The 57,671-nt window shown below is 60.8% G+C and carries 50 protein-coding genes and 1 pseudogene (2 of these 51 only partly in view); 23 read left to right on the top strand and 28 right to left on the bottom strand.

Features of this window, described 5'->3' with window-relative positions; all coding sequences use genetic code 11:
• The 4 genes from BSF40_RS26965 to BSF40_RS26950 all read left to right on the top strand — a co-directional run.
• Positions 1-60, top strand: the final stretch of a protein-coding gene (locus BSF40_RS26965) for a GntR family transcriptional regulator (protein ID WP_095967580.1). 873 nt of this gene lie to the left of the window's left edge; the window shows 60 of its 933 coding nt (coding positions 874-933); the start codon falls outside the window, past its left edge; it ends in the stop codon at positions 58-60.
• A 99-nt stretch (positions 61-159) separates the two neighbouring features.
• Entirely contained in the window at positions 160-1,434 is a 1,275-nt protein-coding gene (locus tag BSF40_RS26960; protein ID WP_095967579.1) for a glycosyltransferase, read from the top strand.
• A gap of 70 nt (positions 1,435-1,504) precedes the next feature.
• The gene (locus BSF40_RS26955) at positions 1,505-2,902 is read left to right on the top strand and encodes an FAD-binding oxidoreductase (protein ID WP_095967578.1); all 1,398 of its coding nucleotides are present in this window, start codon (positions 1,505-1,507) and stop codon (positions 2,900-2,902) included.
• A 13-nt stretch (positions 2,903-2,915) separates the two neighbouring features.
• On the top strand, positions 2,916-3,275 hold the full coding sequence (locus tag BSF40_RS26950; RefSeq protein ID WP_095967577.1) for a cupin domain-containing protein: 360 nt from the start codon (positions 2,916-2,918) through the stop codon (positions 3,273-3,275).
• 182 nt (positions 3,276-3,457) lie between these two features.
• Here BSF40_RS26950 and BSF40_RS26945 read toward each other — a convergent pair whose 3' ends face one another.
• The 7 genes from BSF40_RS26945 to BSF40_RS26915 form a co-directional block, all read right to left on the bottom strand.
• A complete protein-coding gene (locus tag BSF40_RS26945) occupies positions 3,458-4,498 on the bottom strand; it encodes a GGDEF domain-containing protein (protein WP_256589607.1) in 1,041 nt (346 codons plus the stop codon).
• Positions 4,499-4,621: 123 nt separating this feature from the next.
• Positions 4,622-6,037: a cytosine permease gene (locus BSF40_RS26940; RefSeq protein WP_007976098.1), complete on the bottom strand. Its 1,416-nt coding sequence runs from the start codon at positions 6,035-6,037 to the stop codon at positions 4,622-4,624.
• 816 nt (positions 6,038-6,853) lie between these two features.
• A complete protein-coding gene (locus BSF40_RS26935) occupies positions 6,854-7,894 on the bottom strand; it encodes an ABC transporter substrate-binding protein (protein WP_095967575.1) in 1,041 nt (346 codons plus the stop codon).
• Between the two features lie 35 nt (positions 7,895-7,929).
• Positions 7,930-9,099: an acetylornithine deacetylase gene (gene argE / locus BSF40_RS26930; RefSeq protein ID WP_095967574.1), complete on the bottom strand. Its 1,170-nt coding sequence runs from the start codon at positions 9,097-9,099 to the stop codon at positions 7,930-7,932.
• Entirely contained in the window at positions 9,092-9,766 is a 675-nt protein-coding gene (locus tag BSF40_RS26925; protein WP_007976091.1) for a DUF1028 domain-containing protein, read from the bottom strand. The genes argE and BSF40_RS26925 overlap by 8 nt, the downstream gene beginning before the upstream one ends.
• A 10-nt stretch (positions 9,767-9,776) precedes the next feature.
• Positions 9,777-10,187 (bottom strand): RidA family protein, encoded by a 411-nt coding sequence (locus tag BSF40_RS26920; RefSeq protein WP_003201555.1) that lies wholly within the window; start codon positions 10,185-10,187, stop codon positions 9,777-9,779.
• Positions 10,187-11,548 carry an NAD(P)/FAD-dependent oxidoreductase gene (locus BSF40_RS26915; protein WP_172435758.1) on the bottom strand — a complete coding sequence of 454 codons (1,362 nt, stop codon included), beginning with the start codon at positions 11,546-11,548 and terminating at the stop codon, positions 10,187-10,189. The genes BSF40_RS26920 and BSF40_RS26915 overlap by 1 nt, the downstream gene beginning before the upstream one ends.
• A gap of 274 nt (positions 11,549-11,822) precedes the next feature.
• Between BSF40_RS26915 and BSF40_RS26910 the strand changes: the two genes are divergently transcribed.
• The 10 genes from BSF40_RS26910 (at position 11,823) to BSF40_RS32365 (ending at position 21,591) form a co-directional block, all read left to right on the top strand.
• On the top strand, positions 11,823-13,199 hold the full coding sequence (locus BSF40_RS26910; RefSeq protein ID WP_095967573.1) for a pyridoxal-phosphate dependent enzyme: 1,377 nt from the start codon (positions 11,823-11,825) through the stop codon (positions 13,197-13,199).
• Complete coding sequence (locus BSF40_RS26905) at positions 13,196-14,374, top strand: PLP-dependent aspartate aminotransferase family protein (protein WP_095967572.1); 1,179 nt, start codon at positions 13,196-13,198, stop codon at positions 14,372-14,374. Before BSF40_RS26910 ends, BSF40_RS26905 begins: the two co-directional genes overlap by 4 nt.
• A gap of 237 nt (positions 14,375-14,611) precedes the next feature.
• Positions 14,612-15,463 carry a putative selenate ABC transporter substrate-binding protein gene (locus BSF40_RS26900; protein WP_095967571.1) on the top strand — a complete coding sequence of 284 codons (852 nt, stop codon included), beginning with the start codon at positions 14,612-14,614 and terminating at the stop codon, positions 15,461-15,463.
• Positions 15,460-16,257: a phosphonate ABC transporter ATP-binding protein gene (locus BSF40_RS26895; protein ID WP_095967570.1), complete on the top strand. Its 798-nt coding sequence runs from the start codon at positions 15,460-15,462 to the stop codon at positions 16,255-16,257. Before BSF40_RS26900 ends, BSF40_RS26895 begins: the two co-directional genes overlap by 4 nt.
• Positions 16,251-17,078, top strand: coding sequence for an ABC transporter permease (locus BSF40_RS26890; RefSeq protein ID WP_095967569.1), 828 nt, complete (start codon positions 16,251-16,253; stop codon positions 17,076-17,078). Before BSF40_RS26895 ends, BSF40_RS26890 begins: the two co-directional genes overlap by 7 nt.
• Complete coding sequence (gene phnE / locus BSF40_RS26885; protein ID WP_095967568.1) at positions 17,075-17,842, top strand: phosphonate ABC transporter, permease protein PhnE; 768 nt, start codon at positions 17,075-17,077, stop codon at positions 17,840-17,842. Before BSF40_RS26890 ends, phnE begins: the two co-directional genes overlap by 4 nt.
• 138 nt (positions 17,843-17,980) lie before the next feature.
• Entirely contained in the window at positions 17,981-18,673 is a 693-nt protein-coding gene (locus BSF40_RS26880) for an HNH endonuclease (protein ID WP_095967567.1), read from the top strand.
• A complete protein-coding gene (locus BSF40_RS32810) occupies positions 18,670-19,311 on the top strand; it encodes a hypothetical protein (protein ID WP_172435757.1) in 642 nt (213 codons plus the stop codon). Before BSF40_RS26880 ends, BSF40_RS32810 begins: the two co-directional genes overlap by 4 nt.
• Positions 19,260-19,598, top strand: coding sequence for a nucleotidyltransferase domain-containing protein (locus BSF40_RS26870; RefSeq protein WP_256589606.1), 339 nt, complete (start codon positions 19,260-19,262; stop codon positions 19,596-19,598). The genes BSF40_RS32810 and BSF40_RS26870 overlap by 52 nt, the downstream gene beginning before the upstream one ends.
• 556 nt (positions 19,599-20,154) lie before the next feature.
• A complete protein-coding gene (locus BSF40_RS32365; RefSeq protein ID WP_141249809.1) occupies positions 20,155-21,591 on the top strand; it encodes a hypothetical protein in 1,437 nt (478 codons plus the stop codon).
• A gap of 577 nt (positions 21,592-22,168) precedes the next feature.
• Here the strand turns inward: BSF40_RS32365 and BSF40_RS26860 are convergent.
• Complete coding sequence (locus tag BSF40_RS26860) at positions 22,169-22,630, bottom strand: hypothetical protein (protein WP_015095640.1); 462 nt, start codon at positions 22,628-22,630, stop codon at positions 22,169-22,171.
• 619 nt (positions 22,631-23,249) lie between these two features.
• On the opposite strand from BSF40_RS26860, the gene BSF40_RS26855 reads away from it, so the two are divergent.
• A complete protein-coding gene (locus BSF40_RS26855; protein WP_015095641.1) occupies positions 23,250-23,603 on the top strand; it encodes a DUF6124 family protein in 354 nt (117 codons plus the stop codon).
• A gap of 402 nt (positions 23,604-24,005) precedes the next feature.
• Here BSF40_RS26855 and BSF40_RS26845 read toward each other — a convergent pair whose 3' ends face one another.
• Positions 24,006-25,022, bottom strand: coding sequence for a succinylglutamate desuccinylase/aspartoacylase family protein (locus BSF40_RS26845; RefSeq protein WP_095967564.1), 1,017 nt, complete (start codon positions 25,020-25,022; stop codon positions 24,006-24,008).
• Positions 25,023-25,193: 171 nt separating this feature from the next.
• Between BSF40_RS26845 and BSF40_RS33225 the strand changes: the two are divergent.
• Positions 25,194-25,679, top strand: a pseudogene (locus BSF40_RS33225) (TetR family transcriptional regulator C-terminal domain-containing protein); the annotation flags it as partial.
• Here the strand turns inward: BSF40_RS33225 and BSF40_RS26835 are convergent.
• The 6 genes from BSF40_RS26835 to BSF40_RS26805 form a co-directional block, all read right to left on the bottom strand.
• On the bottom strand, positions 25,635-26,639 hold the full coding sequence (locus BSF40_RS26835) for a DMT family transporter (protein WP_095967562.1): 1,005 nt from the start codon (positions 26,637-26,639) through the stop codon (positions 25,635-25,637). The pseudogene BSF40_RS33225 and the gene BSF40_RS26835 sit on opposite strands and share 45 nt — an antisense overlap.
• The gene (locus BSF40_RS26830; RefSeq protein WP_015095644.1) at positions 26,639-27,337 is read right to left on the bottom strand and encodes an ABC transporter permease subunit; all 699 of its coding nucleotides are present in this window, start codon (positions 27,335-27,337) and stop codon (positions 26,639-26,641) included. The genes BSF40_RS26835 and BSF40_RS26830 overlap by 1 nt, the downstream gene beginning before the upstream one ends.
• Before the next feature lie 18 nt (positions 27,338-27,355).
• Positions 27,356-28,069: an ABC transporter permease gene (locus BSF40_RS26825; protein WP_007977785.1), complete on the bottom strand. Its 714-nt coding sequence runs from the start codon at positions 28,067-28,069 to the stop codon at positions 27,356-27,358.
• Between the two features lie 164 nt (positions 28,070-28,233).
• Positions 28,234-29,016 (bottom strand): transporter substrate-binding domain-containing protein, encoded by a 783-nt coding sequence (locus tag BSF40_RS26815; protein ID WP_015095645.1) that lies wholly within the window; start codon positions 29,014-29,016, stop codon positions 28,234-28,236.
• A 27-nt stretch (positions 29,017-29,043) separates the two neighbouring features.
• Positions 29,044-31,047: an aminotransferase class I/II-fold pyridoxal phosphate-dependent enzyme gene (locus tag BSF40_RS33395; RefSeq protein WP_095967561.1), complete on the bottom strand. Its 2,004-nt coding sequence runs from the start codon at positions 31,045-31,047 to the stop codon at positions 29,044-29,046.
• Between the two features lie 157 nt (positions 31,048-31,204).
• Positions 31,205-32,605 carry an MFS transporter gene (locus tag BSF40_RS26805; RefSeq protein ID WP_095967560.1) on the bottom strand — a complete coding sequence of 467 codons (1,401 nt, stop codon included), beginning with the start codon at positions 32,603-32,605 and terminating at the stop codon, positions 31,205-31,207.
• Positions 32,606-32,821: 216 nt separating this feature from the next.
• Between BSF40_RS26805 and BSF40_RS26800 the strand changes: the two genes are divergently transcribed.
• Entirely contained in the window at positions 32,822-33,706 is an 885-nt protein-coding gene (locus BSF40_RS26800) for a LysR family transcriptional regulator (RefSeq protein ID WP_095967559.1), read from the top strand.
• A 186-nt stretch (positions 33,707-33,892) separates the two neighbouring features.
• Positions 33,893-34,312, top strand: a complete 420-nt coding sequence (locus BSF40_RS26795; protein ID WP_007977775.1) for an organic hydroperoxide resistance protein — start codon at positions 33,893-33,895, stop codon at positions 34,310-34,312.
• Positions 34,313-34,452: 140 nt separating this feature from the next.
• On the opposite strand, the gene BSF40_RS26790 is transcribed toward BSF40_RS26795, so the two are convergent.
• Complete coding sequence (locus tag BSF40_RS26790) at positions 34,453-34,896, bottom strand: cupin domain-containing protein (RefSeq protein WP_095967558.1); 444 nt, start codon at positions 34,894-34,896, stop codon at positions 34,453-34,455.
• Positions 34,897-35,059: 163 nt separating this feature from the next.
• On the bottom strand, positions 35,060-35,554 hold the full coding sequence (locus BSF40_RS26785) for a helix-turn-helix domain-containing protein (protein WP_095967557.1): 495 nt from the start codon (positions 35,552-35,554) through the stop codon (positions 35,060-35,062).
• 99 nt (positions 35,555-35,653) lie between these two features.
• On the opposite strand from BSF40_RS26785, the gene BSF40_RS26780 reads away from it, so the two are divergent.
• Positions 35,654-36,286 (top strand): isochorismatase family cysteine hydrolase, encoded by a 633-nt coding sequence (locus BSF40_RS26780; protein ID WP_007977770.1) that lies wholly within the window; start codon positions 35,654-35,656, stop codon positions 36,284-36,286.
• Complete coding sequence (locus tag BSF40_RS26775) at positions 36,286-37,851, top strand: aldehyde dehydrogenase (NADP(+)) (protein ID WP_095967556.1); 1,566 nt, start codon at positions 36,286-36,288, stop codon at positions 37,849-37,851. Before BSF40_RS26780 ends, BSF40_RS26775 begins: the two co-directional genes overlap by 1 nt.
• 613 nt (positions 37,852-38,464) lie before the next feature.
• Here BSF40_RS26775 and BSF40_RS26770 read toward each other — a convergent pair.
• From BSF40_RS26770 to BSF40_RS26750, 4 genes are all read right to left on the bottom strand, one after another.
• On the bottom strand, positions 38,465-39,883 hold the full coding sequence (locus BSF40_RS26770; protein WP_095967555.1) for an efflux transporter outer membrane subunit: 1,419 nt from the start codon (positions 39,881-39,883) through the stop codon (positions 38,465-38,467).
• Positions 39,883-43,074 carry an efflux RND transporter permease subunit gene (locus BSF40_RS26765; RefSeq protein WP_095967554.1) on the bottom strand — a complete coding sequence of 1,064 codons (3,192 nt, stop codon included), beginning with the start codon at positions 43,072-43,074 and terminating at the stop codon, positions 39,883-39,885. The genes BSF40_RS26770 and BSF40_RS26765 overlap by 1 nt, the downstream gene beginning before the upstream one ends.
• Before the next feature lie 12 nt (positions 43,075-43,086).
• The gene (mexE, locus tag BSF40_RS26760) at positions 43,087-44,328 is read right to left on the bottom strand and encodes a multidrug efflux RND transporter periplasmic adaptor subunit MexE (protein WP_095967553.1); all 1,242 of its coding nucleotides are present in this window, start codon (positions 44,326-44,328) and stop codon (positions 43,087-43,089) included.
• 424 nt (positions 44,329-44,752) lie between these two features.
• Complete coding sequence (locus BSF40_RS26750; RefSeq protein WP_095967552.1) at positions 44,753-45,046, bottom strand: LysR family transcriptional regulator; 294 nt, start codon at positions 45,044-45,046, stop codon at positions 44,753-44,755.
• Positions 45,047-45,173: 127 nt separating this feature from the next.
• Here BSF40_RS26750 and BSF40_RS26745 point away from each other — a divergent pair, with 127 nt between their 5' ends.
• The 3 genes from BSF40_RS26745 to BSF40_RS26735 all read left to right on the top strand — a co-directional run bounded on the left by BSF40_RS26745 (position 45,174) and on the right by BSF40_RS26735 (position 47,270).
• A complete protein-coding gene (locus BSF40_RS26745; protein WP_095967551.1) occupies positions 45,174-45,740 on the top strand; it encodes a TetR/AcrR family transcriptional regulator in 567 nt (188 codons plus the stop codon).
• Between the two features lie 282 nt (positions 45,741-46,022).
• Entirely contained in the window at positions 46,023-46,232 is a 210-nt protein-coding gene (locus BSF40_RS26740) for a hypothetical protein (protein ID WP_095967550.1), read from the top strand.
• Between the two features lie 228 nt (positions 46,233-46,460).
• Complete coding sequence (locus tag BSF40_RS26735) at positions 46,461-47,270, top strand: hypothetical protein (protein WP_141249808.1); 810 nt, start codon at positions 46,461-46,463, stop codon at positions 47,268-47,270.
• Positions 47,271-47,479: 209 nt separating this feature from the next.
• Here the strand turns inward: BSF40_RS26735 and BSF40_RS26730 are convergent, their stop codons facing one another.
• The 7 genes from BSF40_RS26730 to BSF40_RS26695 form a co-directional block, all read right to left on the bottom strand.
• Entirely contained in the window at positions 47,480-47,905 is a 426-nt protein-coding gene (locus BSF40_RS26730) for a cell wall hydrolase (RefSeq protein WP_095967548.1), read from the bottom strand.
• 341 nt (positions 47,906-48,246) lie between these two features.
• Positions 48,247-50,229 (bottom strand): hypothetical protein, encoded by a 1,983-nt coding sequence (locus BSF40_RS26720; protein ID WP_095967546.1) that lies wholly within the window; start codon positions 50,227-50,229, stop codon positions 48,247-48,249.
• Positions 50,230-50,322: 93 nt separating this feature from the next.
• Positions 50,323-50,784 carry a hypothetical protein gene (locus BSF40_RS26715; protein WP_095967545.1) on the bottom strand — a complete coding sequence of 154 codons (462 nt, stop codon included), beginning with the start codon at positions 50,782-50,784 and terminating at the stop codon, positions 50,323-50,325.
• 9 nt (positions 50,785-50,793) lie between these two features.
• Positions 50,794-53,859, bottom strand: a complete 3,066-nt coding sequence (locus tag BSF40_RS26710) for a host specificity factor TipJ family phage tail protein (RefSeq protein WP_095967544.1) — start codon at positions 53,857-53,859, stop codon at positions 50,794-50,796.
• Positions 53,856-54,239 carry a hypothetical protein gene (locus tag BSF40_RS26705; protein ID WP_095967543.1) on the bottom strand — a complete coding sequence of 128 codons (384 nt, stop codon included), beginning with the start codon at positions 54,237-54,239 and terminating at the stop codon, positions 53,856-53,858. The genes BSF40_RS26710 and BSF40_RS26705 overlap by 4 nt, the downstream gene beginning before the upstream one ends.
• Positions 54,236-54,721, bottom strand: coding sequence for a DUF1833 family protein (locus tag BSF40_RS26700; RefSeq protein WP_095967542.1), 486 nt, complete (start codon positions 54,719-54,721; stop codon positions 54,236-54,238). Before BSF40_RS26700 ends, BSF40_RS26705 begins: the two co-directional genes overlap by 4 nt.
• Positions 54,722-54,765: 44 nt before the next feature.
• Positions 54,766-57,671, bottom strand: the 3' portion of a protein-coding gene (locus BSF40_RS26695) for a phage tail tape measure protein (RefSeq protein WP_095967541.1). It continues 148 nt past the right edge of the window; only the last 2,906 of its 3,054 coding nucleotides appear in the window; its start codon lies beyond the right edge, outside the window; it ends in the stop codon at positions 54,766-54,768.

Here is a 57,671-nt window from a genome sequence, read left to right as displayed (position 1 = left end):
CAACGCCCGCAAACCGCCAACCGGGGCATTCCGCAAAGCCATCTGTTCGGGCGTCGTTAAGCGTCACGCAAAAACATGATGATTTTTTTTTGAAAATAAGACAGCATCAAAAACACCTTCAGGAGCGGCGGGTCTGACCCGCCATGGACAGTCCTCGCCATGCAAAAACAAAAACTGATCGCCCTGTTTCCGGAAGCCAGTTTCGGCGCGGCCTTGAACTGCATTGGTATCGCTCAGTCGTTGCGCGAGCTGGGCGCCAGACCGGTGTTCATCTGCCACGAGCATTTCCAGGGGCTGTTCGCCGAGTACGGCTTCGACGAATACCCGATTCCGCAAGTGAGCCCCTTGTCGGCGGCGGAACACCAGCACTATTGGGAACGCTTCATCGAGCGCAGCATTCCCTACTTCGACCAGACCCCGCTGGCGCAGATCGACAGCTACGTGGCGCCCGCCTGGGAAGCCATCATCGACACCGCCATCGAAGCGGAAAAACCCTTGCAGCAGCTGCTCGGCCGCCTCAAGCCCGACGTGATCGTGCTCGACAACGTGGTGATGTTTCCGGCCATCGCCAACGCCGGCTGCCCGTGGGTGCGGGTGGTGTCCTGCGCCGAGACCGAACTGCCGGATGCTGCCGTTCCACCGTACCTCTCCGGCTGCCTGGCCAATGACACCGAGGCTTGCGAGCGTTACTCCGGGCAGTACCTGAAAGCTGTCGCACCGGCCCATGAACGCTTTTCGCAGTTTCTCCTGGGCAACCATACGGCGCCCTGTCCGGCGGGGCAGTTCCTCACCGATTCACCCTGGCTCAACCTGCTGCTGTCGCCGACGCCGGTGCGCTATGAACGCCGGCAGCCGCTCGATCCGCAGCGCTACGTCTACCTCGACGGCTGCGTACGCCGCGAAGCGCCGTACATCGTCCCCGACTTTCCCCGGCACAACGACGCACCGCTGATCTACCTCAGCTTCGGCAGCCTCGGCGCTGCCGACACCGGGATGATGAAGCGCCTGATCAGCACGATCGAAACCTTGCCCTATCGCTTCCTGGTCAACGTCGGCGCCTACCGCGACATGTACACCACCGTGCCGGACAACGTGTACCTCGACAGCTGGTTCGCCCAGCCTGCCGTGCTCAAGGAATGCGATGTGTTCATCCATCACGGCGGCAACAACAGCTTCTGCGAGGCGCTGTACTTCGGTTTGCCGTCGCTGATCATTCCGTATTGCTGGGACGGTCACGACAACGCCGCCCGCGCCGAGGAAGTCGGCGTCGGCCGCTACCTGCCGCGATTTGCCGATCCCCTGGCCGCCCTGCCCGGCGCCCTCGAACAACTGCTGGCCGACCAAGCGATGAAGCAACGCCTCGCATCGTTCAGCGAGCGCATGCAAGCGACCCGCGGCACCGACATTGCCGCGCGCGCGATTCTTGACCTCTAGCCAAAACAACAAAAACCGTCGGGCAACCGAACGCAATCGTCGCTGCCCGACACACCGCCGGAGTTTCAGCATGAATGCCCCACCGCGTCTCGATGCGCTCGACCACGTCCTGCCCCATCCCTTTTGGCAGGACACCGTCACCCCACCGCCCGCCGCACCTTCCGTCAGCGCAACCGTGCAATGCGACCTGGCCGTGGTCGGTGGCGGATTCACCGGATTGTGGACGGCGCTACTGGCACGCCAGCGCAACCCCAAGCTGAGCATCGTGATCATCGAGGCGCGTCGTTGTGGCGGTGAGGCCAGCGGGCGCAACGGCGGTTTCTGTGCACCGAGCATTTCCCATGGCGTGTCCAACGCCCTCAAGCGTTGGCCGGATGAAGCACAGCAACTGATCCGCCTGGGCCGGCAGAACCTCGATGAGCTGGCTGCCGATGTGGATCGCTTCGGCCTGCAGGTCGAGTTCGAACGCCAGGGCAAACTCAACGTCGCCAGCCAACCCTGGCAGGTCGACGGACTGCGCGCCATGCAACGCAACTACGCGCGGTTCGGCATTGACTGCCAGTGGCTGGAAGGCCCTCAACTGGCACAAAAACTCGACTCCCCGGCCTACGTGGCAGGTCTGTTCGAACCCAACTACGCCCTGCTCAATCCAGCGAAAATGGCTGCCGAATTGCGCCGCGTATGCCTTGAGCAAGGCATTCAACTGTTCGAAAACAGCCCGGTGCTGCAACTGAGCGCGGACAAAGACAACGTGCGCCTGCGTACAGAAGGCGGCGAAGTGACCGCTGGAAAAGTCGCCCTCGCCACCAACATCGCCCCGCCGCTGCTCGGCCATCTGGCGTCGAGCGTGATCCCGGTCTACGACTACTCGCTGGTCACGGAGCCACTGCGCGATGAACAACTGGCCGCCATCGGCTGGACCGGCCGTTACGGCATCGCCGATTCCGGCAATCAGTTCCACTACCTGCGCAAGACCGCCGACAACCGCATTCTCTGGGCCGGCTTTGATGCCATCTACCATTTCGGCGGGCGCCGCGACGAAGCCCTGACCCAGCGCCCGCAAAGCTTCCAGCGCCTGGCCGAACAGTTTCACCAGACCTTCCCGGCCCTGGGCGATGTGCGCTTCAGCCATGCCTGGGGCGGCATCATCGACACCTCGGCACGCACCACGATGTTCGCCGGTTGCGAACATCAGGGCCGCGTTGCCTATGCCCTGGGCTTCACCGGGCAAGGGGTATCGGCCAGCCGTTTTGCCGCGCTGAACATGCTCGACCTGCTGGCCGGTGAGCGCACCGAACGCACCGAGCTGCTGATGACCTCCAAGGCGCCGTTCCGCTTTCCGCCCGAGCCCTTGCGTTATGTCGGCGTGAAACTGGCCCAGCGCTCTCTGGCGCGGGAGGACCGCGACGGTCACCGCGACCTGCTGCTCAAGACCTTCGATGCCTTTGGCATCGGTTTCGATTCCTGATCCGGAGACCACCATGTCCACAGCCCTGCCCCGGCACGTCATCGACTTCGCCAGCGACCTTGCCCCCCGTGAAACCGAAATCAACGACCCGGCCGTGGTCGACGCGCCTTATCGCAGCAAGAGTTGGCGGCACTTTGTGGCGCCCGGGAAAAACGCCGTGGCCGGCATCTGGGAGGCGGGACCGCACCGGGAGCGTTGCCAGTGCGATTACGATGAGCTGTGCCACATTCTCGAGGGCACGGTGCGCCTGACCGATGCCGAAGGCGTCGCGCGCACGTTCGGCCCCGGCGATTCCTTCGTGGTCGCCAGCGGATTCCAGGGCACCTGGGAAAACCTCACCCCGGTGCGCAAGGTCTACTTTATCCTCGGCTAACCGCCCGATGGAACGAGCAACAAACAACCTGTGGCGAGGGAGCTTGCTCCCGCTGGGCCGCGCAGCGGCCCCAAAACCTGATCACTCAGGTATCACCGAGCAAACAGGGATTGCGACTGCTGCGCAGTCGAACGGGAGCAAGCTCCCTCGCCACAGGTGCCGGTGGTTCGTCCTTCAAGGGGTTACTGTCGTACGAGGTTGCGCCCGTTGCGCTTGGCCTGGTACAGCGCGTCGTCGGCGCGGGTCAGCAGGCTTTCCGGCGTGTCGCCGGGTTGTGCATGGGCCACGCCGAACGACGCGGTGATGGTGTCCAGCACGGTATCGGTGCCCCGGGCCTTGACCCGCAGCGACTGGATTTTCAGGCGCAGGCGCTCGGCAAACGCCCCCGCCGCCGCCAGATCCGGGCAGTCCTTGAGCACCACGCAGAACTCCTCACCGCCGTAACGCGCCGCGAACGCTTCGCCCGACAGCAAGTCACGCAACACCCGGGCAACATGCTGGAGAACACGGTCCCCCAATGGATGGCCGTACTGATCGTTGAATTGCTTGAAGTGGTCGATATCCAGCATCACCAGCGCCACGCCGGTCGCCGAGTCATTCATCGCCTGTTCAAGCTTGCGGTTGAAGGTGGTGCGGTTGAGCAATTCGGTCAGGCCATCGAGGGTCGCGGCCAGTTGGGCGCGCTCCAGCTTGTCGCGCAGGCTTTTGATCTCGTGTTGCGCCGACTGCAACTGGGCGAGGAAGTGTTCCTGCTGCCCCTGCATCAGCCGGGTGCTCTGTTGCAGCTGGATCAGGATGCTCGGCAAGCGCTCGCTGGCTGGCTCTTCGAGCATTTGCAGGTACTGGCCAAGGCTGGCCTGGAAGTTCTGGTTACCCTTCACGCTGCGCGAGACATCGCGCTCCATGTCGTCGACCAGGTTGATCGCTTCCTGCTGCCCGGAACGGGCGTCCGCCAGTTCGTCGCGGATGATGTACTCGCGAAACAGCCTGGCGGCCGACTCCGGCGGGAAAGAGTCGAAATCGTTGACCACCCGGTCCAGGTGCCGGTTGAGTTCCGGCTCCTGGCCCTTGCTGTAGGTGTACCAGAGCGCGTAGTGCACCGGGTTGGGCGGAATGTTGTGACGAACCATCAGCGGCACTGCCTGCTTGAGCAACGCCGCTGCCTCACGGGAATCTTCTGGATACAGCGCTAGAACAGTCGCACGCGTGTCGGATTGGCTCATGGCTTCACTGTGGTTGTTTATCATTGACGATCGGCAGGCTCGCTGAGCATAACCATACGCCCGACAAACGGCTATCCCGAATTACAGCCTCATTTCAACCCGGTACGCCTGTTCCAGCGTCCTTTATATGTTGCCCGACATCAGACTCGCCACGTTCTGCCGGCGACGATAAGCCGTGTCGCGGTTCGCCAGCCAGTAGTACAGCGGCGTCGTGACGATCAAGCCCACCAGCCACGACAGATCCGCGCCATCGATATGCACCGCCACGGGGCCGGTGTAGATCGGCGTGTTCATGAACGGAATCTGCACCACGATGCCGATGGCGTAGGCCAGCAGCGCCTGCGGGTTGAAACGCCCATAGATACCGCCGTCGACGCGGAAGATCGAGGCGATGTCGTAGTCACCCTTGTGGATGGCGTAGAAGTCGATGAGGTTGATCGCGGTCCACGGCACCAGCACCACCAGCAACGCCAGCACCAGGTCGACGAAATGCCCGATGAAATCCGCCGAGGCGCCGATGGCCGCCACGCAGCAACCGGCGAGGATGATCAGCGACAGCACCGCCCGGCTCTGCGCGGTCGGAATCCAGCGGTGGGCGAAGGTTTGCAGCAAGGTGATCACCGAGAGCACCGCGCCGTACAGGTTCAGGGCGTTATGGCTGATCACGCTGAGCAGGAACAGCACCAGCATCAACGGGCCGATGGCACCGGTGGCGAGTTTCACCGCGTCCATGGTGTCCATGCCCACGGGCGTGGCCAGCACGGCGACGGCGCCGAACACGAAGGACAGGATCGAGCCCAGCGACGAACCCAGGTAGGTCGCCCAGAAGGTCGAGCTGACCTTGACGTCCTTCGGCAGGTAGCGCGAGTAATCGGACACGTACGGCGCGAACGCGATCTGCCACAGCGCCGCCAGCGACACCGTGGCCAGCCAGCCGGAGATGTTGAAACTGCCGCGGGTCAGGAAGTCGTCGGTCTGCACGTGGGTCAGGATGTAGCCGAAGCCCAGCACGATGCCCAGGCCCAGCACCCAGGTGCCGATGCGATTGAGCACGTGGATGAAGCGGTAGCCAATGATGCCGATGATCCCCGAACCGAGGCCGCCGAGGACGATGCCCACCGACACCGGCACACTCTCGACCACGCCATGCAACGACTTGCCGGCCAGGACGATGTTGGAGGCGAAGAAGCCGATGTACATCACGCCGGCAATCACCACCACCAGCAACGCGCCCAGGGAACCGAACTGCGCGCGACTCTGGATCATCTGCGGAATGCCCATCTGCGGGCCTTGCGCCGAGTGCAGCGCCATCAGCACCCCACCGACCAGGTGGCCGACGATGATCGCGACAATGCCCCAGACCAGGTTCAGGTGGAACAACTGCACGCCGAGCGCGCCGGTGACGATGGGCAACGGCGCGATATTGCCGCCGAACCACAGGGTGAACAGATCTTTGACCTTTCCGTGGCGATCCTCAGGAGGGACATACCCGATCGTGTGTTTCTCGATGAGCGGGGCGGATGAAGCGGTGGTGGACATGACGAACTCCAAGGCAAGGATGAGTACGTGTTCGTACTTCGGTGTGCGCAGACGGAACGGCGCATTTCTTGTTGGAGACGATCATGGACAAAGAGCGCAGGGAGGAAAATTAGTTAATTTGTGCCTTTAAACCTTAAAAAAGATTGCGCAGTAATGGCCATCTATCAGCAGGAAAAACCAATAAAATTCCGAACGGCGGAATCCCTGTGGGAGCGGGCTTGCTCGCGAAGAGGCCGGCACAAGCAACATTAATGTTGACTGGCCCACCGCCTTCGCGGGCAAGCCCGCTCCCACAGGGGCCTGCGTTTTAGCCGACTACCATCACCACGGCGCGAAGGCGGCAAAGCTTGAACCCGAGGTATCGCACTGCTTTTTTGTGGGAGCGGGCTTGCCCGCGAAGGCGGTGGCACATCCAGCATCGATGTGACTGACAAACCGCTTTCGCGGGCAAGCCCGCTCCCACAGGGGCCTGCGTTTTAGCCGACTACCATCACCACGGCGCGAAGGCGGCAAAGCTTGAACCCGAGGTGTTGCACCAGGCTTATTGTGGGAGCGAGCCTGCTCGCAAAAGCGGTGGCACATCCAGCATCTATGTGGCTGACATACCGCTTTCGCGAGCAGGCTCGCTCCCACAGGAGGGCTGTGCTTTACCTGATTACCATCACCACTGCGCGAACCCGAGGTATTGCACTGTTTTTTGTGGGAGCGGGCTTGCCCGCGATGGCGGTGGATCAGGCAACACTGATGTCGCATGTGCCGGCCTCATCGCGGGCAAGCCCGCTCCCACAGGGTTTTGTGTCGCTACACGATTGTGTATCAGCGTGCAGCCCAGGCGTTGAAGCGCTGTTCAAGCTCTTCGCCATGGTCGACCCAGAACTCTGCGTCCACCGCCCGTGCGCCGGCCAGGTTGGCTTCGGCGGTTGGCAGTTGTTCCTGTACGTCCTTGGGCAGCAATGGCAGGGTCTGGCGATGCACCGGCCCGTAGGGGATGTTTTCCGAGAAGACTTTTTGCGTCTGCGGCTGGCTGGCGAACGCGATGAAGTTTTCCGCCAATGCCTTGTTCGGCGTGCCTTTGACCACTGCCCAGTATTCCGGGTCGTACAGGCTTTGCGGCCAGACGATGCTCAGCTTCATGCCTTCCTTTTGCGCCGAGGCGATTCGGCCGTTGTAGGCCGCGCTCATCACCACATCCCCGGCCACCAGCCATTGCGCCGGTTGCGCGCCCGCCTCCCACCACTGGATGTTCGGCTTGATCTGGTCGAGCTTGGCAAAGGCCCGCGTCACGCCTTGCGGGGTTTTCAAGACCTTGTAAATGTCATCCGCCTTGACGCCATCGGCCAGCAAGGCGATTTCCAGAGTGTACTTGGCGCTCTTGCGCAGGCCGCGCTTGCCCGGGAAGTCGGCGACGTTCCAGAAGTCCGCCCAGGATTGCGGCGCCTTGGCCTGTTTGCTCTGGTCATAGGCCATGACCATCGACCAGACGTAAGTGGCCACCCCGCATTCGGTCAGCGCACCGGGCACGAAGTTCGCCGAATCACCGAAGCGCCCCGCATCGAGCTTCTCGAACAGGCCCTCCTCGCAGCCGCGCAACAGCTCGGGGCTTTCGACTTCCACCACGTCCCAACTGGTGTGACCGGCCGAGACCATGGCCTTGATCTTCGACAGCTCGCCGTTGTACTCACCGGCGATGATGTTGCCCGCGCCGCTGGCGTTGAACGGCTGGAAATAGGCTTTCTCCTGAGCCTGTTTGGTAGCACCACCGAAGGAAATCACGGTGAGGTCCTGGGGGGCCGCCCACACACTGGCACTCAACAACGCCAGGGTAAACGGAACACTGCAACGCAAGGATCTGGACATGGATCGCTTCCTCGGGGCTGGTCGGCCCGCTGTTGTTATGGGTGTTCGGATTCACTCAAGTAAGCCGCCAGGCGATCCATCAGGCGGTCACAGGCCGCCATCTGGTCGACGCTGACAAATTCATCGGGCTTGTGCCCCTGGTCCATGCTGCCGGGACCGCAGACCACGGTCGCAATCCCGGCCTGATTGAACAGCCCGCCTTCGGTGCCAAAGGCCACGGTGCCGAAATCATCGCTGCCGCACAGCTCGGCAATCAGCCGGGCGGCGGCGCTGTCGGCGGGTGTCGCCAAGCCTGGATAGGCCGAGATTTTTTCAAAGCGGATCGCGGTATCGGTGTCCACGGCCTGCATGGCCGGCAGCAACGTCTGCTCGGCGTAATCCTGCAGCTCATCGACGACCACTTGCGGAGCGAAGTCCGGCAAGGCGCGGATCTCGAAATCGAAACGGCAGTCCGCTGGCACGATGTTCAGCGCCGTACCGCCCTGGATTACGCCGACCTGCACGGTCGAGAACGCCGGATCGAAGCGCTTGTCGTGCAATGACGGCCGGGCCAGGGTGGCGCCGATGTCGCCCAGCCGACCGATCAGGCGCGCGGCCTGCTCGATGGCATTGACCCCATAAGGCGCGTAGGCCGAATGACAGGCCGCACCGCGTACGTGACAACGCATCGCCAGCTTGCCCTTGTGGCCGAGCACCGGTTTGAGCTCGGTCGGCTCGCCAATCAAACACAACGCCGGGGCCGGGATGCGTTGGGGCAACACCTCCAGCAAACCGCGCACGCCAAGGCAGCCGACCTCTTCGTCATAGGAAAACGCCAAATGCACCGGGCGCTTCAAAGGGCTGGAGAGAAACACCGGCACGGCGGCCAGCACCGAGGCCAGATAGCCTTTCATGTCCGCGGTGCCGCGACCGTACAGCTTGCCGCCCGCCTCGCTCATATTGAACGGCTCGACCGTCCAGGCCTGGCCGTCCACCGGCACCACGTCGGTGTGACCGGACAGCACGATGCCGCCGGCCACGCTCGGGCCGACCGTGGCCAACAGATTGGCCTTGGTCCGCTCAGCGTTGTAGATCAGTTCGCACGCCACGCCCAGCTCGTGCAGGTAGTCACGCACGAACTCGATCAGCGCAAGGTTCGAATCGCGGCTGACCGTGGCGAACCCGATCAACTGCGCGAGCATGGCGCGGCTGCGCAACTCACTCATCGCCGGGCACTCCATACGCGGGGGCCAGGGTCGGATTGAGGGCGCGGGTCAGGTAGTCCTGCAATTGCGGCTCGTAGGCCGTCCACAGTTTGCCCAGCTCGCCAATCGGGTTTTCATCGGCCCAATCCACCCGCAAATCGACAATCGGCCAGGTCAGGTCACCGACCACCGACAACGCCGCCGAGTGCACCGCGCCCGCTTCGCCGCCAGCGTCCTGCCCGGCCTGCAAGGCGTTCATCAGGCGAGTGGCGAGGCAGCCTTCGCTGTTTTCGAAGGCCGCGACCATCGCCTCGATCACCCCACTGTTGGCCAGCAGATTGCCGGCCGCCACGCATTGGTCACCGGCCACCGCGTTGTTGATGCCCAGCGCATGGTTGCCGCTGAACACCGCGGTACGACCGTGGGCATCGACGACCGCCACCTGGCGGTACTGGCTATAGCCGTTGCGGGTCAACGAGTGGTCCAGCGCCTGGGGCGGCGCCGAGCCGTTGGCCAGTTCATCGAGGATCTGCGGGCCAAGGGCCGGCAGCGTGATGTTCTGGCTCGACACCGCGCCCACCCCGGCCCGCAGCCAGGGGCAGCGCGCGCCGACGGCGATGCTCGAAGAACTGATGGCAATGCCCAACTGGCCGGTCTCGGCGCAGCGACCCACGATGGAAAAAGTCATGGCGAAGTCCTTATTCAGGGATAACGGCAATCACGTCGATTTCCATCAGCCACTGCGGCTGGCCGAGGGCACTGACCACCAGGCCGGTGGAAATCGGGAACACACCCTTGAGCCACTTGCCGACTTCCTGGTACACCGGCTCGCGATAGCGCGGGTCGATCAGGTAGGTGGTGGTCTTGACGATGTGGCTCAGGTCGCTGCCCGCCTCTTCCAGCAATTGCTTGACGTTGCGCATGGCCTGTTCGGCCTGGGCGCGCGGATCACCGAGGCCCACCAGCTGGCCGTTGAAATCGGTGCCGACCTGGCCACGGACATACACGGTATTGCCGGCGCGCACGGCCTGGCACAAATCGTTGTCCAGCGTCTGGTTCGGGTAGGTGTCTTTGGTGTTGAACATGCGGATGCGGGTATGAGTAGGCATTAACGAACTCCCATGAGGCTGGCTTTCTGAACGGGTGCGCGGGCGGCGTCGGCTTGACGCTGGGTCGCATCCCGATAGTTGAAATAGGTGTGCTGTTTAACGATGTGATCGGCGATGTGCTTGGCGTCGTGCCAAACGCCCCAGATGAACGCGGAGCCACGACGGGACTGCCACGGCAACCCGACGAAATACACGCCGGGCTCGGCCGACACGCCGCGCTGGTGCTGCGGTTTGCCGTTTTCCTTGAAGGCATCGACCTTCAGCCAGCTGTAGTCGGTGGAGTAACCGGTGGCCCAGATGATCGTGGTCACGCCGGCCTTGAGCAGGTCCAGTTCCAGGATTGGGTTTGTCACGCAATCCGGATCGGCCAGCATGGCCCGGGCTTCGGGTTCCAGCGGCAGGTCCAGGCCGTTGCGCTCGATATAGGCGTCGGCCTTGTCGAGCAGCGCGAGGTAGTTTTCATCGCCACGGCGGATGTTGTCGGCGAGGTTGTCTTCAAAACTCACCACGGCGCCATTGAACGATTGAGTCAGGCCGACCAGGGTCATGCCCTGATGCGCCAGGCGACGGAAGTCGACGGTGTGGCCGCCACGGGCACCGCTCACGGCGATGGTCACGTGTTCCTTGCCCGGTTGCATGGCCTCGGCATCCCACTCGCCCAGCACCCCCAGCCACCAGCAGAAATCGCGGTTGCGATAGGCGCGCGGCGGACGGTCGTGGGCGCCGACCGAGAGGTAGACCTGTTTGCCGGAACGTTGCAGCTCATCGGCGATCTGCACGCCCGACGACCCGGCGCCCACCACCAGCACCGCGCCTTCGGCCAGTTGCTGCGGGTTGTAGTACTGGGCGGAGTGAATCTGGCTGATGCCGGCCATTGGCGGAGCAATCGGCGGAATGGCCGGACGCTGGAACGGGCCGGTGGCGACCACCACGTGGCGGGCCTCGATCACGCCGTCAGAGGTTTCAACGGTGAAACCCGGACGGTCGGCATTACGTTGTACGCTCTTGACTTCAACACCGGTGCGGATCGGCGCGTTGAACTTGCGGGCATAGGCTTCGAAGTACTCGGCCACCTGCTCTTTGCCGGCGAAGGCGTCCGGGTCCAGGCCGTCGAATTCCAGGCCCGGGAAGCGGTCGTGCCAGGCAGGACCGTTGGCCACCAGCGAATCCCAGCGGCCGGTGCGCCAGGCTTCGGCGATACGGTTGCGCTCCAGCACGAGGTGGGGCACACCGAGTTTGCTCAGGTGTTCACTCATGGCCACGCCGGCCTGGCCGGCGCCAACAACAAGCGTATCAATTGCGGTTTTATCAACTGTCATGGCTGTGCACTTCTGAAAGGTGGTTTGATTCAGGTCGGTCATGGCTGCCGCCTCGATGCTGATCACTGTTGTTCTTCTGCTGCGGCTATCGGTATCAGGGTGTTGGCCGCATTCTGTTCGGAGCCGGGAAATAGCGAAATTATGTTTTTTGTGGTTGCTGGCGAGGAAAAAGCGTCGAGGTGACCGGCTGGCCGTACGAGGTTGCGGACGACCCGATCCCGGCCTATGGTCCAAGCGATGCATTGCCCGCGACCGGCGCGAAGACCCGGCGCGGATTGCTGTCCATCCAGTGCGGATTCACGCAAGGAGTGATGACATGCCCGACTATTCCCGTCCTGCCGTACTCGAACTGATTGGCAATACCCCGCTGGTACGCGTCAGCCGGTTCGATACCGGTCCCTGCACGCTGTTTCTCAAACTCGAATCACAGAACCCCGGCGGTTCGATCAAGGACCGCATCGGTCTGGCCATGATCGACACCGCCGAACGCGACGGTCGCCTGCGCCCCGGCGGCACCATCGTCGAAGCCACCGCCGGCAACACTGGCCTGGGCCTGGCCCTGGTCGGCCGCGCCAAGGGCTATCGCGTCGTGCTGGTGGTGCCGGACAAGATGTCCACCGAGAAGGTCTTGCACCTCAAGGCCATGGGCGCCGAGGTGCACATCACCCGCTCCGATGTCGGCAAGGGCCATCCCGAGTACTACCAGGACGTCGCCGCACGGCTGGCGGCGGAAATTCCCGATGCGTTCTTCGCCGACCAGTTCAACAACCCGGCCAACCCGCTGGCCCACGAATGCAGCACCGCGCCGGAGATCTGGGCGCAAACCCAGCACGATCTGGACGCCATCGTCGTCGGCGTCGGATCGGCCGGTACCCTCACCGGCCTGACCCGTTTCTTCAAACGCGTGCAGCCGGACCTGGAAATGGTCCTGGCCGACCCGGTCGGTTCGGTGATGGCCGAATACAGCCGCGGTGGCACCCTCCCCACCCCCGGTTCCTGGGCGGTGGAAGGCATCGGCGAAGACTTCATCCCGTCGATTGCCGACCTCTCCAGCGTGCGCCACGCCTATTCGATCAGCGATGAAGAAAGCTTCGACCATGCCCGCCAGTTGCTGCGCGCCGAAGGCATACTCGGCGGCTCGTCGACCGGTACCTTGCTGGCGGCGGCGCTGCGTTACTGCCGCGAACAGACCCAGCCGAAACGGGTGGTGAGCTTCGTCTGCGACACCGGTACGCGTTACCTGTCGAAGGTCTACAACGACCAGTGGATGAACGATCAGGGCCTGCTGCAACGCAAGCACTACGGCGACCTGCGCGACCTGATCGCACGACGTTTCGAGGATGGCCGGGTGATCAGCGTCGGCCCCGACGACACCCTGCTCACCGCGTTCCAGCGCATGCGCCTGGCGGACGTGTCGCAATTGCCGGTGCTGGTGAAGGGTCAGCAACTGGTCGGCGTGATCGACGAGTCCGACATCCTGCTGGGGGTGCACGAGGACGTTGCGCACTTCCGTAAAACCGTGGCCAGCGCCATGACCGACAAACTGCAGACCCTGCCCCCCGCTGCCACCCTGGCGGAACTGGAGGCAGAGCTGGGCCGTGGGCTGGTGGCGATCATCCAGGATGCCTCGGGCTTCCACGGCCTGATTACCCGAACCGACATGCTCAACCATTTGCGGAGATCCCTGCCATGAGTCAACAGGACAAAAACGCCCCGCCTCAGGGCTTCGCCACCCGGGTGATCCATGCCGGGCAAACGCCGGACCCGTCGACCGGGGCCTTGATGCCACCGATCTACGCCAACTCCACCTACCTGCAGCAGAGCCCCGGGGTACACAAGGGCCTCGACTACGGGCGCTCGCACAACCCGACGCGCTGGGCGCTGGAGCGTTGCGTGGCCGACCTCGAAGGCGGCACCCGGGGCTTTGCTTTCGCCTCGGGCCTGGCGACCATTTCCACGGTGCTCGAACTGCTCGACGCCGGATCGCACGTCGTCTCCGGCAACGACCTGTACGGCGGCACCTTCCGCCTGTTCGACAAGGTGCGCCAGCGCAGCGCCGGGCACCGCTTCAGCTTCGTCGACCTGACCGACCTGGCGGCGTTCGAGGCGTCCCTGCAGGACGACACCCGCATGGTCATGGTCGAGACCCCGAGCAATCCGCTGCTGCGCCTCACCGACCTCGCCGCCATCGCCCGCACCTGCCGTGCGCGCGGCATCATCAGCGTGGCCGACAACACCTTCGCCAGCCCGTGGATCCAGCGCCCGCTGGAACTGGGTTTCGACATCGTGCTGCACTCGACCACCAAATACCTCAACGGCCACTCTGATGTGATTGGCGGCATCGCCGTGGTCGGGCAGAACGCCGAACTGGCCGAGCGCCTGGGCTTCCTGCAAAACGCCGTCGGCGCCATCGCCGGTCCGTTCGATGCCTTCCTCACCCTGCGCGGCGTGAAGACCCTGGCCCTGCGCATGGAGCGTCATTGCAGCAACGCACTGGACCTGGCGCAGTGGCTGGAGCGTCAGCCGCAAGTCTCCCGGGTCTACTACCCCGGCCTGCCCTCGCACCCGCAACACGAACTGGCCCAACGGCAAATGCGCGGATTCGGCGGGATGATCTCCCTCGACCTCAACAGCGACCTGGCCGGCGCCAAACGCTTCCTCGAAAACGTACAGATCTTCGCCCTGGCCGAGAGCCTGGGCGGCGTGGAAAGCCTGATCGAACACCCGGCGATCATGACCCACGCCACCATCCCGCCCGATACCCGCGCAGAGCTGGGGATTGGTGATGGGCTGGTGCGGTTGTCGGTGGGGGTTGAGGACGTCGAGGACTTGCGCGCGGACCTGGCGCAGGCGTTGGCGCGGATGTAAGTAATCCCTGTAGGAGCGAGCTCGCTCGCGATGGTCGTTAACGATGCCGCGTGTTTACTGACTAAACGCAGCGCTCTTGAGTCCATCGCGAGCAGGCTCGCTCCTACACAAGGCTGGTCAAGCACGCAGGACTCCCTATAATCGCGCCGTTTTCGTCTACCCTCACGAAGCGTCGTGCAGCAATCAGCTTGTGCGGGGCGCATCGACATTTTTCCGCTATTGAACCGGAGAACTTCCATGCTCAAACGTACCCTGGTTATGGCCGTCGGCCTGACCCTGTCCCTTTCCACCCTGCTGGCACAGGCGGCCGAGACCCTCAAGGTCAGCGCCATTCCCGACGAAGCCCCCACCGAATTGCTGCGCAAGTTCAAGCCACTGGGCGAATACCTGGAAAAGCAACTGGGCATGAAGGTCGAGTTCGTACCGGTGTCCGACTACCCGGCGGTGGTCGAGGCGCTGGCCACGGACCGCATCGACATGGCCTGGCTGGGCGGCTTCACCTTCGTGCAGGCGCGTTTGAAAACCGGCAATGCCATTCCACTGGTACAGCGTGAGCAGGATGCGCAGTTCACCAGCAAATTCATCACCGCCGATCCAGCGGTCAAATCCCTGGCCGACCTCAAGGGCAAATCCTTCGCCTTCGGCTCGGTCTCGTCGACGTCCGGCAGCCTGATGCCGCGTTATTTCATGCTGCAGGACGGCATCAAGCCGGAAACCTATTTCAGCCGCGTCGGTTACTCCGGCGCCCACGACGCCACGGTCGCCTGGGTTCAGGCCGGCAAAGTGGATGCCGGCGTGCTCAACGCCAGCGTCTGGGAAAAACTGGTCAAGGCCGGCAAGGTCGACACCGATAAGGTCAAGGTCTTCGCCACCACGCCGGCCTACTTCGACTACAACTGGACCGTGCGCGGCACCCTCGACCCCGCCCTGGCCGAGAAAATCAAGGGCGCCTTCCTCGCGCTCGACCCGGCCAACCCGGAGCAAAAGGCGATCCTGGACCTGCAGGCCGCCAGCCGCTTCATCGAGACCAAGCCTGAGAACTACAAGGGCATCGAGGAAGCCGCGCGCGCTGCCGACCTGCTGAAATGACCTTGCATCTGAACCGGGTCAGCCTCACCCACGACACGGGCGTGCGGGCGTTGCATGAGGTCGACCTGCACATCAGCGCCGGTGAGCAGGTGGCGATCATCGGCCCGTCCGGCGCCGGCAAGTCGAGCCTGCTGAACCTGCTGGCCACCGCCCTGCGCCCCGGCAGCGGCACGGTCGAAGTGCTCGGCGAGCAAGCCTGGCAGCTCGGCGCCCGACAGCGCCAACGCCTGCGCGCGCGCATCGGCCTGGTGCATCAGGCACCGCCACTGCCACCGCGCCAGCGCGTGGTCACGGCGGTGCTGGCCGGCAAACTGGGGCAATGGGGTTTTGCCAAAAGCCTGCTGAGCCTGTTGCATCCGGTGGATGTGCCCGGCGCACGCGCGGCCCTGGTTAAACTCGATCTGGGCGACAAGCTGTTCGCCCAGTGCCAGCAATTGTCCGGTGGCCAACTGCAACGCGTGGGCATTGCCCGCGTGCTGTACCAGGCCCCCGACGTGCTGCTGGCCGATGAGCCGGTGTCGGCGATGGACCCGGTGCTGGCCGGGCACACCCTGTCGATCCTCTGCCGCCACGCCCGGGAACACAAGGTGACCCTGGTCGCCAGCCTGCATGCGGTGGATCTGGCGCTGAGCAACTTCTCGCGCATCATCGGTTTGCGCGACGGCCAGATCCTCTTCGATCTTCCCTCTGCCGACATCGACCAAGATTTGCTCGACAAGCTCTACGCCAACGAGCAACTGCAATCCCCGCCCGCTCCGGTGGCGCCCTTGAGCCTGCAGATTCCCCGATGCTGACGCGCGATACACGAGACCCGGCCACCCTGCCCCGCCTGCTGCTCAGCCTGTTGGCGCTGGCCCTGCTGTGGCCCGGCATCCACTTCAGCGAACTGGACCTGGGCGTGCTGCTCAAGGCCGACAGCCAGAGTGAAATGGGCCGTTTCGTTTCGGCCTTCTGGCCACCGGCCCACGGCGAAGAGTTCCTCCAGTTGCTGTGGCAAGCCACCTTGCAGACCCTGGCCATCGCCACCGCCGGCATGGCCCTGGCCTTGCTGTTGGCCGTGCCCGCCAGCCTGCTCGCCAGCCGCGCCCTGTCGCTGTCAGCGGCCTCGCGCGGTGGCCGCCCGAGCGCCCTGGGCCGGTTGTTGCGCTGGCCGGTGCGCGGCTTGCTGATCTTCCTGCGCAGCGTGCCGGAAATCGTCTGGGCCCTGCTGTTCGTGCGCGCCGTCGGCCTTGGCCCGACGGCCGGGGTGCTGGCCATCGCCATCACCTACAGCGGCATGCTGGGCAAGGTCTACGCGGAAATCTTCGAGTCCGTCGACCAGCGCCCCGCCCACTCACTGCTGCAAGCCGGCAGTGGCCGGTTGGCGGCGTTCTGCTACGGCATCCTGCCCAATGTCGCGGCAGAGCTGCTGTCGTACACCGTGTACCGCTGGGAATGCGCGATCCGCGCGTCCGTGGTGATGGGCTTCGTCGGCGCCGGCGGACTGGGCCAGCAAATCGACCTGTCGCTGCGCATGTTCGCCGGCGGTGAAGTGGCGAGCATGCTGCTGACCTTCTTCGTCCTGGTGCTGTTCGCCGACCAGATCAGCCGCCTGCTGCGCTGGAGGTTCGCATGAATCGCCTGATCAACCTGCTGCTGATCCTGTGCATCGGCACCGCGGTCGTCGCCTCGTTCCGCTACCTGGGCATCGACCTCGGCGAACTGACGGGCAGCGGAAACCTGAAACAGATGGGCGCCTACGTACTGCGTTTTCTCAGCCCGGACTTGAGCCCCGGCCACCTGCAAGCCATCGGCCGTGGCGCCGTGGAAACCATGGCGATGTCCGCCCTCGGCACACTGCTCGCGGCAGTGTTTGGCCTGCTGCTGGCGCTGCCGGCGGCCGGACGCTTCGGCTGGCTGTTGCAGAGCGCGTCGCGACTTGTACTCAATGGCCTGCGCGCCATTCCCGAATTGGTGTGGGCCGCGCTGATGGTACTGGCCGCCGGCCTCGGCCCGAACGCCGGCACCCTGGCACTGGCCATGCACACCACCGGCGTACTCGGCCGCCTGTTCGCCGAAGCGCTGGAGAACACTCCGCCGCAACCTGCCGAAGCCATTCGATTGCAGGGTGGTAATGTGGTCTGGGCCTTCTGCTACGGCACCCTGCCCAACCTGTTTCCGCAGTTGCTGGCGTACATTTTGTACCGCTGGGAGAACAACATTCGGATGGCGAGCGTGCTGGGGTTTGTTGGGGCTGGGGGGTTGGGGCAGATGCTCTATGTGAGCCTTAGTCTGTTTCAGGAGGCTCAGGCGAGCACGGTGATTTTGGCGATGTTGGTGCTGGTGTTTGCGGTTGATGGGTTGAGTAGTTGGAGTCGGCAGCGGTGGGTTAAGGCGTGATGGGGGGGGGCTTAGACTGGCTCATTCGATTGAGTTCGAGATGAGCGGGCATTTGAAGCGGACATTCTGTATTCACCACTCAGGCAGGCTGTATAATTTGCTCCACTTCTAGTCTCGTTGGGCATCAGGCTTGTAACTATGGCAGATCGAAAACATATTCCTACAGAAACAAAACTGCGGTTGTTTTCGGAAGCGGCAGGTCATTGCCAGCATCCCGACTGCCTTCAACCTCTTTTTCCCGCTGAAATGGGTGGAGACAAGCATATAGCTGAGATGGCTCATGTGGTTCCGCACGGAGATAAGGGACCGCGTCATAAAGAGAGGCCAGCCGGAGAGTTTGCTACCGACTCTTTCGAAAACCTCATTCTGCTTTGCCCCACCTGTCATACGACCATCGACAAAAATTCCGACGCTTATACACGGAGTACGTTGTTAGGTTGGAAGAGTAACCATCTCGCTGCCTTGGCACACAAGCAAGGCATTCATTCATACGATGAGCGTGGCCAAGTCAGAGAGGCTGTGGCCGCCGCCATGGCCGAAAACAAGGCCATATGGAATGAATTGGCGTCAGATACCGGATCGAGCTTCGAGTACGATCCGGAATCTGAAATAGAAGGGACGTGGGCGCAGAGAATGCGAGGTGTCATCCTCCCGAACCATTTCCGCATCCAAGCTATCATCAAGGCGAACCTGCATCACGCGACAGAAAAAGAGCGCGAGACATTCGCTCGATACCAGGAACATGTTCGGGGTCTCTCCGAACGTCACGTTTGTGGTATCGCCGGCAGCGCTATTCGCTTTCCAGCTGAGATGGATGGTGTCTTCGCATGAACTGGCAGGTGAAATACGCACTGGCAAACATCCTGGAAACGCGCGGTGTAACGTCGGCGGAGCACGTTCGAGGTGACGCTATAAGGATCACAGTCCGAGATCAGCCAGATGTAGTGGCGGTAATCTCGGCCTCTTATATGATCAACGCCGGATCAGCGGCGCAGTACCACGAAGAGTTTCCCGACATGGATTTCCTGTGCGGATATCGAAAGGAATGTGTCTGGGAAGGCGGGGCGATCAGGTATATAGAAGAAAACAATATAGGCTGGGGAAGCGCTGGTACGCTTGGCTCTGCACTTGATAGTGGGAACGTAAACACTGCTACTCATAAGGATTTCTTCTTTTCGGACCGGCTCATCAGACAGGATCGATCCGTTACGACAGTCATTAGAGAATTTGACCGCATCTACTCTATTACTCTCGTCAATGGGCGCACACTCAGGGTGGGAATGATCAGGGAGTACGAGCCAATAGCCGACCACGTTCGCACCCTATGGGATAAGTTCGGCCCCATCGATATTGCTTGGAATATCAATCCTCACGGAAACCCCACTCGAAAGGCCGTCGAAGCAGGACAGGAACTTGGTTGCAAGGTGATGAAATGGGAAGAGTTGAAGGTGCTATTGAAGAAAGGTTGATGACGGCAGGAGAAGTAGCAAGCCACCTTCTTAACTCCTGCGAGTCGCTGCAGGAGTTCGAATCCTTCATGTTTGGCTCCGCACTCTTTGGTATTGGCAGTGATTACGATATCTTGATTGTTGGGCCGTCAGGTGAGCCTTTATCTCGATTGAAGGCAGAATTGAAACATGCAGGACAGGAGTTACCTCTCGACGTTTTGTATATGCTGCCAGCGGAGGCGGAAGAAACGAAATTTATCACAAGAGCAGGATGCATTACTCTTTGCCAGTTGGCCGACTCAACTTAGAATTAATTGCAATCCCGCTCCTCTTCATGCACGCAAGAACCCATACGTTTAACTTTTAAGTATTGCGAATACAGGTGTACGCTGCTTGGATCTAAAAAAAACCACACTTATGGTGCTGGGAAAATTTTCTGCAACTTAGAGCCGATTACTTATAGAGCTCCTTTTTGGCCGGGTTGAAAACAGACGAAGTCGGACGTCCACTATCAGCCGATTTTTTTTACCAACGCGACTGACCGAAACCTATCAGACTGCTTGAAGATGCATTCACTGCTTTAACTCTGTAGCGCTACATAAATCTGTCGATTGTTGGTTGACCAGCAATTCCAAAAACTTACGTGAGAACAAGATTTTTGCTTCGATTCTGACTGTCAAACTTGCTCTAAAACGGTTTTATACAACCTGAACCCATAGTGGACACCGGCTTGCATAGCTTCAGGGGAAGTGGATTTTTTCGCTTTTTTAATTAGCCGATCAGTGAGCTTTTGATATAGTCGGGAAGGCTCCTGCGCACAGGTTGCGTATTGCACAACTAGCGTACTTAAGGATTGACAGTAAGATGACGATTTATCACACACGTATTCAACATGGCGTTGGCCAGGGTTCCTTCCATTCTGCCTCCGTGCAATTTTCTAAGTCGACTAATAACCACCGTTTTGACTACATCTATGACTGCGGTGCTCTAGCAAATTGGCGACAAACTCCCGAGCTAACGCACAGCGTTAGGCGTCTTTGGTTGGAGCATCGGCCCGGGAGTGCTAAGCCTGTGGTCGATCTTTTGATCCTTTCCCACTTCGATTGGGACCACATGAACGGCGCCAGCGACCTTGTAGAGCGATACGAGGTTGACAGAATTGTTCTGCCATACCTTGGGCCAGTAGAGCTGGCGGTTATCTTGGCCAGCCAAGCAGCATCTTTAGACGAGCGCGCAGTCGCACAGCTACATAGCATTGCGGCAGGAGGGAGTACTCTATGGGGGCGTCCCATCACAATGGTGCAAAAAGGATCGCGCGAAGAGCGCCCCGATACTCCTGAAAACCCTGACTCTCCCTTCGGCGAACGTCCAGTCTCAGGAAGTGAACTTCCTGGACGCGTGGTTATTAGCGCTCATGGTGCTCATAGCATCGGGGGAGCTTTAGAGCGTATTATCGACGACGATCAAGATCTGTTGGTAAAAAAAACTTCAAGATCCATAAATTCCGAGTGGAAGATACGTTTTTGGAACAGAGGGTTAGACAACAGGTTAGGCGATCTAATCCAAGAAGAACTCAAAAGCATTGGGTTTCCAGTCGCCGCATTATCTAACAGGGAAAATGGTGCCAAGGATATCGTAGCTTGGCTTAATGTGAGGCGTCGAAAAAGCCGTCCCAAGACGGGACGCGGAAAGAAGAAAGCGGTCGCTCTAAGTTCCAACCGTGATTTAGCGGTTTCTGCGTACAGAAGCGCTATCGATAAATACATGCCAAGTTGGTTAAACGAAACCGAGGGCAAACGCCTCAGTAATTTTTTATCTCTAGGGATGTACTCGGGCCCGAGATTTCAATTTTACAAACAAACATATCAATATCTCCGACTTCACGATGACCACTCATATGAAACGTGGTCCTATATCAATAATACTTTGCCTGTAAAATACTTGCCTGGCTGGATCGGTACCGGTGATGCCCCGCTTGGGGAGCCAACCGTTTGGAATGATTTCCAACTTCACTACAAACATGAGCTATCACGCACCCAAACCATTCTAGTGCCGCACCATGGTGCAGCTCCACAGAGCGGACCTAGATTTTACAACTCAGATCTCCACCATAAGCCAAATTTGAACGCTGTCATTTCCTATGGGACACGAAATTCATATGGACATCCGCATCCATCGGTACTCTCTCAAATTGTGCGGGCCAATGGAAAACTAATCGTCGTAACTGAAAAAACGAGATTTGGATTTCAGGAAGAATATCGTTTCCGTAGACTGCATGCTGGCGACCGTACTTCCTTTTAGACCGCTAGAATGGAAAGGGTTGAAAGTCAGCCCTTACCGCTTTGATCTGATCGTAAATTTTTCTCTGAAGTTATGTGGAGCCCAGATACGATTACGCTCATCTTAAGCCTTTCCTGCTAAGCGGCACCGGTCTTTTTGCGATGCATCCAGCTACAGGGTGAACCGATATAGATAAGTGAACCTCAGACAGGCTGTGGCAACCGAAATCATAAGAAGCCGAACGTCCGCTGTTGGCCGATTCTGTTGAAAAAGTCGGCCATGGTTTCCACGACAGAAAAGTACGCGCTTGAGACTGAAATCTTTACTTTGAGCAGAGGATTCCGGGCTCGGATTTCACGTAGCTGCGCGCAAAAAAGGCGTTTTCAGCAAGCAGTACGCCGGCAGTCTGGAAGGACCGACTTTTTCAACACAATCGGCCGTTCTCTGCCGGTCATGGTTACAAAGCCTGCGGGTTAAATCCGAGGCAATCGGTGGTCAATAGCAGTGCAATTCCGCACCTGACAACCAAACCAGTACTACCCATACAAAAAACCCTTCCTGCGCATCAACGCAGGAAGGGTTTTTTGTTAGCGGCTGATCACTCTTTAGCCTGGCTCAACTTGGTAAACAACTCCGTCGGCACTTTCTTGCCGTTGGAGGTGTACTGGTTGGTGCGGAACTTGTACACCTCCCCCTCGGACAGGAAACCGTCGCCGTTGGCGTCCATCGCTTTGAATTCCTCTGTCCCCTTGGGCGCCACGGCCAGCAGTTCCTTGAGCGAGACGCGGCCGTCATCATCGGTGTCGGTGCGGGCGAAGGACGCATCGCCGCACTTGCCTTCACCGCACTTGCCTTCGGCCTGGGTCTTTTGGGCGCTGGCTTCGCTGGCACCGCACTTGCCTTCGCCACACTTGCCTTCGCTGGTCTTCTCGGCGGAGGCCAGTTGATAGCCCTGGGGCAAGGCTTCGGCGGAAAACGCCGAGGACGCGAAGTTGATACCGCCGACCAATGCAACAGCGATCAGGCCAATACGGGTTTTGTTCGACTGGATACGAGACATGTTGATACTCCGGATCAATGGCGTGGCGGGACCACTTTTGGTCATACCACAAGGGTTGATGAACCTGGTGGCGAGCGGCGTTGTGCTGCTCGCTTTGGCCGGTCTATTTGGCCCCAGTGGTGTATCCGGGCTGTATCCGTGATGAGTGGGTTTTGTAGGGTTGTAGTCGGATTTCGTGCGCTGATACACAGCGATACACGAAAGCCGGAATTCAGTTGGCCGGGGATGTTTTTTGCTTGCGTGGGGATCGCTCCACATTGCCCACGAGCGCTTGTTTAAAAAGGTTGTAGGTTGTTTCCGGCGGGCTACAAGACCTTGCGTCGTTGCCTACGGGTACGCCAGAATCCGCCGGCTTGTGCGCCCTAGGTCCGGGTTCTATCGTGTCCGCATCGCTGCCAATTCAGCGATCAGGCTTGGAACCCTGATGAGTAAACGGCGCATGACGCCCTTCATAACAATGCTGCATGCTTTTGAGCCTGTACTCCGTTATGGCGGCTGTGCGTGGGAGACCTTCGAGGTCTGCCGGGTTCCGTTTACCCCGGGTTCCAACCTGCGTACAGCTGCCACCCTTCGCTTGGAACCGAATGGTGCAGCTTTAACTCGTAGACGGAGAGTTGCCATGTTCAAGGTCACCCCCAACCCGCCGGACACCGATCCGACATCCCCCTGCGAATCCGATTCAAACAGGCTCAACGAGGCCGCCGAATCCGCCTTCCACGTCCCCTCCACCGCAGACATCAAAGCCACACCGCGCACACCTGGCACTCTGTTTACCGTCGACCCCGAGGCCGATACCGAAACGCTGATGGTGTATCTGGTCGAGACGCTGGCCTCGGTCGATGTGATGGTGCATCAGTTGGTGGATCATCTGGAGGGTGGGTCGCGCAATGCCCTGTTGGGGATTTCCAATAGTGTGATGCTGGCGGAGATTACGGCGAATCGGGTGTTGGATCAGATTGATCCGCGTGAATAGATACCGAACCTGTGACTAACTGCTTTTGTGGTGAGGGGGCTTGTCGGATCGCCGCACCGCCCCGCTCGGCGGCGAAGCCGTCGTAAAACCTGACTGCACCATCTGACTGGAGAAAAGCGGGGGGCCGCTTCGCAGCCCAACGGGGGCAAGCCCCCTCGCCACAAATGTCGGTAGGTTCAATTAGCGCAACAACACATACATCGCACGGGATCATTGGTGGACGCTAACTCTGGAGCTAATACCGTCCTTGTGGCGAGGGGGCTTGCCCCCGTTCGGCGGCGAAGCCGTCGCAAAACCTGACTGCACCATCTGACTGGAGAAAAGCGGGGGCCGCTTCGCAGCCCAACGGGGGCAAGCCCCCTCGCCACAAATGTCATGACTCTGCTACTTCGAGGGTGAGGCTTAGTTCGGGTCGAGCAACCCGCCGCTCCAGTGACGCGACACCCGGCTGCCGGTGAATTTTGCTACGCCCATGCCCTGGGCGATCAGTCGGTCGCGATAGCGCGTGACCAGGCGTCCTGCTTGTTCGGCATGCAGGACCACTTCGGAAGTCGGGTCGCCCGGGGTTCTGAGGATCCGGGCAAAGCGCTGCCCTTCTTCGACAAAATCCCCCAGCTCTTTTTCGAAGATCAGCACGCCGGGTTGCGGGGCGATGAGGGTTTCCATGTGGCCCATTTCCACGGCTTCGACGGGCCAGTCTGCAGGCGCCACGGACTCATCGATGACGCCGAACGCGCACAGCCAGTTGTACAGCCCTTCGGCATCGGACTCGGCGAAGCGGTCGTTGACATCGCCCTGCCCGCGCAGCTCCAGGGTCGCGGCCATGCGCCCTGCTGTGACGCCGTCGCGTATCCACGGGGCGATGATGGTTTCTTCGAAGGAGCCATCGCCGCCGTCATCCCAGATGATCGCCACGTCCATCTTCATCGCCGCCGCCAGTTCGCGACCGCGGGGCCAGAAACTGCGGTGCACGTAGAGGTACGGCAAGGCTTCGTCGTCGGTGTGCAGGTCGAGCATCACGTCGGCCGGGGCGGCCAGTTGCACCAGTTTTTTTTGCCATTGCTGGACGCAGGTCGAAGGTCGCGCCATGGCCGCCGACTGGTCGAACGCGCGATTGAAGTTGTGCCCGGTCGCGTCGTGGTAACGCCCGAGAATCCGGCCCTGGCGAAACTGTCCGATGCCCAGAGGATTGGCCTGTGGCACCACGGTCACCTGGCCCTTGAGCCGACCCTGGGTTTCGGCGATCTGTAGTCGTTGCATCAGCACATGCAGGACCAGCATCCCGGCGATTTCATCGGCATGCACCCCGGCCTGCAGGTGCATGTTCGGCCCGCTGCCGTCGCCGGCATAGCGCCAGGCGCCGACCCGCACGGCATCGCCGTTGTTGTTGCTGACACTGAACGAAATATCCTGCGGCATTGGTTTTCCCTCCTGTCATGACCGTTGAAAAACGCTGTATCGCTGTTGCCGAGGCTGGTGATTGAACAGGCGTTCAACTAAGCTCGACAGCGTGAAAGCTCATCCAGGGACAGCCTTGTGACAACCGATGCCCCGAAAAACCGTCGCGCCGAACCCGAAGACCGCCGCGAAATGCTGGTGGCGGCCACCCTGCGCTGCCTGGGCCGCGACGGGCACGCCGGTATATCCGTGCGGCGCATCGCCACCGAAGCCGGGGTGTCCGTGGGTTTGCTCAACCATCACTTCGGCAGCATCGAGGCACTGATCGCCGACACCTACCAGCGGCTCGCGAGCGAGCTGACCGCTGCCCTGCTCCAGGAAATCGAACAGGCACAGACACCTGCGCAGAAGATCGATGCCTTCCTGGAAGGCTCGTTTTCGCCCAGGGTCATGGACCCGAAACTGCTCGGGGTGTGGGTGGTGTTCTGGAGCCTGATCCGTCACTCCGAACACGTCAGCCAGTCCCACGAAAAAAGCTACCGCGCCTACCTCGATCTGATCCGCCAGTTGCTCGACGGCCTGGCGGCCAGCGAAGGTTTCGTGATTCACGACACGCGCCTGGCGGCCATCGGCCTATCGGCGATGCTCGACGGTCTCTGGCTCGAGTGGTGCCTGAACCCCGAGACCTTCAGCGCCGCCAACGGACTGCATATCTGCCGTTGCTGGATAAAGGGGCTGCGTCACGGAGCATTCAGCACCGACGACGTCCTGTGATGGGTGCCGGCCGAAGATCATCGCCAGGGTGCCGCTGACGGCGATCAACCCGGCGCCGATCATCAGTGACGTGTCCATCAGCGTGCCCCAGACCAGGCTCGACAGGACAAACGCCCAGATCAAGCCGGTGTATTCGAACGGTGCGAGCAAGGTCGCGGTGGCGCGGCGGAAACTGGCGAACAGCAGGAACTGGCCGATGCCGCCCACCAGTCCGGCGCCGAGCATGCCCAGCCAGGCCGGTGTCGGCGAGGGTGTGTAGGTCCACGGCAGGGCCACCGCCATGCAAATCACAAACACCACATTGGTGATCAGCATCTGCTCCAGCACGGAGGTCTGGTCATCCACCTGTCGCAGCTGGATGTAGGTGAACGCCCAGCACATCGCCGCCAGCAGGGTCAGGACGATGGGCAACGGCTCGGTCATGTGGTCGGGGCGACAGGCAATGACCACCCCGACGAATCCGACGATCAGGCTGAACCATTGCCAGCCGCTGGCGCGCTCCTTGAGGATCACCGCCGCCAGCACCGTGACCATGATCGGCGCGGAAAAATACAGGGTGGTCATCTCGGCCAGGGTCAAGTCCCGGGCCGCCGTGTAGTACAACACCCAGGCCACTATCGACAGCAAGCCGCGCACCACCAGCAGGCGCCGGCTCGGTGAATGCCAGGCCCGCTGGATAACGCGCGAGCGCCCCGCCAGCAGCACGGCCACGACCACCACGGCGGCGCGCCAGAACAGAATGGTGACCACCGAATAATCGGCCACCAGCCACTTGATGACAGCATCCTGCAATGACAGGAACGCGTAGCCCAGGGTGCACAGGCCAATGCCCTGCAGCGAGCGGTCGACGTTGGACGAGCTCATCAGGCCGACCTGCGCACAGGCGTTCCGCGCCGCTCGGCGAAGGCAAACAGCGCTTCGATCAGGAAGGTCAGGCAGACGTAGACACCGGCCACCAGCAACAGGGGTTCGTACACTTGCAGGGTTTGCGCGCGGACCACGTTGGCGGCGCCGAGCAGGTCGATCACGGCGATGGTCGAGGCCAGTGCCGTGGACTTGAGCAGCATCACGGTCTCCCCCGCCAGGGTCGGCAACAGCAGGCGCAGGGCCCGGGGCAAGCGCACCCGCAGCAACGACTGACGCGCGGTCATGCCAAAGGCCGACGCGGCTTCCATCTCACCCTTGGGCACCGCCAGCAGGCCACCGCGAATCACTTCGCCGACATAGGCCCCCATCGACACCACCAGGGCGAACACGATGTACCAGTAGCCGTCGCGCAGGTAAGGCCAGAGGAAGCTGCCACGAATCAGTGGGAACTGGGCAAACAGGCTGCCGAGCCCGTAGTAGTAGATGTAGATCTGGATCAGCAACGGCGTGCCGCGCGTGACGCTGGTGTAGAACAGGCTGACCTTGGCGATCACCTTGTTTTTCGAGATCCGCGCCAGCGCCACCAGCACCGCCAGCAGGTAACCGAACACACTGGAGACCAACAGAATGATGAGGGTGGTTTGCAGCCCCCGGCCCAACAGCGCCCCGTATTCAACTATCCACGCTGGAATCATTTCATTCTCTCTGCCGGTTCAGTCAACAAGAGGCATCCAGCGACGAATGCGTCGCTCCAACCGTCCCGAAAGATAGTTCGACGCCAGGGTCACCGCGTAGTACAGCGCGGCAGCCGTGAGGTAGAACAACAGATAGTGGCGCGTCGAACCCGCGCCTTGCTTGGCGGTGTACAGCAGCTCGTTGGTGCCGACCACGCTGATCAGCGCGCTGTCCTTGATCAGGTTGATCCACAGGTTGGCCATCCCGGCCATGGCGTAAGGCGCCATGATCGGCAGCGTGACCCGGCGGAACAGACCGAAACCGTTGAGGCCGAACGCCTTGGCCGCTTCGATCTGGCCGAAGGGAATCGCCTGGATCGCCGCGCGGAAAATCTCCGAGGCGTAGGCGCCCTGCACCAGCCCCAGCACGACGATGGCCGCCAGCGGACCGCTGACGTTCACCACGCCGTAGCCGAGTTTGGTCATCAGCGAATTGAGAAGCATGGAGCCGACGTAGTACAGCAACAGAATCAGCAGCAACTCCGGCACCGCGCGGAACAAGGTGGTGTAGCCGCGCATCAGCGCTGCAATCGGCTTTGGCGCGCCGAGCTTGAGGCACGCCACCACCAGCCCGATGGCCAGCCCGAGCACAAAGGCCCCGGCGGAAATCTGCAGGGTCATCCAGAGCCCCTTCAACAGCGCACTGCCCCATCCCTGTTCGGTGAAATTGATCAGATCGAACATTGCCGGCATATCAACCTCCAGTTGGCAGTCGTGAACACACCGCCGGATTCTGTAGGAGCGAGCTTGCTCGCGAAAAACGTTAACGATGACGCGGTCACTCTGAAGAACCGCGGCGCATTGGCGTCCATCGCGAGCAAGCTCGCTCCTACAGGGGATCTGCGTTTAGCCAGTCGTCAGAACGCCGGCTTCACGCTGGTGCCGAAGTAGCTCTGGGACAGCTCGTCGTAGTCCTTGCTCGCCAGCAATTCCTGGATGGCCTTGTCGAGTTTGGCCTTGAGTTCGGTGTCGTCCTTGCGCAGGCCGGCGCCTACGCCTTTGCCGAAGATCGGGTCATAGGGCACGGTGCCGAGGTAGGCCAGGTCCTTGGCATCCGGGGTTTTGACGAACGAAGCCATGGCGGTGCCGTCGGCCATCATCAGGTCGATGCGCCCGGCAATCAGGTCGGCGTTGGCCGAGTCCTGGGTGTCGTAGTACTTAACCTCGGCGATTTTTTCGTAGTAGGTCTTCAGGTAGCTGGCGCTCACCGTCGAGTTCTGTACGCCGATGATCTTGCCCTTGAGGTCATCCGGGTACTTCTTCACTGACGTCTCTTTCGGGCCGACGACGGCAATCGCCGAATCGTAGTAGGCCTTGCTGAAGGCGATCTGTTTTTCCCGTTCTTCGGTCACCGACATCGAGGAAAAGATCACGTCGATCTTCTTCGCCAGCAGCGACGGAATGATGCCGTCCCACGCCACTTCCTTGATCTCGCAATCGGCTTTCATTTCGCTGCACAGCTTGTGGATCAGGTCGACTTCAAAGCCCTTCCACTCACCGTTGGCCTGCTTTTCGGTGTACGGCGGATAGGGTTCGGCTGCCACCGCGAAGCGGATGGGCTGTGCCTGAGCAGCGCTCATGCCGGCCAGCATTACGCAGGCTGCACCGGTCAACCAGTTTGCAAAACGTCGATTTCCCATGTTGTTTTCCCGTCTTTTTATGATGAGTTAGCGAGTCTGATGAGCGTTGACGAATTGCCGGCAACGCTCGCTGCGTGGGTGTACGAACACTTCGTCCGGCGAACCGGTTTCCTCGATCAGCCCTTGATGCAGGAAGGCGACTTTGGAAGAGACATCGCGTGCGAACGCCATTTCATGAGTCACCAGGATCATGGTCCGGCCTTCTTCGGCGAGAGAGCGGATCACCCGCAGCACTTCCCCGACCAGTTCCGGGTCGAGTGCCGAGGTGGGTTCATCGAACAGCATGACCTTGGGCCGCATGGCCAGGGCCCGGGCGATGGCCACCCGTTGTTGCTGTCCCCCGGAGAGAAACGCCGGGTACTCGTTGCGCTTGGCCGCAAGCCCGACGCGTTCGAGCAGGGCTTCGGCCCGTTCGGTGGCCTCCGCACGGCTTTCACGCAGGACCTGGGTCGGCGCTTCGATGAGGTTTTCCAGCACCGTGCGATGGGGCCAGAGGTTGAAGTTCTGGAACACCATGCCCAGGCTCGACCTGATGCGCACCAGCTGTTTGGCGTCCGACACCAGCGGTGCGCCGGGACGATTCTGGTTGAGGTGAATGCTTTCGCCATCGACCAGGATGCGGCCCTGGTCGGGCACTTCGAGCATGTTGATGCAGCGCAGCAAGGTACTTTTGCCCGAGCCGCTGGCACCGATCAGGGAGATCACTTCGCCTTCGCGGGCGGTCAGGGATACGCCCTTGAGCACTTCGATATTGCCGAAGCGTTTGTGCAGGCGATCGACCTCGATCATGGTCCTGGCCGCAGTCGGTTCGACGGTTGCGGTACTGGTCACGGTGCCGATCACCGGCCTCGGCGCTTCGCCGTTGAGCACCTGGACAAAGCCGCGAATGCGCTGGCAGGCCTGGGCCAGTCGCTCTTCACTGAGGGTGAACGAAAGCCGTACAAAACCTTGGGCCGGCTCACCGAATGCCGCGGCATCCAGTACCGAGACACCGGCTTCACGCAGCAGGCGCCAGGCGAATTCCAGCGAGGTCAGGCCGGTGCCGCGAACGTCCACCAACACGAACATGCCCGCGTCCGGGTTGAGCACGCTGATGCCCGGGCAATCGGCCAGGCCGGACACCACCAGATCGCGGCGCCGACGGTAGATCTCGCGCATGCCGTGGGTGACTTCTTCATGGGACTGCACGGCCTTGAGCGCCGCTTCCATGACGAAACCGGGCAAGCCGTACAGCATGCTGAGCACCAGGGTTTCGACATGGTTGACCAGGGCTTCGTTGGCCACGACCCAGCCGATGCGCCAACCGGTCATGGCATGGGATTTCGACAGGCTGCCTATCACCACGCAGCGCTCGGCCATGCCCGGCAACGCTGCCAGGCTCAGGTGTTCACGCTCGTAGGCGAGGCTCTCGTAGACCTCATCCACCACCACCCACAGATCATGGGCGATGGCGAGGTCGGCGATGGCTTGCAGCTCTTCGCGACCCAGCACCACGCCGGTGGGGTTGTTCGGGTTGGAGAAGAAAATCGCCCGGGTACGCGGGGTGATGGCCTTGGCCAACACGGCGGCATCGAGGCGAAACCCCGAATCCGCCGCACAGGGCACCCGCACCAGCGTGGCGCCGGACGCCTTGAGCGTGGCTTCGTAGGTGACGTACATCGGATCGAAGGCAATCACTTCGTCGCCGGCGCCGAGCAGGCACATCGAGGTGGCGAACAAGGCGTTCTGCGCACCGGCCGTGAGAATGATGTTCGACGCCTGCAATTCGCGGTCGATCAACCGGCTGTAACGGCCGGCGATGGCTTCACGCAGCGCCTGGCGGCCGGCGATTTCGGTGTAGTGGGTATCCCCTTCGCGCAAGGCGTGGATGGCGGCATCGGTGATGAAATCAGGGGTGGGGAAATCCGGGTCGCCGACGCTGAGGATGATCACGTCCTCGCCTTTGCGCTGTGCCGCGTTGGCCGCGTAGTGAATATCCCAGGCGGCAACGCCTTGGCCACTGATCCGCTCTACAAAGGGTGAAAACCGCATGCCAGTGCCTCGTTCGAATTGAAGAAACGCAAGCCCGCAACCAGCCGGGGGAAGGTGGCCCTCAACATAGTCCAGACTGAACACTCGTTCAACAGAAAACTCACAAGGCTTCGCGTTCAGCGCAAACAGGTCGTTTTCACGACAGTCGCGCCGTTTTTCAGCACGACGCGATCAGGCGACGTGAAACGATTTTGCTGACCGCGCCAATCGCCAGGGCGATGCAGATCAGCCCCGCCGCCACCACAAACGTCAAGCGCATCCCCTGCGCGATGGCCTCGGGTGGCGCCTGCAAAACATCGTGGCTGGCGGTGCCGAAGGCGAACACGGCGCCCATGACGCCAGCGCCGGTGATCAAGCCGAGATTGCGCGACAGCCCGAGCAGGCCGGAGACCACGCCGCGCTCTTGCGGCGTGATGTCCGCCAGCACGGCGGTATTGTTGGCCGCCTGGAATAGCGCATAACCGGCGGTCATGACCGCCAGTGGCACGATGTAGCCGAGCGCACCGAAGCCCGTCGGTACGGCGGGCAGGATGCAAGCGCCGGTCAGCATGGCCAGCAATCCAAACGTACCGGATCGATGTGCGCCCAATCTGTCGACCCATCGACCCGCCGGGACCCCGACCAGTGCAGCGACCAGCGGCCCCGTCGACATCACCAGGCCAACGCTCGCTGCATTCAGCGCCAGTGCGCCGGAGAGATAAAACGGCCCCACCACCAGGGTAGTCATGACCACGGCCGTCACCAGCAGGCTCATGGCGAAACCTGCGCTCAGCTGCCAATTGCGGAACATCGTCAGGCGAACCAGCGGTGACTCGGCAGTGCGCTCGACGAACACAAACACGCCCGCCCCCACCACGGCCACCAGCAGCAGTGCCAGGTTCAGCGACGCAAGACTGCCGCGCCCGAGGGTCATCGCCAGCGCATAGGCCAGCAGCGACAGGACCAGTACCAGGGTGCCGAGGACGTCGAAAGCCGCTCGGTCCGCCCTTTTCTCAGGGCCATCTTTCGGTAGAAAACGCTGCGCGAGGCCCATTGCCAAAACACCCAAGGGCACATTGAGCAGAAAAATCGCCTGCCACCCCGAATTGGCAATCAAGAAACCACCGAGGGTCGGGCCGAGCGAGGTGCCGATCGCCGACATCGTGCCGAGCAGGCCCATCGCACTGCCCAGTTTTGCCTTGGGCACCGCCTCGCTCACCAGCGCCAGGGTCAACGCCATCATGATGGCCGCGCCGATGCCCTGCAGGGCCCGGGCGGCAATCAGCCACCCGAGACCGGACGAGACGGCGCACAGGACTGAAGCGACGGTAAACACACCCATCCCGATCAACAACAATCGCCGACGGCCAACGATGTCGCCGAGCCGCCCGGCACTGACGATCAGCGCCGTGATCGCCAGCAGGTAAGCGAGCACCACCCATTGCACTTGCTGGAAGGAGGCCGAGAACGCGGCGGCCAGTGTCGGTAAACCCACGTTGGCAATGCTCGTGCCCAGGGATGACAGCAGCATGGACAGCGACAGGCAGGCCAGCGCGCCCCGAATCGATATGGACTTCATTTTCTCGCGACTCCGCAAATTGGTTGTCTGGAGCCTAAGCCCGGCCATAACATGGCGGAAGACGCAGCGTTTGCACTAAATACATGCACCAGACGCCATATACCCACAACCCAGTGTGGGAGCGGGCTTGCTCGCGAAAGCGGTGTGTCAGTCGACACAGGTATTGCCTGACACACCGCTTTCGCGAGCAAGCCCGCTCCCACAGGAACCCATTCCATGCCCGACCTGAATCTGCTGATCACCCTGAACGTGTTGCTCGAAGAAGGCAGCGTGGCCCGTGCCGCACAGCGTTTGCGCCTGAGCCCGTCGGCCATGAGCCGGGCGCTGGCGCGGTTGCGCGAAACCACGGGCGATCCGTTGCTGGTGCGGGCCGGACGCGGACTGGTTCCCACGCCCCGGGCGCTGGAGTTGCGTGAGCGCGTCGGCGTGCTCGTGCAGGATGCCGAAGCCGTCCTGCGCCCCGCCGAGGCACTTGACCTCGCTCAACTGGCGCGCACCTTCACCCTGCGCACCAGCGACGGCTTCGTGGAAAATTTCGGCGCGCCACTGATCGCCCGCATCCACCGCGAGGCGCCCGGTGTCCGACTGAATTTCGTGCAGAAGCTGAACAAGGACAGCACCCTGCTGCGCGACGGTTCGGTGGACCTGGAAACCGGCGTGATCGGCGAATCCACCAGCCCGGAAGTGCGGACCCGGATGCTGTTTCGCGACCGCTTCATTGGCGTCGTGCGCGAGGGCCATCCACTGGCTCACGGTGAAGTCACACCGGCGCGTTATGCCGAGGCCCGGCACATCCTGGTTTCACGCCGGGGCCACGAAAAAGGCGTGATGGACGACGCCTTGACTGAGTTGGGGCTGAAGCGGGAGATCATCACCATCGTCGCCGGCTTTTCGTCCGCGATTGCATTGGCGCGGGCTTCAGACCTGGTCGCCAGCGTGCCGCAGCGGCACGTCGGCAACCTGTGCCAGGGCATGCATTGCTTTGCGTTGCCCTTCCCCACACCGCCGATCACGGTGTCGATGCTGTGGCACCCGCGCATGGACGCCGACCCGGCGCATCGCTGGCTGCGCGGTTGTGTGTGGGAGGTTTGCAGCCAATAACCTCCGGCGCCGCGCGCATTCAAGCGGTTTGTATCGAACTGTATGTCCCCCCGACCACCTTACACAGCGATACACATCCGCCAGGTTCAGGACATATGGGCAGTACATGGAAATGAAACAGTGGGGCGCATCGCAAAGCGCAGGCTTTCCGAGCATTCCAGCAACCCACTGACAGGAAATACCACCATGATCAATGCAATCGATACCGTGCTGTACACCGGCAAAACCCACACCACCGGCGGCCGCGACGGTCAGGCGCGCAGCACCGATGGACGCCTGGACATCAAGCTTTCGCCTCCCGGCGGTTCGGGCGCCGGCACCAATCCTGAGCAACTGCTGGCGGCCGGTTGGTCGGCCTGTTTCATCGGGGCGATGGGCAAGGCGTGCGTCGCGCTGAAGGTGGCATTGCCGAGCGATGTTGCGGTGGATGCCGAAATCGATCTGGGCAAGTCCGAAAACGCTTTCTTCCTTCAAGCCCGCCTGAATGTCAGCCTACCGGGCCTGGACCCGGCCATCGCACGCAGCGTGGTGGAACTGGCGCATCAGACTTGCCCGTACTCCAAAGCGACTCGCGGCAATATTGACGTCGAGATCAATCTGGTTTGACCGACGCGGACACCGCAATCGTTGTTGTTGTTGTTGTGGGAGCGAGCTTGCTCGCGATGGTCTAGAGAGCGCCGCGTTTAGCCAGTAAGCACGCGTTATCGTTAACGACCATCGCGAGCAAGCTCGCTCCCACAGTTCACCTACTCCTTCAGGATCAGCAGCGGCTGGCCTTTCTTTACGATGTAGGTGGCCAGTTCCGAGGCCTTGTCCTGGCCCACGTTCTTCGCCACATGGGCGACGCCTTCGGGGATGTACAACGAATCACCGGCCTTGAGCGTCACCGGTGCCCGCCCTTCCAGCTGATACTCGAAGGTGCCGCTGATCACGTGCGCCACTTCTACGCCGGGGTGAGCATGCCTGGGCGATACCACGCCCGGGTCGAAGTCCACGAGCACCTGAGTGACTTCGCGATCGGCGGCGCCCAGGTCTTCGCGCAGCAGGTCGGTGCGATGCAACCCTTGCTGCCAGTTTTTCACTGCCGGAGCCTCCTGGGCTTGAGAGAAGCTCGCGAAAGTCGCAAGCGCTGCGGCGGCCAGGGCAATGCCCAGCTTGCCGATGGTGTGACGGGTGTTGATACGCAACATTGCCTTTCCTCCAGTTGAACCCTGGCCAGCCGCGCCGAAAATGACACGGTGCCGGTGGTTGCATTTGAAGGCCGTCGTGTATCGCCAGGGTGTCTGGAAACCCCGGTTTTGTATGCCCGGGTAACGGCGGGCGTTGCGGATACCTGCCGATACAAACCCGCCGCTAGCCCTTGAACGCTTCGCGCCGGGCGCTGCGTTCGGCGACATAGGCGGCACTCGGCTCACTGATCAGGTCTGCGCGGCGCAAGGGCTGAGCGCAATGGGCGCACAGCGGTCCGAGTCCGGCCGGCTCGCCGCAACTGCGGTGGGTATAGACCACCGCCAAACCTTCCCCGGGGGATTTGCACCAGGTTTCGCCCCAGGCCCGCAGCGCCAGCACCACCGAGTAGAACGCATCGCCCTTTTCCGTGAGGTGGTATTCGTAGCGTTTGGGCCGTTCGCTGTAGGCACGTCGCTCCAGGAGCCCGTCGGCCTCCATGCTCTTCAAGCGCGCCGCGACCATTTGCGGCGTACCGCCGGTCTGCGCCTGGATTTCATCGAAGCGATGACTGCCCATGAACAACTCACGCAGCACCAGCACCGTCCAGCGGTCACCCACGACGGCTTCGGCCCGGGAAATCGGGCACAGGGTTTCAGAAACGGTTGCTTTCACCGACATGCGGTATTGCCTCTTGCCTAGTTACTATGATTATCATATCTACGTGAATTACTGGCAACTACACTTCATCATCCACGGATTATCTTGCGGAGCACCGCCATGTCCAACGCCACCTACCCTCTTGATCGGACGGCCTACCTGCTGGTCGACCCCTACAACGATTTTCTGTCGGAAGGCGGAAAGATCTACCCCTTGATCGAGCCCATTGCCACGCGAGTCGGCCTGCTCGACAACCTGCGTACGCTTGATCGCACCGTTCGCGGGCTCGACATTCCGGTGGTCATCGTACCGCACCACCGCTGGGAAAAAGGCGACTACGAAAACTGGGATCACCCAAGCCCCACCCAGTGCAAGATCATGCACATGCACCACTTCGCACGCGGGGAATGGGGCGGTGAATGGCACCCCGACTTCGCGCCGCAGGACGGCGACATCATCGTTCAGGAACATTGGGGTTCCAGCGGCTTTGCCAATACCGACCTGGATTTTCGCCTCAAGCAAAAGGGTATCACCCACGTGATCATCGTCGGCCTGCTGGCCAACACCTGCATCGAGGCCACCGCCCGTTACGCTCAGGAACTTGGCTATCACGTCACCCTGGTACGGGACGCGACCGCGGCCTTCAAGCCGGAGATGATGCATTCGGCCCATGAGCTGAACGGCCCGACCTTCGCTCACGCCATCCTGACCACCGATGAACTGGTTGCCGCACTGGCACAGGCAGGTGCGTGATGCAGTTGACCGGCAACCTGCTGATCGGCGCCCGTGATGTCGGCGCCAGCGAAGGCACCCTGAAGGCGCTCAATCCCGCGACCAACCAGCCGATTGAACCGGCGTTTGCGCTGGGTAGCGTGGCCGATGTCGACCGGGCGGCGACCCTGGCCGATGAAGCGTTCGATGTGTACAGCCACACCTCGCTCGCCGTGCGGGCGGCGTTTCTCGAACGCATCGCCGACAACCTCGACCGCGTTCGCACGGCGCTGGCGGCACGCGCCGCCCTGGAAACCGGCGTGCCGGAGGCGCAACTGGAAGGCGAGGCCATCAAGGCGGCCACCCAGTTCCGTCAGTTCGCCGATGTGGTGCGCAAGGGGCGTTTCCTGCAACTGGCCATCGACCCGGCGCAACCCGAGCGCCAGCCACGCCCGCGCATGGATCATCGCCTGCAAAAAATCGCTATCGGCCCGGTAGCGATTTTCGGTGCGAGCAACTTCCCCATCGCCTATTCGGTGGCCGGTGGCGACACCGCGTCGGCGCTGGCGGCGGGATCGACCGTCATTCTCAAGGCGCACAACGCGCATCCCGGCGCCTCGGAAATCCAGGCCCGGGCGATCCGCCAGGCGGTGCAAGACTGCGGATTGCCCGAAGGCGTGTTCTCCATGGTGCGTGGCGGCGGCAATGCCATCGGCGAAGCGCTGGTCGATCATCCGCTGATCAAGGCCGTGACCTTCACCGGTTCCGAACAGGGTGGCATGGCGCTGTATCGGCGTGCGCAATTGCGTCCCGAGCCGATTCCGGTCTTCGCCGAAATGACCAGCGTCAACCCGACTTTCATCCTGCCCCGGGCACTCGCCGAACGCGGCGCGGCGATTGGCGATGGCTTTGTCGAGCGCATGCTGGTCAACGTCGGGCAAGCCTGCCTCAAGCCGGCGATCCTGCTGGCCGTCGAAGGCGCAGGGTTTGCAGCACTGCGCCACGCCATGAGCCAACGCGTGAGCGCAGCACCGGCGCGCACGATGCTGACACCGGGCATCCATGGGGCCTATCTGAACGGGCTGCGCACCCTGGAAAACGCCGGCGCCCGCCTCGTCGCCGTGGGCTCGAGCGCCACCGCTGAAGTCGATGGCCGCTCGGCGCTGTTCGAAATCGACGGCGAACATTTTCTCGCCGAGCCGGTGCTTTCCCAGGAAGTATTCGGCCCGTCCGCGCTGCTGGTGAAAGTCCGGGATGAAGCAGCGCTGTTACGGGTAGCGCGTTCCTTCAAGGGGCAACTCAGCGCGACCCTGCACCTTGAACAGGACGACCTGCCACTGGCCCGTCGCCTGCTGCCAACCCTGGAACGACGCACCGGGCGCATCGTGGTCAACGCCTTCGCCCATCCGCAGGAAGTGTGTTTTGCCACCGTGCATGGCGGGCCGTTTCCGGCCACCTCGGACAGTCGCTTTACCTCAGTGGGCATGACCGCCATCGAGCGCTTCCTGCGCCCGCTGGCTTACCAGGGGTTTCCGGATGCCTTGCTGCCGGAGGCATTGCGCGAGGGCAATCCCTTGGGGCTGCCGCGTCTTGTGGACGGTCATTGAACGAAAATGCATCTCCGGCCACCGCTGACTGCAGGATCGAGACGGCTCCCACATTGGTGTTGTTGGGCCAAACACCGTTCTTTTGCCCACTGAAAATCCCTGTGGGAGCTTGCCCGCGAAGGCGTCGGCACAGCCAACATCATCGGTGGCTGAACTACCGCTTTCGCGGGCAAGCCCGCTCCCACAGTAGATTCGGTAGTCCACAAATACTGCGTACACCCACTAACCCTGTGGGAGCGAGCTCGCTCGCGAAGAGGCCGGCACAGCCAACATCATCGGTGGCTAAACTACCGCTTTCGCGGGCAAGCCCGCTCCCACAGTAGATTCGGTAGTCCACAAATACTGCGTACACCCACTAACCCTGTGGGAGCGAGCTCGCTCGCGGAGAGGCTGGCACAGCCAACATCATCGGTGGCTGAACTACCGCTTTCGCGGGCAAGCCCGCTCCCACAGTAGATTCGGTAGTCCACAAATACTGCGTACACCCACTAACCCTGTAGGAGCGAGCTTGCTCGCGATGGTCTCAAGAACACCGCGCTTAGCCAGCAAGCACGCGTTTTCGTTAACGTCCATCGCGAGCAAGCTCGCTCCTACAAAAGCAACAACGGGTTTGTCAGTTGTTTTTCGCGAGCCGGGTGTCGCCGCTGTCCCATCCGCCGCCCAGGGATTTGTAGATCGCCACAATGGCCCGGTACTGGTCGGTTTCACCCAGTGCCTGGGCATCTTCGGCGTTCAGGCGCTCGCGTTGTGCGTCGAGCAACACCAGGTAGTCCACCACCCCTTCCTTGTATTGGGTCGCCGCCAGGTCGGCCGCGGCACGGCTCGACTCGCTTTGCCGGATCAGCGACAGCAGGCGTTGCTGGCGCTTGCCATAGTCGCTGAAGGCGTTTTCCGACTCTTCCAGGGCGAGCAGCACCTGCTGCTCATAGGTGGCCAACGCACCCTCGGCCTCGGCGTTTGCACCGCGAATACGCGCCCGCACACTGCCCAGGTCAAACGCGGCCCAGGTGATGCTCGGGCCCAGGCTCCAGGCGCGGGCGGCGCTGGAGCCGATCTGCGAACCGCGCCCCGCGATGAACCCGAGGAAGCCGCTCAGGCTCACCCGTGGAAACAGGTCGGCGGTGGCCACGCCGACATCCGCCGTTGAAGCCGCCAGGCGGCGCTCTGCCGCGCGCACATCCGGGCGCCGCTGCAACAGCTCGCCGGGGTCGCCAACCGGCAACGCCTTGGCGATGGCCGGCAAGTCCTTCGGACTCAAGTCGATGCCCAGCGTGTCCGGGCGTTCACCCAGCAGCGTGGCGATGCGGTTTTTGTGGTGCACCTGCTCCGCCTGCAGTTGCGGCACGCTCGCCTCGACAGCCGCCAGGCGGGCATCGGCACGCACCACGTCGAGCTCATTGCCCACGCCCGCGTCACGCAGGCTCACCGTGACGCTGCGCGATTCGCTCTGGTTCTTCAGGTTGGCCAGGGCGATTTTTTCCCGCAGTTGCGCACCCCGCAGCTGACCATAGGCATCCACCAACTCGGCGATCATGCTCACCCGCAGTTGGTACAGCTCCGCCGCCGTGGCGTCTTCCCGGGCATCGCTGGATTCCAGTTCGCGCTGGATGCGCCCGAACAGGTCGATCTCCCAGGCCATGTCCAGGCCCAGGTCGTAGCGATCGGTGTTGACCCGCTGCTCGGTCAGACCCGGCACCTGCGACTTGCCTTGCTGGCTGCTGACCCGGCTGGTGACCACCGGCAGGTTGTCGTTGCTGATGTCATCGCGAATGGCCCGTGCGGCTTTCCAGCGGGCGAAGGCCACGCGCAGATCGCGGTTGCCGTTAAGCGCTTTACCAACCAGCTGATTCAACGTGGGGTCATCGAATTGCTGCCACCACACCGTTTCGAAACGCGTTTGATCGTAGTTGGCCCCTTTGGCCGAGGCGACATGGGCCGGCGCCGTGTCCGGGGTCTTGTAATCCGGCCCGACGGTGCAGGCGGCCAACGCGGTGACCAGCAAACTCGGTAAAAACAGCTTGAAAGCCTTCATCAGTGTGCCTCCGGATCAATGACCTTGAGCGATTGAGCGCGGGCCGCCTGGCGCGCGGCTTTACGTTCGATGTAGCGACGGATAAGGACGTAGAACACCGGTGTCAGCAACAGACCGAAGAAGGTCACCCCGAGCATCCCGGAGAACACGGCAACCCCCATGGCCCGACGCATCTCGGAGCCGGCGCCGGTGGACGTCACCAGCGGGATGACGCCCATGATGAATGCGAACGACGTCATCAGGATCGGGCGCAGACGCTGGCGGCAGGCTTCGAGAACAGCGTCCAGCGGCGACAGGCCCTGGTCCTGTTTGTCCTTGGCGAACTCGACGATCAGGATCGCGTTCTTGCACGCCAGCCCCACCAGCACGATCAAGCCGATCTGGGTGAAGATGTTGTTGTCGCCCTTGGAGATGATCACCCCGGCAATCGCCGACAGCAGGGTCATCGGCACGATCAGGATCACCGCCAGCGGCAGGCTCCAGCTTTCATACAGGGCCGCCAACACCAGGAACGCCAGCAGGACGCAGAGCGGGAACACCAGCAACGCGGTGTTGCCGGAGAGGATCTGCTGGTAGGTCAGGTCGGTCCACTCGTAGGTCATGCCGTTGGGCAGCTCTTGCTTCAACAGCTTTTCAATCGCCGCCTGCGCCTGGCCGGAACTGTAGCCCGGGGCCGCGCTGCCGTTGATTTCTGCGGTGACGAAACCGTTGTAGTGCGAGACCCGGTCGGGCCCCGACGTCGGGCTGACCTTGACGAAGGTGGCCAGTGGAATCATCTCTCCACGGTCGTTGCGCACCTTCAACTGACCGATCTGCTCCGGCTCCTGGCGGAACTGTTGCTCAGCCTGGACGTTGACCTGATAGGTACGGCCAAAACGGTTGAAGTCGTTGGCGTACAGCGAACCCAGGTACACCTGCAGCGTGTCGAAAATGTCGTTGATCGCCACGCCGTGGGTCTTGGCTTTTTCGCGATCGATGGCAGCTTCGACCTGCGGCACGTTGACCGTGTAGCTGGTGAACAGGTTGGCCAGTTCCGGCACGCTGCGGCTCTTGCCGATGATGTTCATGGTCTCTTTGTACAGCTCGTCGTAACCCAGGTTGCCGCGGTCTTCGATCTGCAGGCGGAAGCCACCAATGGTGCCCAGGCCTTGAACGGGCGGCGGCGGGAACACCGCGATGTAGGCGTCTTGAATGCCACCGAACTTGGCGTTCAGCGAAGCGGAAATCGCTCCGGCGGACAGGCTCGGGCTTTTGCGTTCATCGAAAGCGCTCAAGCCGATGAACGCAATACCGGCGTTCGGGCTGTTGGTGAAACCGTTGATCGACAAGCCCGGGAAGGCCACGGCGCTGTCGAAGCCCGGTTCGTTCATGGCGATGGTGCTCATGCGGCGGATCACCGACTCGGTGCGATCCAGGCTGGCCGCATCCGGCAATTGCGCGAAGGTCACCAGGTACTTTTTGTCCTGGGTCGGCACGAACCCGGTCGGCGTGGTGCTGAAGCCCATGTAGGTCAAGGCGATCAGACCGGCATAGACCAGCAACGCCACGCTGCTGCCACGGATGACCTTGGACACGGTCCCGACATACCCGTTGCCGGCCCTTTCGAACAGCCGGTTGAAGGGCTTGAACAGCCAGCCACCGAACAGGCGATCCAGAATCCTCGAAAAGCGGTCCTTGGGTGCACTGTGGGACTTGAGCAAAACCGCCGCCAATGCCGGCGACAAGGTCAGCGAGTTGAACGCAGAGATCACCGTGGAGATCGCGATCGTCAGGGCGAACTGTTTGTAGAACTGCCCCGTCAGGCCGGAAATGAACGCCGCCGGGACGAACACCGCGCACAGCACCAACGCCGTGGCGATGATCGGGCCGGTCACCTCGCCCATGGCTTTTTGCGTCGCTTCGACCGGATCGAGCCCCGTCTCGATATTGCGCTCGACGTTCTCCACCACGACGATCGCATCGTCGACCACGATGCCGATGGCCAATACCAGGCCGAACAGCGACAAGGCATTGAGCGAAAAACCGAACAGGTGCATCACGGCAAAGGTACCGATCAGCGACACCGGTACGGCGACCAGTGGAATGATCGAGGCGCGCCAGGTTTGCAGGAACAGGATCACCACCAGCACCACGAGGATCAACGCTTCGAACAGCGTATGGACCACCGCCTCGATCGAGCTGCGCACGAAGATGGTCGGGTCGTAGACGATCTCGTAGTCCATGCCTTCCGGGAAGCTCTTCTTCAGCTCGGCCATCTTCGCCCGCACCTGATCGGAAACGTCGATGGCATTGGAACCCGGGCGCTGGAAGATCGGCATCGCCACCGCTTCCTGGTTGTTGAGCAAGGCGCGCAAGGCGTACTGGTTGGAGCCGAGTTCAATCCGGGCTATGTCCTTGAGGCGGGTGATTTCGCCGTCCGCACCACTGCGGACGATCACGTTCTCGAACTCTTCTTCGGTGACCAGGCGGCCCTGGGAGTTGATCGACATCTGGAAGCTGGTGGCGTTGGGGGCTGGCGGTGAACCCAGTTGGCCGGCCGCGACCTGGCGGTTCTGTTCACGCACCGCATTGACCACGTCGGTGGCGGTCAGGTTGCGTGACGCGGTCTTGTTCGGATCGAGCCAGATACGCAGCGAGTAATCGCCGATACCGAACATCTTCACGTCACCGATTCCGTTCAGGCGCGACAGTTCATCCTTGACGTTGAGGATCGCGTAGTTGGACAGATAGAGCATGTCGTAGCGCTTGTCCGGCGAGGTCAGGTGCACCACCATCGTCAGCTCGGGCGACGCCTTGTCCACGGTGATACCGATGCGCGTCACTTCCTCGGGAAGCTTCGGCTCGGTCCGGGTCACGCGGTTCTGCACCTGCACCTGCGCGTTGTCCAGGTCGGTGCCCAGGGCGAAGGTCACGGTGAGCGTGAGTCGGCCATCCGCCGTCGACTGCGAGGACATGTACAGCATGTTCTCGACGCCGGTGATGGCTTGCTCCAGGGGAGCGGCCACGGTTTCACCGATGACTTTCGGGTTGGCACCGGGGAAGTTGGCGCGCACCACCACGGTCGGCGGCACGACTTCCGGGTATTCGCTGATCGGCAACTGGAACAGCGCGATGGCGCCGGCAATCAGGATCAGCAGCGAGAGCACGGCGGCAAAGATCGGCCGCGTGATAAAGAACCGGGAGAACTTCATGGCTGTGTTCCTTTATCCGCGAGGCGAAACAGCGGCATCGGTTTTCACCAGCGCCGGTGACGGAGCGACGGGCTGATTACCCGCCTCGACGGCCTGCCGCTGACGGGCCAGGTTGGCGACGGTTTGCGCATCGGCCATCGGCGCGTCCTGAGGCGCGACCACCGCGCCGGGACGGACCCGTTGCAGGCCGTTGATGACGATCCGGTCGTCTTTTTGCAAACCGCTGCGCACGATGCGCAAGCCTTCGAGCTTCGGCCCCAGATCGACGCTGCGGTACACGGCCTTGTTGTCCTGGTCGATCACCAGTACGAATCGCTTGCCGAGGTCGGTGCCCACGGCCTCGTCCTTGATCAGCAGGCCCGCGTAGGCCGCGCTACCCACCAGTTTCAATCGGGCATACAGGCCCGGGGTGTATTGACCGTCGGCGTTGTCGAACACCGCGCGGCCACGGATGGTGCCGGTCTTGGGATTGACCTGGTTGTCGACGAAGTTCATCTGCCCCAGGTGGTTATTGCCCTCCTCGTTCGACAAGCCCATGTACACCGGCGTGGATTGACTGCGCCGGCCTTCACGGGAGAGCTGGCCGTACTTGAGGAACAGGCGTTCGTCGGCGTCGAAATAGGCGTAGACCTTGTCGGTGGAGACCACGCTGGTCAGCGCCGAGGTGTCGGCGGTGACGATGTTGCCGGCGGTGATTTCGGCACGGCTGACCCGGCCGCTGATCGGCGCGGTGACGCGGGTGAAGCTCAGGTTCAGGCGCGCCAGGTCCAGCTGCGCCTGAACCGAATCGACACCGGCCTTGGCTTCCTGGGCCGTGGTGCTGCGCGTGTCGGCCAGTTCCGCAGAAATGGCATTGCTGCTCAGCAGGCGCTGGCCGCGTTGCGCTTCGTTGGCGGTTCGAACCAGCGTGGCGCGAGCTTGTTGCAACTGCGCTTCGAGGCGGTGCACTTCGTGCTCGAACGGACGTGGATCGATCTGGAACAGCAGATCCCCTTTCTTGACCGACTCGCCATCGGTGAAGGCGACACGATCGATCTGCCCCGATACCCGCGGACGAACCACGACGGTTTCCGGCGCTTCCAGACGGGCGGTGACTTCGTCCCATTCGGTAATGGGTTGCTCAAGCACTTTGGCGACGGTGACAGAAGGCGCACCCGGCGCCTTGGCGGCATCGGGTGCGTGACCGCAGGCCGTGATGGCCGCCAGGGTCAGGGCAGCAAGGGGATAACGCAAAGGTTTGAGTGACTGTTCCATGGGGGTGTCCGCCAGACGGTTTAAGGGTTGGAGAATTCTCGGCCGCACAAGGGGCTGCGACGAATCGAATGGAGTGAACTTGGGTATCACCATTAATGATGACCATCATGTATAAGCACAAAAAAAGGTTTTTCACGCAATACCTGTAGGAGCCAGCTTGCTGGCGATGGACTCCAGTGCGCCGCGTTCATCCAGTTAACCCGCGTTATCGTTAACGACCATCGCAGGCAAGCCAGCTCCCACAAGGGGCCCTGCCCACGCTGAAACTGTAGGAGCCAGCCTGCTGGCGATGGACTCCAGTGCGCCGCGTTCATCCAGTTCACCCGCGTTATCGTTAACGACCATCGCTGGCAAGCCAGCTCCCACAAGGGGCCGCGCCCGCGTCGTTTTTCACGCAATACCTGTAGATACTCTGTTCCCGGTTTCAGCAGGTTTTTTCATTGCAAGCCGTCAGACTGACGACGGAACAAATGGAGTCCAGTGCCGGCCCGAGCGTTTGCGCCACCTGCAAGGCTCGGGTGGTTGGTTCCATTTTGTGGCCAATGCGTTTAAACAGGGGGTCGTTGAACAGTGTGCGCAGACGAGCCAATGCGCCGCTGACCGCCGGCTGGCCCAGGGACAGTCTTTGTGCGGCCCGAGTGACGTTGCGCTCCTGAATGAGCGCCTCGAAAACCACCAGCAGATTGAGGTCGATATTGCGCAGATCATTACGTTTCATGGGTCAGCACCCTGTGAGGTGTTTTTCCTGCAAGGCCATTGCCGCGAATTTATATTACAGCCATCATTAATACCAGCCCTTCAGCAAAAATTTGCCATGGCGCCCATCGCAAGACAGGACTCCACTCATGAAAGTGACGAAAGACAAGGCAGCGGCCAACAAGGAAGCGATCCTCGGCGCGGCCTCGAGGTTGTACCGGGAAAAAGGCATCGACGGCATCGGGATCGGCGAACTGTCCCGCTCGGTGGGCCTGACCCACGGCGGCTTTTACGGACAGTTCCCAGGTGGCAAGGAGCAGTTGGCATCGGAGGCCGTGAGCCGTACGTTCGAAACCAACATTGACGACTGGCGAGCGGCCAAATCCATCCCCGAACTGCTCAAGAGGTACTTGAGCCAAAGCCACATGACCAACTGGACCGAAGGCTGCCCGATTCCTGCCCTGGCGGCCGATGTCGCGCGCAACGGCGGGGCCGTCAGCCACTCGTTCACCCAAGGCGTGCAGACCCTGATCGAAACGCTGATGCCATTGGTCGACGGCGAAACCGCTGATGAAAAACACCAGGAAGCCTTGCGCATCCTGTCATCGATTACCGGGGCGATACTGATCGCCAGAGCCCTGGACAACCCGCGATTGTCGCAGCAGTTCCTGCAATCGGTGATCGATGCCTGGTCTGTCGGTGTTGAACAACAGTAGAAGGGCTTGCCGCGACCGGGTCCCAGCAGGTCGCGGCAAGTTCAGGCTTTATGATTACGCCAGATCGAAGCGATCCAGGTTCATCATCTTGAAGGGCAACCCTGAGGGCCGCGCAGGCTGCGGCTTTCAGTCCCTCAAAAATCCCTCTTTGGGGTTTGTATGGCTCAGTTTGGCTATGCAATGACAACATTATGCCAGCCTGACATTCCCTCCCCCCGGCGCCCTGCCGACCAAACATTCCCCCTTGACTGCTACGCTTTCCTCTTTAGCTGAGGAATCTCAATGCCGAACTCTGACCTGCTCCCTTCCCTGCTCTACAAGCTCAACGAAAATCAACTCGCACTCGAGGCCGCCATCATGGAGCTTTCGAATTGGGTTGAGCAGCGCGGGTCAGCCGACGTCGCCGACAACGTGCGCGGCGCCCTGGAAGCCATCGACAAGAATGAATTGTTCATCAAGATGACGCTCGCGGTGCTGATGACACCGGAGTGATCCGGCTGTCGCCACCATCGGCCAAATCGGTGCGCGTCGATTACTGTATATAAAAACAGTTTTTACGTGTAACACCGTGAGCATCGTAGACGACAGCTTTGCCGCCTAGCTATTCAGTCAGGGCGTATAGGCCACATCGCAGGCAAGGCACTACTCTCAGTATCGGCTTTGTGCGACCATGAGGTCCCAGTGAGCTCCGACCACACTTAAACATCGACTTTATTTGCCATGTCAAACCAAGAAACCCTTATACACCTAGCAAAAATACTAAATAAAAATCAACAAGAACTTATCACCCAAACAATAACATTGCTGGGCACAATGGCAGGCGAAGATTCAAATACCAAAAAAAACGCCGCCAATCAAGTCAGCCATACACTTGATAGGATTGAGCATCTAATCCCTCCATCACAAGTTCCAGATTGGTTAATAACTCTGAGCAAGAAAGCCGCGGAGTATGTCCACAAAAAAGTAAGTGGCGAAGAATTCCTGAACACAATAATTGAATTTCTTCCAGTGGTAAAATCTTACATCTGGCTTAGCAACGACCCTTCAACTTCTGGATTTAATTTCGAGAGCGTATTCGATGACTGCAGATCAAACAGTCGAATCCCTGAGCTCTTCGACCAATTGATTACCGCCTTAGAGAAAATTCGTGACTCTGGTGAGTTAGATAGCCAAAGCATGATAGATGCACTTTCAAAAATTATCGCCACAATGCATATAGGGAAAACATCATCGTATTTCTCCATGGATGGCGCGTGGCAATTCCTATGTACATTTGCTGAAAATTTTCTGTGGAATGAGCTGTCAAAGATACCAGTACTTGGCAGCATGACAGACGCGCTTCGCGAAACAATGAAAGAAACCCAAATGGAAATTTTGAAGTTATATAACGACGTCAAAATTGAAATGACAGAGCAAGTCCAAAGTCAGGTTCGCCCGTTAAGAAATAGCAAAGACGTATTCAATCTATATGGACGAAGTGGGAATTTTTTGAAAGTAGAGGACAAATCTCAAACTTTAGCTGAAGCATAAATCATCGACAGGCCAAATTTGTGGTGCTCAATTGCATTTTATAGGCAAAACGTTGTGGTCGTTCAGCCAGCAGAGCCCTCACCTTCACGTCCAGACTTTCAGCCTTGCTCAAGCCGGCGGCAGTGGCCGGCAGAAAGCCATGCGCCACCTAGCGCCTATCGCCAGCAGCACCAGCATTCCAGCCAGCGCCAACTTCAAAGCGTCCGGACTCATGGCACATCGTTGAAAAAGACATGACCGCCGAGTTTCAGCGTCTGCTTGGCGCCTTTCGCCCAGACCGGTGGCTTCGGCATTATGGTCGCGTAATAATGGGTCGCGCCGCCAGTTGGATCTGGCGCCTTTCCATCGATCACCTGGTCAGCGGCGATCCGTGCCTGCGCCAGCTCGCGGAAAGGAATTTGTTTCGCGCCACTCAGATAGGCGAAGTTCGGATCATTCTTGTTCCAGCAGCTGAACTGGTACGGCTTCTGGCACACACCGGCGTAGCCTTCGCCCCACCACGATTTGGTCTTGCCGTCGAACACGCGGTTGCGGATCGTCCAGGCTGCGGCGATCTGGCCGGCTAGCGATTCGCCTCGGGCCTCACCCCACAAGGTGCGGGCGAGGATGTCGCGGTCTTTTTCGGAAACAGGCATTGCTTTTCTCCGGGCGTAAAAAAACCGCTCGATGGCGGTCTGTTGTTCAGCTACTAAATGTCAGCAGTCTAAGCAGCCTTCGAACTCAGGAAGAGTCTTCAAGTGCTCGTAAGCTTGGACAAACGGGTTTTCCCCGTTTAAGTCGTACACAGTCTCAAAGCTTTCCGTTCTAAAAACCTCACCTACTTGTGCTGGTCGGTACCAGGCGGAGAAAAGGATGTGCTGTTTATCCGTTGAAATAGACGGCACCGCCACCGTTACATAGGCATCTTTAACGAATATCCCCTTAAAGCTTGTGCATACCGAAAGAGCCATTTTTAAGCCTCACTATTTGTAAAAACCTATTTAACAACACTGAGTGTGGCGCGTACCACTGCGTCGGAAGGGGCAACTACCGCAAACACAACGCGTACCCGTGTGGTAGACCACTGCGAGATGGCGTAAGTCGTTTGCCAACTAGTGTGCACAGTGAAATCCTTGGGGTTCTTGCCACTGTTCACCGAAAAATCAAACGCTGCAAATCCCGTTCCTGCCACTGCATCCGATTGAGCGAGCGTGAAACGCTTCCTGAATTCAATGGTCCCGAATGTCTCTAGAGGGGAGAAGGTGGCTGTATCGGGGAATACCAGCTCCCTGCCAGCCGGAATGGATACCAATCGGTTGTACGTGGGGATATGAAGGATACCGTTCCAGCTAACCGCTGGTGTTGCCCCACTGGATAGCAGACCGTTGAAGTAGTTACCGCCGAGGATAAGTTGTCCGGCGCCCGAGTTATTGTTAGTGATGTACGTCGGGGTGTAGCTGTTCGCAAAGAACGTGCAGTCCTGAACGTCCAATACTGTCTGGCAGTTGGAACTGATAGAGGCCACGGTGAAGGACTCGAAGTAACACCCCCTCATAGGGATAGTTGTCAAAGCAACAGCACTGGTGTTAGGGACACCAGCCCCGTTGAATCCTTCGATCTTAAGGCCCCACCCTGTTCTGCTGGCCTGCGCAACTTGGTCCGCCATGAAGAAGCCCATGTGCACACCAGTAAGGCTGCACTCGGACGAAGACCCGACTGTGGAGTACGCTTTTACATACAGAGAAGATGCAATAAGAGAACCAACTGCTTGCGGGTCGCCGCCAAGGATGAACTTGCAGTTTGTAACGTGCCAGTGGTCCGCGTAGTCCTTATCCAGGTCGTAGAACATGCAGTATTCGGACATGCCTTGAATAACTAGCTTGTCCCAGTAATGCCACTGAGCGCCGGAAATATAGACACCGGACGTGCGCTTTGTCAGCCCCGCAAAACTGAATATGTAGCTGTTAGGAGTCGTGCTGATGTTGTTCGCATTCTGCACGGAAAGGGTTGGGCCTTCTGCATATGTGTGGAGCCTGATCTTGTCGAGCACGATATTGACCGGGCGAATATCTGCAAACGCCGGATTCTTGATCGGATCGTTGCCAACTACGATGGCCGGAATGTTGTCGACGTTTTTCCGAAGGTGCGAACCCGGCAGCATCTCAATGTGCATATTGTCGTGAAACACGCGGAGGGGCTCGCTATCCACGTTGTACCGGCCCGGCGGGAAAATAAGCTTTAGGCCGGTCATGCCAGGTGCGGACGCCGTGCCGGTGTACGACCCGAGGAGTTCAACTACCTTGGCATTGATGAGCGGGATGGGGTTGTAGGTGCTAGTCAGGTCTCGAATCGCCGCATGCTGACTGCGCGGAATAATCGACAGTACGTTAAGCTCCTGCGTGAAAATCTCGGCAATCGTAAGCTCGCCCTGGCCGACCATGGTGGCGCCGGCAGGCTCGGAAAGATCCTGCCGGACAGCAGCGTCCCCCATCGCGAAAAACTTCACTGAGTCAGCCGCCCAGGCGGTCGTCGTGAATGGCAGGTTCGCGTCTTTTGCCCGGTACAACTCGCCACTGAAGCGCACAACTTGCGTAGGCCGGGTGATGCTGAGACCGGCTACGTAATCTACTGGGATCTCGAATCCGCTACTCTCAAGGAAGTCATGAAACTGGACCGAGCGACCAGCTTGGTCCGCGTCAAACTCAGCCTCTCGCCGAATCTGGTCCGCGTTGTGCTCCCCCTCCATCCCCTTCCAAGACTTGAGTGGAACGCCAAGACGATTCGGATGAGAAACGCCATCTCCAGTCAGCAGGTAATCGAAATCCTCGGCATTATCGATTAAGTCTTTCGGAGAGGAGGAACCTGGTGGGTTGCCGGTGTTATAGGCCATGGTTATCTTGCTCGCAGAGTACGCCAGCGGCGCCGCGAAAGAGGCGGTACCGAGGGCGCTGAGTTTTAATAAATTCCGGCGATTAACCATGACGACCAAACCTGAAAAACGGGAACGGCCGGCAGTATACCGGTGGGATGTCGTGTATTTGTGAAGACCAGAACCGACCTACACGGGATGTGATCAGCCAGTGTGGCGAGGCCACTTCTGGGTCATAGCCCTGTCGAAGATGCTGGAAAGGAGGATGTATTCCGGCGCATACAGCATCCAGTCCTTGTCGATGATTGGCCGCTTGAGCAGTTGCAGGACGGCTCTGAAGCGCCAGCGGGAAATGCCGACCAGCGTTGGCCCGCTGTACATCTCTTTGAATTTGGCTTGATAGCTATCAATGCCGAGTGGCGTCTTGAGTGGGCAGTCAAACCACTCAACACCTTCGTTCAGGGTGTACTGGTGCCAGGCCATGAAAAGCTGCGCCTGGCCGTCGTCCATTTCCCAGGTGACTGTCGGGAAGGTCGGAACATTGCTGAACCTCCGGCGCGATATGATCTTTCCGTTCCCCAGGGAGGTGTGAGCGGTCGGGTCTGTCGTGTTCATGTCGTAGTCGTCGCGCAGCGGGTACGGCAGGCCTTCCGGGTATTGGATCATGTACCGTCCTTATGGCGCCGTGGCGCTGTCGTAGGTGTAAACGCGGACGTCATAGGGCATGCCCTTGAGTGCGACGTTGCCGTTGGATGGGTCGGAGCGCGTGACGAGCACCGGGTAGGCCCACTTCGACGCAGGCCCGATCAGCAGCTGAGGCAGAGACATGTTTCCGCTCATGCTGGTGTCGGGCACAAAGTCGAGATCGGCGACCTCGACGTGGTATTCGTCGATTTGCGTACCTTGGTAGGGACCAGAGAGAGAACCATCAGCACGACTGATGCCGACTTTGTAGGTCTCCGGTGCCGACCAGTCGATCGGCTCTGACGATTCCAGAAGGAATCCGCCGCTGACCGCTTGCACGCTTACAAGCTCGGCGCTCTGGCATTGCCCTGGGGTATCGCTGGCCACCGCGCAGAAGCTCAGGTAGCCAGAATTCATGCCGGCCAATTCGGTTTCCCAGGTGTAGGTGTCTTGGCGGAACTTCTGGTGACCGCGACGGCGCATGCCGAACTGATAGGCGCGGTTCTTGTCGCCCACGCCCGGCAGCTTGACCTTCTCGACCTTATTGCCGGCATCGCCTGGCCAGCGGCATGGCACCGTTTCCCAGGCCCAAGTGATGTTCGAGTAATACTCGACATCCACGCCGTCAAAGTCGTTGAGCGAGGTCAGCGGCCCGGCAATGCTGAGCTTCTTGGTCATGTTTTGAGGGCTGTAGGTCTGCGTCTTCGGGCCGTAGGTGATATCAAATATCGCCCGCGGCTCGTCACGCACCAGACTGACCAGGCCGTTCTTGATGGTCAGCTCGGCAAAGCCGCAGGCCAGCGCATCGTTGAGTCGATCCTTGGCGGTGCTGCTTTCATCGATGGTCTCGTCGTAATACTGGCCGGCGGCGTTGAATACCAGGTCCAGCCGATCCCATTCGGCCAGGTCGATGTCGCCGTCTTCGTAGCCCAGCGACTTCAGCACATTGAGGCACCAGGGCACGATGCCGCGGGTCGCTACCGGCGGCTGCCAAACTCCGCCAGAGCGAACCGGCAGCACACGGGTTGCCTCACCGTTGACCTGACTTTCCGCTTGCGCAGACAGCCGGTCACCGCCGCGAATCTTCACCGACATGACGGTCATGCCCGGATAGCTGGCCGGATGCGTTTGGCGTAAGCCCCTCAGGCTTTCCCAAGCCGGGTTATCGACCCACTCGGCGCTGTTGGAACCGCCGCCCTTGGCAAGGCGCTTGATTCGGCATTCCGGCCGCATCGGGTAAGGCAGCGCGATCCGAAAGGTGAAGCCTTGCGCATCCCGCGAGTGACCGGTGACCGATTGCGTGGTGACGGTCCACGCGCCGGCAGCATCCATGTCGCGATACTCGAACTGGTGCGACGAATAGATCGTGTACTCATCACCTTTTCGGCCCATGCCGATCAGGCCGTTAGCGAAGGTCACGGTGTACTCGATGTGCGTCACCTTTTCCGCCTCTGGCGAGCAAGAGTACGGCCCGCGATAGCCACCCTCCAGACTGGATGGATCAAGGCTGACCAAGCCGTTTACGGTCTCCATCGCATTGAAACCGATCCATCCGGTATCAACCGAGCCCGCCGCAGTGAGGCGGTCAACCGTCATGATCGAGGTGCCAAACGCCGTGATCCGGTAGCGCAGGCCGCGCGGCCCGATGGTGGCCAGGCCAGAACCCAGGGCCAGGCCCACCACTGGCGAGCCGCCGTCATAGTCCAAAGTCATTTGCGCCGGAACTTCAGGCGTTCCGGAACTGGCTGGCGTGCCGGTGGTATTGGTCGGGCTGCTTCCGATGATATCGACGCCGCCGGTGGCAACCATGCTCTCGCCGCCAAAGGTGCCTAACTGAGTGATCAGCAGGCGGCCAGATGAAGCGCTGGCCACGAATGGTGCCGAACCCTTGGCCGTGTTGAATGCCGATACCAGGCCGGCAAGGTTGGTCGTTGCCGTTGTCAGGTTAACTGCATACGGCGTGCTGCCCAGTGTCACGGTGACCGACAGCGGTGTCACGTCGAAGTCATAGCGCGCCGGAATGCTCGATCCGAGAATCGTCGAAGCGGTTCCCGAGGTAGGCGGCACGGCCGGGGCATACGGCGTGTAGCTGTTGACGACGTAGTTGCCCGCGTTCGCTCCAGCGACTTCAATCAGCATTCCCGGGGCCGGGCTCAGCATTTCCAGCGGACCCTGCACGATGTCGCGACCCGCCCCGCCATCGACCACGGTGTACGTGTACGGGGCGAGTGCATGGACAACCAAGCCTGTCTCCCAATCTGCTGGGAAGCTGCCCGCACCGGCCGGAATTGCAATCGTATTTCCGTTGAACTGATAGGCCGAGGACGTGGCTGACGGGGTGATGTTGGTCGATACGGTCAATTCCAGCCCCGAGGTACCGCTGGAACTGGCGCCCACCTCTTTGGCGTTAAACCACAGCATCGAGGCGGTATCGGCAGACACGTCAGCGCCGGGCGCGTAGATCGCCACCTGAGCATCAGCACCAAGGGAAATCAGCGGGGTTTCGCCCACCTTGAGCTTGTTGATTGGAATATCCAGCGCGCCTTCGGAGACGTACAGCAGCATTTCCACCCACTTTTCGCGCGGCGCGGCAAACCAGGTGCGCGGCTCAGCCAGGTACGACGGGTACACCTTCTGGTGTCCGGCGATGTTGCGGATCAGCTCACCCAGCTTGACCTTGTTGCCCTTGGCGCTGGCTTCATCAAGCGGGCTGCCCTGGGCAACGCCCGAATTGGACGGCATCCCGGGCATCTTGGGCATGAGCAGCTTGGTCGCGGCAAAGGCGGCAACGATCAGCAGGGCGGTGATGGTGAAAGGGTCGGAACCTTTCGGCTCGTTCCAGACCTGCACATGATCGGCCGGCCTGAACTTGACCTTGTGCCACAGACGCGCCTCGACCATTTCGCCGTTGATGGCGATGCTGACCGGCTGAGCCTCGCCGCGCTTATACAGTGGGGTTTGCTCAAGCAGCCACTCCTCCAGAGTCATGCGCCGGTCAGTCGTGAACGTTGCCAGCGGCTGCGAGTCGGCCATTTTGTTGGGGAAGAATTCGATCATCGGTAATACACCACTCGTTGGTAACGCAACTCGAAGTCGCGCACGGTGCGAATACGGGGGCCTCCGGGATTGGTGTCGAGCACCTTCATCTGGCCGTCCAGGTACACGACCACGCCGACGTGATCTAGGAACTCTCCAATCAGTGCCGAGGCAATGGCGCCAGGCTCTGGCAGACACTCCTCCAGGCCGGCGCTGATCGATCGGTATGCCTTGGTGTTCTCGCGCAACTTGGACCGACCGACACCGCCCAGCGATGGCATCAGCGGCAGGCCGAACACTTCGTGCCGCACAGCGTTGACCAGGCCATAGCAGTCGAAAGCCAACGGCCCGCGCGCACCGTCCCGGTAAGGTGCCGACAGGTAATCCGCAATGTCTTTCATATGAAGATCAGTCCGGGCGCGACGGCGGCAGTCAGCTTGTTGCGCGGGTGAGCCGTTCCCAGCAGGTCGAACAGGCCGCACGTCAGCGTGGCCACGTCGTTGGCGTACTGCCGGTTAAGCACCGATAGCCGATAACGCTCTGCCGGGTAGGTCAGATTGCTTTCGAGGTATCGACGCTTCGTCAGAACGATGCGCGCCGATGCTGCGCGCGCCTGCTCGATTGCCGCTTGGACTTTGCCGTTGGTGTTGTCCAGGGCAATGTTCAGGTTCTGGTACCCGCTGTTGTCCCGCACGGGCAAGGCCTCTTCCACCGCCATCGCCAAAAAGACGAGCGCGCGCCCGTCCTCTGTTATGCAGATGCGATCCTCATAGCCGGAGCAGATCAGGATCGGTGCCGCCCACGCGGAACAGGTCGCCTCGATCGTATCGACGAACAAGTCGTTGCCGACTGAGGCATAGGCGATGTTGATAGGGTTGCTCATTGGGGCTCCACGCGGCCCCTAGCAAGAGACCCGCTGTTAACAAATTAGGCACCTTGTGACTGCAAACCGTACTTCTCTTGGTTTACCTGGTGCAGCTCTTTCTCGCCGCGAATGTTGGCAACGCAGATGTCGATCACGTCCTGTTCGCCGAGCTGGCGACGACTGACCTGCCCTGCTCGGCTGGCATCCTCGATCAGATTGAACGTCATCGGCCGCTCAGGCGCCGGAACGCCATTCCTGGCCGCCGTCGACGCACTGCTACCGCTGGACGCTGATCGCCCAGCCGACACGTTGCCATTGCGCAGCGCCTCCACCGATGCAACGCCGCCAAACTTGCGTATGTCGGATTGCGACCAGACAATTTCGCCCTTGTGGACGGTGCCCGCCGGATCGTTAACGCCGCCGGCGCCGGTATAACCGCCATTGGAGAAGCCGATACCAGCAGTCGCTGCAGCCGCAACCGCACCGGCCAGCGGACCTGTAATCGAAAGCGCGGTAGCCATTGCGCCAGGTGCCAGAATAGGCCCCACAATCGGGATGGCGGCCGTAGAGGCAAACGCCGCCAGACCCGCCTGCAAGGAAGTGGCTGACGCATTTGCAGCCATCTGTCCCGCAGCACTGGCTTGAGTGGCCTTTCCCATAACCAGCTGGACGCCCTGATAGATCAGCCATTGCGCCGCCATGTCAGCCAGCGCGTTGACCATCGACCTAGCGAAGTTGCCCACCATGTCGCCAAGCGCGTCGCCAGCGCTTTCGGAGCCGGTGGCCACGTCCGAAAAGAAGTTGCCCAGCTCACTCCTCGCACTACCTAGCGTGCCCGCTGTGAAATCGGAGGTAATCTGCATGGAGTTTTGCGCCGCATCGGCATAGTTTGCCCAGGCCTCGCTGACGCCGTTGACCCAGTTCGACTGGTAGGCGTCGATTTGGGCGTAGTAGTTCTGCTGCATGGCAAGGCGCTTATTTAGTCCATCCTGAATTACCGCGCTTTCCTTGTCGTACAGGTCCTGAGTAATTCTCCCGGTGTTGCGCTGCTCCAGCAGGTCGGCCGACTGCCTAGCGTAATCGCGCTGGATGGCCAGATCCTGTTTGAGCCGGTCCCGCGCCTCGCTTCCAAGCCCCATCCCGGCAACTTGCGATTCAAGCCCGTCCTTGGCGGTGCTGAGCCGGCTGGTTTGGTTAACCTGGAAGGCGGCCAGCTTCTCGGCTTCCTCCTTGGATGTCTTGCGCAGCTCGACTTCCTTTTCAAGTGCCGAGTTCTTCTTGAGCTGAGCGGTGATCAGATCCTGACTGGCCAATAGCGCCTTTTGATCAGCGGTGAGCGTGCCTTTCGACTTGATGTCGGCCAGCTGTTGCTCCCAGCGAATCAGGGCCTGAGCCTGGGCGCCGAGCTTTTCGTTCTTGGTGCCCTGGTCGCTGATCGCTTCGTTCTGCTGGACGAGCACGGCGTAAGCCTGGCGCGACGAGTCGAGCATTTTCATGCCGGCGTCTTCGTTATAGACCTTCGGCTTAGCCTGAGACTTGTCGTACTTGGCCTGGATGTCGGCGACTACCTTGTCGATATCCGCCTGGGACTTCCCCGCCTCGACACCAAGCTTTCTGGCGTCGGCGATATCCTTCACGAGCCTGGCTTGGTCGGACAGTTCCTTTTTGGATAGCTCACTCCATTTCGAATCCGCCTCGATACGACCCTGATTACTTTTGGTCGCATCGCCCTCCACCTTGGCGTTCTGCTGGTTCACCCAAAGCCCGAGCTTCAGCATCGAAACGCGCTTCTCCAGTGCCGCCGTCGAGTCGTCATTATTTCCCTCGCCAAGGCCGAGAGCGCTATTCAGACTACTTAAGCCATTAGAAACCGCGCCAGCAATTCCGCCCTCTTTGCGAGTTTTGAGGATTCGCTCGATGATCTCGATCTGCTTGGCGTCATCAGGAAATAGCTCGCCGCGCACCCTGCTATAAGCATTGCTGATCGCCGTACCAATATCGCTCCAGTCGCGCTCAATATCGGACAAGGATTCGCGGTAGCGCTTGAATCTGGCCTGTGCGTTTTGGTTAAGACTTTCGCTCAGGACGTCCAATGCTTCCTGCCTTTTGCCTTGCTCATCTAGGCCCCGGATAACCTCGTATTGGGCGCTGGTGAGTAGACCGTATTGAGCGCTGATCTTCTCTGCCGACTTGGTTGCGTTGTCTCCCATGCTGCCAAGGGCAGTTGCCACTTCAGCAGCGCTCTTACCTGTGAACTGGCCGATTGCTGATGCCGCTTCAGCCAGGTTCTTGAATTGGATCTGACTCAGGCCTGCGCTCGCAGCCAGGGCCGTCACCGCCGCCTTAGAATCCGCCAAACTGCCGGTCAGGGCTGCCGCATTCTTGGATATCGAGCCCAGTGAGTCGGCCGTCTGACCGGAACTCGCCGAACCAGAGAACAGCGCCTTATTGAAGGCGCTAACTTCCTTTTCAGCATCGACATAGACGGCGGCCAATGTGCCAAGTCCTGCCGCTGCGACGGTAAACGGGTTGACCAAGCCAAGAATGTACCCACCTAGGGCCTTTGCCGCCGGACCTGCGCCGCCGAACATATCTTTCAACTGCCCGCCTTGCTGCAGGAATACCGTCAGCGGGGCCTGGCCTCCCTGGAGCGAAACAGCGATGTCAGTGAATTGCGCCGGAACGCCTCGCAGGGCCGCCGCCGTCTGCTTGGCGGTGTTGCCGGTTCGGGTCAGCGAGTCATCGAAGCTGGTAAGACCTTTGCGAGCCGTATCGATTTTCGACTTGTATTCGTCGTACGTGGCAGTGTCGAGCTTTCCAGCCTTGCGATGCTTGGCCAGGTCCTGCTCTTGCTTGTCAAGCTCGCCCAAGCGGCGCACCACTGGGTCAATCTGCCCCAGCAGCCGCTCAAGCTCGTCGGCCTCATTCTCGATGGACTTGGTAGCCTTTTCGGCGCCCTTGCCCATCT

The sequence above is a fragment of the Pseudomonas sp. ACN5 genome, assembly GCF_002303975.1.
GTDB lineage: Bacteria > Pseudomonadota > Gammaproteobacteria > Pseudomonadales > Pseudomonadaceae > Aquipseudomonas > Aquipseudomonas laurylsulfatiphila.
The sequence above is the reverse complement of the archived record's forward strand: the minus strand, read 5'-3'. Positions and strand labels throughout refer to the sequence as shown.

Coding starts and splice junctions, on each gene's coding strand:
- BSF40_RS26960 (WP_095967579.1), top strand. CDS start 160: ATGCAAAAACAAAAACTGATCGCCCTGTTTCCGGAAGCCAGTTTCGGC.
- BSF40_RS26955 (WP_095967578.1), top strand. CDS start 1,505: ATGAATGCCCCACCGCGTCTCGATGCGCTCGACCACGTCCTGCCCCAT.
- BSF40_RS26950 (WP_095967577.1), top strand. CDS start 2,916: ATGTCCACAGCCCTGCCCCGGCACGTCATCGACTTCGCCAGCGACCTT.
- BSF40_RS26945 (WP_256589607.1), bottom strand. CDS start 4,498: ATGAGCCAATCCGACACGCGTGCGACTGTTCTAGCGCTGTATCCAGAA.
- BSF40_RS26940 (WP_007976098.1), bottom strand. CDS start 6,037: ATGTCCACCACCGCTTCATCCGCCCCGCTCATCGAGAAACACACGATC.
- BSF40_RS26935 (WP_095967575.1), bottom strand. CDS start 7,894: ATGTCCAGATCCTTGCGTTGCAGTGTTCCGTTTACCCTGGCGTTGTTG.
- argE (WP_095967574.1), bottom strand. CDS start 9,099: ATGAGTGAGTTGCGCAGCCGCGCCATGCTCGCGCAGTTGATCGGGTTC.
- BSF40_RS26925 (WP_007976091.1), bottom strand. CDS start 9,766: ATGACTTTTTCCATCGTGGGTCGCTGCGCCGAGACCGGCCAGTTGGGC.
- BSF40_RS26920 (WP_003201555.1), bottom strand. CDS start 10,187: ATGCCTACTCATACCCGCATCCGCATGTTCAACACCAAAGACACCTAC.
- BSF40_RS26915 (WP_172435758.1), bottom strand. CDS start 11,548: ATGACCGACCTGAATCAAACCACCTTTCAGAAGTGCACAGCCATGACA.
- BSF40_RS26910 (WP_095967573.1), top strand. CDS start 11,823: ATGCCCGACTATTCCCGTCCTGCCGTACTCGAACTGATTGGCAATACC.
- BSF40_RS26905 (WP_095967572.1), top strand. CDS start 13,196: ATGAGTCAACAGGACAAAAACGCCCCGCCTCAGGGCTTCGCCACCCGG.
- BSF40_RS26900 (WP_095967571.1), top strand. CDS start 14,612: ATGCTCAAACGTACCCTGGTTATGGCCGTCGGCCTGACCCTGTCCCTT.
- BSF40_RS26895 (WP_095967570.1), top strand. CDS start 15,460: ATGACCTTGCATCTGAACCGGGTCAGCCTCACCCACGACACGGGCGTG.
- BSF40_RS26890 (WP_095967569.1), top strand. CDS start 16,251: ATGCTGACGCGCGATACACGAGACCCGGCCACCCTGCCCCGCCTGCTG.
- phnE (WP_095967568.1), top strand. CDS start 17,075: ATGAATCGCCTGATCAACCTGCTGCTGATCCTGTGCATCGGCACCGCG.
- BSF40_RS26880 (WP_095967567.1), top strand. CDS start 17,981: ATGGCAGATCGAAAACATATTCCTACAGAAACAAAACTGCGGTTGTTT.
- BSF40_RS32810 (WP_172435757.1), top strand. CDS start 18,670: ATGAACTGGCAGGTGAAATACGCACTGGCAAACATCCTGGAAACGCGC.
- BSF40_RS32365 (WP_141249809.1), top strand. CDS start 20,155: ATGACGATTTATCACACACGTATTCAACATGGCGTTGGCCAGGGTTCC.
- BSF40_RS26860 (WP_015095640.1), bottom strand. CDS start 22,630: ATGTCTCGTATCCAGTCGAACAAAACCCGTATTGGCCTGATCGCTGTT.
- BSF40_RS26855 (WP_015095641.1), top strand. CDS start 23,250: ATGTTCAAGGTCACCCCCAACCCGCCGGACACCGATCCGACATCCCCC.
- BSF40_RS26845 (WP_095967564.1), bottom strand. CDS start 25,022: ATGCCGCAGGATATTTCGTTCAGTGTCAGCAACAACAACGGCGATGCC.
- BSF40_RS26835 (WP_095967562.1), bottom strand. CDS start 26,639: ATGAGCTCGTCCAACGTCGACCGCTCGCTGCAGGGCATTGGCCTGTGC.
- BSF40_RS26830 (WP_015095644.1), bottom strand. CDS start 27,337: ATGATTCCAGCGTGGATAGTTGAATACGGGGCGCTGTTGGGCCGGGGG.
- BSF40_RS26825 (WP_007977785.1), bottom strand. CDS start 28,069: ATGCCGGCAATGTTCGATCTGATCAATTTCACCGAACAGGGATGGGGC.
- BSF40_RS26815 (WP_015095645.1), bottom strand. CDS start 29,016: ATGGGAAATCGACGTTTTGCAAACTGGTTGACCGGTGCAGCCTGCGTA.
- BSF40_RS33395 (WP_095967561.1), bottom strand. CDS start 31,047: ATGCGGTTTTCACCCTTTGTAGAGCGGATCAGTGGCCAAGGCGTTGCC.
- BSF40_RS26805 (WP_095967560.1), bottom strand. CDS start 32,605: ATGAAGTCCATATCGATTCGGGGCGCGCTGGCCTGCCTGTCGCTGTCC.
- BSF40_RS26800 (WP_095967559.1), top strand. CDS start 32,822: ATGCCCGACCTGAATCTGCTGATCACCCTGAACGTGTTGCTCGAAGAA.
- BSF40_RS26795 (WP_007977775.1), top strand. CDS start 33,893: ATGATCAATGCAATCGATACCGTGCTGTACACCGGCAAAACCCACACC.
- BSF40_RS26790 (WP_095967558.1), bottom strand. CDS start 34,896: ATGTTGCGTATCAACACCCGTCACACCATCGGCAAGCTGGGCATTGCC.
- BSF40_RS26785 (WP_095967557.1), bottom strand. CDS start 35,554: ATGTCGGTGAAAGCAACCGTTTCTGAAACCCTGTGCCCGATTTCCCGG.
- BSF40_RS26780 (WP_007977770.1), top strand. CDS start 35,654: ATGTCCAACGCCACCTACCCTCTTGATCGGACGGCCTACCTGCTGGTC.
- BSF40_RS26775 (WP_095967556.1), top strand. CDS start 36,286: ATGCAGTTGACCGGCAACCTGCTGATCGGCGCCCGTGATGTCGGCGCC.
- BSF40_RS26770 (WP_095967555.1), bottom strand. CDS start 39,883: ATGAAGGCTTTCAAGCTGTTTTTACCGAGTTTGCTGGTCACCGCGTTG.
- BSF40_RS26765 (WP_095967554.1), bottom strand. CDS start 43,074: ATGAAGTTCTCCCGGTTCTTTATCACGCGGCCGATCTTTGCCGCCGTG.
- mexE (WP_095967553.1), bottom strand. CDS start 44,328: ATGGAACAGTCACTCAAACCTTTGCGTTATCCCCTTGCTGCCCTGACC.
- BSF40_RS26750 (WP_095967552.1), bottom strand. CDS start 45,046: ATGAAACGTAATGATCTGCGCAATATCGACCTCAATCTGCTGGTGGTT.
- BSF40_RS26745 (WP_095967551.1), top strand. CDS start 45,174: ATGAAAGTGACGAAAGACAAGGCAGCGGCCAACAAGGAAGCGATCCTC.
- BSF40_RS26740 (WP_095967550.1), top strand. CDS start 46,023: ATGCCGAACTCTGACCTGCTCCCTTCCCTGCTCTACAAGCTCAACGAA.
- BSF40_RS26735 (WP_141249808.1), top strand. CDS start 46,461: ATGTCAAACCAAGAAACCCTTATACACCTAGCAAAAATACTAAATAAA.
- BSF40_RS26730 (WP_095967548.1), bottom strand. CDS start 47,905: ATGCCTGTTTCCGAAAAAGACCGCGACATCCTCGCCCGCACCTTGTGG.
- BSF40_RS26720 (WP_095967546.1), bottom strand. CDS start 50,229: ATGGTTAATCGCCGGAATTTATTAAAACTCAGCGCCCTCGGTACCGCC.
- BSF40_RS26715 (WP_095967545.1), bottom strand. CDS start 50,784: ATGATCCAATACCCGGAAGGCCTGCCGTACCCGCTGCGCGACGACTAC.
- BSF40_RS26710 (WP_095967544.1), bottom strand. CDS start 53,859: ATGATCGAATTCTTCCCCAACAAAATGGCCGACTCGCAGCCGCTGGCA.
- BSF40_RS26705 (WP_095967543.1), bottom strand. CDS start 54,239: ATGAAAGACATTGCGGATTACCTGTCGGCACCTTACCGGGACGGTGCG.
- BSF40_RS26700 (WP_095967542.1), bottom strand. CDS start 54,721: ATGAGCAACCCTATCAACATCGCCTATGCCTCAGTCGGCAACGACTTG.